The sequence below is a fragment of the Streptomyces sp. NPDC045678 genome, assembly GCF_056432085.1.
This window is the reverse complement of sequence record NZ_JBWKJS010000008.1, coordinates 1-57,671: the sequence shown is the minus strand read 5'-3', so window position 1 is coordinate 57,671 and position 57,671 is coordinate 1. Positions and strand designations below refer to the sequence as shown.

Genomic DNA, 57,671 nt, shown 5'->3' with positions numbered 1-57,671 from the left:
GCGGGAGCGGTGGTGCTTGCCGTCGGGTTCTGGCCCGGCGGCGACCACGACGGCTCGGACCGCGCGGCCCCGTCGGGCGGCAGGTCCGCCGCCGCGCCCTCGACGAGCCCCTCCAGGAGCTACGCCCTCTCCAAGGCCCCGGCCGTCATCCCCGCCGTGCGCGAGCACACCGCGGCGCGCGGCCCCGGCTGGCGCCCCGACGAGGGCAGGGGACGGGTCGTCGTCGGTGACGGCGACCTCGCCGACGAGGCGAAGCTGCTCGCGGACGAGCTGAAGCTGAAGTACGGGGGAGAGTCCGGCCCCCGCAAGGGCGACGTACAGCTGACGCTGTCCGAGGGCGACCAGGGCAAGGACGACAAGGGCGAGGGCGGCGACGAGTCGTACACGCTGACCGTCAAGGGCGAGCAGGTGCGGATAGCCGCGCCCGCCGAGGCCGGCGTCTTCTACGGGACCCGCACCCTCAAGCAGGCGGTGAGCGGCGGCAGGACCGCCCCCGAGGGCGTCGTACGGGACCGCCCGGCCAAACCGCAGCGCGGCTTCATGATCGACACAGCCAGGAAGCACTTCGACCTGAAGTGGCTCGAGGACCGCATACGCGAGCTCGGGGATCTCAAGTACAACCAGCTCGGCCTGCACTTCTCCGACGACCAGGCGTTCCGCATCGAATCGGACTCGCACCCCGAGATCGTCTCCTCCGACCACCTCACCAAGGACCAGGTCCGCGGCCTCGTGAAGCTGGCCGCGAGCCGCCACATCACCGTCGTCCCGGAGATCGACTCGCCGGGGCACCTCGGCGCGGTCATCCGTGAACACCCCTCCCTCCAGCTCCGCGATGCCCGCGGCACGGTCACGCGCGGCGCCGTCGACATCTCGAAACCGGAGGCGGCGAAGATCGTCGACGATCTCCTCAAGGAGTACGCCGAGCTGTTCCCCGGCGCGTACTGGCACCTCGGCGCCGACGAATACCTCGCTCTGACGGTCAAGAACCCCGAGGCGTCCTACCCGCAGCTGGCCGCCGCGGCCCGCGAGCGCTACGGCGCCGACGGACGCGTACAGGACCTGGCCACGGGCTGGCTCAACGACCGCGCCGACACCGTGCGCCCCTTCGACAAGAAGCTGAAGGCCTGGAACGACGGGTTCTTCCGGGGCGGCAGCACCCGGGCCGCCGACGACCTCGAGGTCGCCTACTGGACCGGCAAGGAGATCGGCGCGCGCGAACCCGACGAGTACCTGAAGGCGGGCCGCAAGCTCGTCAACTACAACGACGAGTACCTCTACTACGTCCTCGGCCAGCCCAACACCTTCCGCTACCCGACCGGTCAGCGGATCTACGAGAGCTGGACCCCGCTGGTCGTCCGCGGCACGAAGCCGGTGAGCGAGCGGTACGACGACCAGATCCTCGGCGGCACGTTCGCGGTCTGGGGCGACCTGGCGGGCGCGCAGACCCAGGAGCAGGTCGCGTCGGGCATCCGCATGCCGCTGCGCGCCACCGCGCAGAAGCTCTGGGACTCCAGGAAACCGGCCCTGGCCTGGAAGGATTTCGTGAAGCTCGCCGACGAGCTCCGGTGACCCCGGGACGGCCCCGGGCCGGACCCGAGTCCGACGGCCGCATTCTTGCCTTCCGGTAGCGAACTTGCCTGTATCTGTGGTGTATTCGGCCGGGAACGACAAGATTGCGGCACGGAGTGCGCGGGACAGGGCGGGGGCGCGGCATGGGCTACTGGGGGTACTACGTCGTCGGGAGAAGCGAGCGGCCGCTCGTGGAGCTCGCGGCGGTGGAGAGCCTGCGCGACGAGCTGACCCTCCTGGACCGGCGGCCCGACGGGTGGCAGGTGTGGGAGGTGCCGGGCGGCGACGGCGGTGACGGCAACGGCGCGCCCGACGTCGGCAACATGAACACGCTGGCCCGCGAGTCGGGCGCGCCCGCGCTCTTCGGATACGTCATGGACAGCTCCTGCGTGATCATCGAGGCGGCGGCGCCCGAGAGCGGGGCGTGGACGACGTGTCTGGCGCGGCGCGCGATGGCGGGCTACGTCGGCGGCGCCGAACTGACCGTCGAGGACTACTTCCTGGAGCCGCGCGACGCCGCCCAGCGGGCGGTGGCCTGGGCCGCGGAGTCGGGCAGGACGGTGCCCGCGGGCCCCCTGCTCGACGTACTGAACGCGGACGCCGAACCCTCCGCGGAGGAACTCTTCTTCCGCTTCCTCGACCGGCTGGGCGTCGTGCGCCAGTGACGTTCCCGGGGCGGCGCACGCAGTAAGGGGCAGCGCAGGGTCCGTGACGGGGGATCCGTGACGGGGGAGACGTACAGCATGAGCCTGGTGGAGCTGATCGCGCAGGCCGACGAGCGGGGCCTGGCGGCGAGCGGGCTCGCCTGCCTCGACCGGTGCGTGCCGGTGCTCGGCGGTGACGACGACGTGCTGCGGCCGCTGTGGGCGAGGCTCGCGGAGGGCGGTGACTGGAGAGAGCCGCTTGCCGAGGCGCGCTCCGCGCTCGGCGCCGAGGGGGCCGCCGCGGTGCCCCGCGCCGGGACGTCCCACGAGGCCGCCACGCTGACCCGGCGCATGCTCGACGCCGTCCCCCCGGGACCTTCGGGTGCCGAGATCCGGGAGTGGGCGGACGGCTGCTCCGTCGCCGCGCTCCAGGTGCACCGTCTCCTCGACACCGCGCCCGCCGACGGCACCCGCTCGGTGGCGGCACGCCGCGAGGGCCGCACGGACGCCGTGTCCACCCTCACCTCCCCGCTGGTCGCGGCCGAACTCCGCCGCCAGGTACGGATCCTGGAACTCCTCGCCAACAAGGGCGCGGGCCCCGTGGCCGGACTGCGGCAGGCCCTGGACGTGTCCATGGAGGGACGGCGCGTGCTGCGGGCGGTGGTGTCGCGGCGGGCGCGGGGGCGCGGCTGAGAGCGGGCGCGGGGCGCAGCCGGGAGCGGTGCTCAGTCCTCCTTCGCGGGGAGCTCGGTGGTGCAGGTGGCGCGTCCGTGGGCGCCGGACGCGGTGGCGCGCTGCCGGTGCTCCCCATGGACGGAGAGCGCGCAGGTCGCCTCGCCGCCCTGCCGGCCGAGCCGGATGCTGAGGGCGGGGTCCTCGCCGAGCGGGACGCGCACGGTCTTCCGCCACGGCAGGTCGACCCGCGCCTCGACGCCGTCGCCCCCCGCGGCACCCTCCGCGACGTACGAGACGTCGGCGGTGCCCGTGCCGGTGACGCGGTACGTCACCGAGGCCGTGGGCACGGAACGCCGCTCCGGCTCGTCCTCGCCGACGAATCCGAGGACGACGAACCCGGCACAGATACTCAGCAGTATCCCGCCCACGGCTAACACCCGACGGTTCGATATCTCACCGACCACCGTCGGATCATCCGGATCTTCCGGAATGACGACTTCCCCCAAGCCGTCGCTTTCTCTGCTCCCCATCGCGTTTTCGGTCATGTTCTCGGTCCGCATGTTTCCCCACCCCTGGTTGAATCGGGCCGGTTATACAACACGTCCAAGGGCGACCACCAGGCTGCGGAGAAATCGGACGTTTTCCTGGTGCGATCGAGCTGCCTTTCCGGCTGGTACGGGACGCTTCAGTTGTGCCGATGGTTGTACGCGGCGTGGCACTTTCCCTGTGAAAAGAGGCACTGGCCGAAGCCGTCATGGCGGGGAGGCGCCTTCCGCTTCGGTAAGTGGAGGGTGCGCTGTGTGCTCTCGGCCGTGGACGTGAAGGAGTGGGGTCGTGGACGGAGAGGGCAGACAGGGACAGGTGGCCGGTGCCGCGGAGATGAGGGGGCGGGCCCGGGGGTTCGTCGCTCAAGTGACCGCCCGGAACCGGCTGCCGCTCGATTTCTCCGTCGCCAGCCTCCGCATCGTCGACTTCCTCGTCGACGGCCTCCGCAAGGGCGGGCGGCCGCGGGCCGAGATCGCCGGGACGCTCTTCGGGCTCGGCGCCTATGTCGGGGAAGTCCTCGTGCGCAGGACCGGTGCCGTCTGGATCGACTTCGACAGTGAGCAGCGGCAGTTCTTCGGGCAGCCCGTCGGCGTCCGGATGCCGGACGGCCGGGTGTGGAATCCCCTGGGGAAGGTCGTCAATTGCCTCGAGCGAGGCGGAACGGATGGCTCCGAAGTCTCGCTCCAGACCTTTTATCTCACCTTGCCGGGCCGCGTTCGCCACGTGGCGTGAAGTCGGTGGCTTCGGCGTGCGGACGGCTTATCGAAGCTTCTTGAATTATGGGGGGCTGCGGCACAGTTGGCCGCGGTGCGGGGAACACGGGGAAGAACGGGCGCAGGCGGGGCGCGGGCACGGTGGGCCGTGCCGACGGGGTGAAGAGGAGAGCGTGGCGCAGGGTGGGGTGCATCGCCGTACAGCGGCTTACGACGAGGAGCTGACTCGGGCTCTGGGAGCAGCACGGGAGGGAGACGAAACCGCTTTTGCCTTTGTCTATCGGCGTGTTCATCCCGGACTTCTCGGTTATGTGCGCGGACTCGTCCGCGACGACGCGGAAGACGTGGTCTCGGAGGCCTGGCTGCAGATCGTGCGTGACCTGGACCGGTTCCAGGGCGGCGGCGCCGACTTCCGCCGCTGGGCCGTGACCGTCGCGCGCCATCGCGCCATCGACCATCTGCGACGGGCCCGGAGCAGACCCCGCGGCACGCTGATCGAGCAGGAACTGCTCGACATCCCGGCCCAGGACGACACCGTCGCCCGCGCCCTGGAGACGCTGTCGACGGAACGCGTGCTGCGCATGGTCGCCTCCCTGCCGCCCGACCAGGGCGCGGCCGTCCTGCTGCGGGTGGTCATGGGGCTCGACGGGCCGTCCGCCGCGCGCGTCCTCGGCAAACGGCCCGGGGCGGTGCGGGCCGCGGCCCGGCGCGGGACCCGCCGTCTCGCCCAGCAGTTGGCGCGGTGCGCAGGGCCCGCGGGCCACGTTTCCCTTGATTCCCGCTGGAGAGCGTGAGACGGGTGGTGACAGCGGTCGACGAGTGGTGAAGTCTGCCCAAATGGACTGTCACGCAGTTAATCTGACGGCTCCTCATGTGTCGACCGGCCGACCCGGCCACGGAGAGGCCCGTGCCTGACGAACTCGGATTCGACGAGCTGCTGGACGACGGTGGCCTGATCGCCCGGCTGCTCGGCAGGACCGCGGCCGGGCGCAAGCGGGAGCTGCTCTACGGCCACGGCGCCGACCTGCCCGTCGTACTCCTCGTCGGCGGACCCGGCATGGGCAAGGGACGGCTGCTGCGCTGCATACGGACGCGGTTCGGGCCGCGCGTACCCACCGCGTACCTGGACTGCGCCCAGACCGACGCGCGGGAGCTGGCCGAGGAGCGGCCCGGCAGCCGCTCGGAGGTGACCGAGGTGCTGCTCAAGATCGCGCTCCAGTACGGCGACTGGGGCGGCGACGGGGGCGGGATCGCCGTGCCGCGGCTGTACGCCGGACTCGCGGCCGTGGCGGCCAGTGACCGGCTCGCCCGCGCCGCACCCCTGGTGGACGAGGTGGGACGGCTCGACGGGATCCTGCCGCCCGGCTCCTTCTGGCGCGGGGTGCTCAAGGGGACGGCCAGGAACTACGTGGGGTACCTGGCGGGGCTCGTCACCAGCCCGCTCGCCGGGCCCTTCCTCAACGCGCTGCTCGACGGCCTCTTCGCCCGCGTCTCCACGGAGGGCAGGGCGGCGCTCGCCGCCTGCTACGGCGAGTACCCCGGCGCGGGCGGCCACCCGCAGGCCGGGCTGCGGGCGCTCGGCGAGGACTTCCAGCAGGGCGGCGAGGCGCGCCGGATCGCCGAGGGGTTCCTGTTCCGGGCGCTGCGGCAGGACGTCGACGCCGCCTACCACGGGGTGCGCGGGCGCATGTCGCGCGTGGGGCGCCCCGCCCTGCTCCTCGACCACGCGGACGGCTCCCTGGGCCGGCGCCTGGTGAAACCGGCCCTGGAGGACCGGGAGCGTGGGCACCACGACCGGCTCGTCGTCTTCGCGACGGCCCGGCGCGAGGACGGCGGCCGCTTCCTCCACCGGGCCGGCAGCAGCCACGACGGCATGGCGGCCTGGCAGCCCTTCACCGGGACGCTCCCCGAGTGGAGCCGTCCGCCGGGCGGCGTCCCCGACCACGCGCCCCTGTGGCGCGGCGTCCTCCTCGTACGCATGCCCGTGCTCACCCGTGACCGGCAGAAGGACGAGATCGGCCGGCTGCGGGGCGGCCACGACCAGCCCGACAACGCCGTCCGGCTCCGCATCCACAGCGGTGTGCACCGGCTGAGCGGGGGCCGGCCGCGGTTCGTGACCCGGCTCGGCGAGGCCACCGCCGCCACCGTCTTCCCGACGCCCGAGCAGTGCACCGACTGGGCGATCCTGGACGCCCGGGTCCGCGCGGGCGAGGACGAGCAGGGCCGCCCCGTCGCCGACCGCCCGGTGGCCGACGTACTGATCGACGAGCTCGTCGACCGGCAGCGCCCCGAGGAACTGCCGCCGGAACACCGCAGCCACTGGCTCGACCTGCTCACCCACCTGTCCGTCGCGCACGACGTGGAGTGCGCCCAGACGCTGATGCGCGCGGTCCAGGAGGACCGCACCGAGCGGCTGAACGCCTACCGCATCGCCGAACTCCTGGAGGACACCGGCTGGCCCCGCTGCCCCCGGCACTTCATCGGCGACCTCGGCCTGCGCCGCCTCCTCACGCGGCGGCTGTACCGGCTGCGCGAGCGGGGAGCCGCCTGGCACGCCGACCACGCGCTGCTCCAGGGCCACTACCGCGACCTGGGCGACCGGCACCCCGACCCGCTGTTCGTCACCGCGGCCGCCCACCGGATGCACCATCTCCTCGCCTCCGACGGCGCGGACCTCGTCACCCGCTACCTCGCGGACGCCTTCCGCACCCGCCCCGTCGACGAGTGGTGCGAGGAGCTCCTCGCCATCGCGGACGCCGCGCTGATCGGCGTCGACGACGACCGGTACGCGCGCGCCCTCGGCGAGACGCAGGTGCGCGGCGACACCCTGCGGCGCCACGTAGACCGGCTCCTGCACGCCGTGTGGCTCACCGAGGACCGGACGCGGCCGCTGGAGGAGATCGTGCCCGGCGTCCTGCGCGGGCCCCTGCGGGACCTCAGCGAGGAGCTGGCGCGGATCGCCGACGAGGCGGTGCGCCACCAGGGGCCCGAAGGGGCCGACGTGGCGCGGGCGGCGGACGGGGCCGCCCTCCTCATCCGCATGGCCCGCGACTGGGGCGACCGGGCCGAGGACAAGCAGCCGCTGAAGCGGTGCGTGTGCACGGAACACATCGGCTTCGGCTGACCGGCTTCGACCGGCCGGGCCATTCACCGAGAGGGAGGGCAGCGTTGAGGCAGTTCGGCAACTGGCTGTACAACACGTTCCTGGCCAACTGGATGCGCAGGATCCTCACGCTGCTCGGCCTCGTGGCCGCGGGCGTACTCCTGTACGTGTTCCTGCCCCCGTTCGGCGAACCCGAGAGCTGCGCCACGGGCGTCGAGAAGCACGGCGGCGAGTGCGTCGGCGTCAACGGCACCGGCTACGCCTTCGGGACACCGGAGATCGACAAGGTGGCCCGGGCCATCGCCAAGGAGAACGAGGAGTTCGTCGGCGACAAACCGCACGTCACCGTGGCCCTGATGCTGCCCCTCCAGCCCGACATCGACGCCGAACGCATACAGCTGCGCAGCGAGATCCAGGGCGCCTACCTGGCCCAGTACCGGGCCAACCGCGAGGAGAACACCCCGCTGCTGCGGCTCGTCCTGGCCAACCCCGGCGACTCGTACGCCCAACAGGAGCGCGTCGTCGACCAGTTGGCGGGCATGGCGGACGACAAGGAGGAGAACCTCCGCGCCGTGACCGGCTTCAACCTCAGCCTGGACGCCACGAAGAAGGCCATCGCGCGCCTCACCAACGACCTGCACATCCCGGTCCTCGCGAGCCGCGTCAGCGCCGACGAACTCGCCAACCCCGAGCGGGGCGCCAAGGACCCCTATCCCGGCCTCGCCCGCATCATCCCGACCAACCGCCAGCAGGCCGACGCGCTGGCCAGCTTCCACGGCCGGCTCAGGGACGAACAGACCGTGCTCGTCAGGGACAAGCGACCGCACGACATCTACAACAACTCGCTCGCCAAGGCCTTCAGCCGCGACGAGGAAGGGCCGCCGGGACCCAAGGACCAGACGTTCGAATCGCCGTCCATCACCGACCCCGGAGACACCGGCAACGACTTCACGCTCATCGCCCAGAACATCTGCCAGTCCACGGCACGCTACGTCTACTTCGCGGGACGCCCCGTCCACCTGCGGCTCTTCGCCCTGAAGCTGGCCGACGTGCAGTGCCGCGGCAAGAAGTACACGATCGTCAGCGGCTCGGGCGCGGCCACCCTCAACCGCTACCTGAAGGACGGCGACTGGGAGCGGCTGCGGGGCGGCGGCAAGGAACCCGTCGTCACGGTGCAGTACGCGGCGCCGGGCCACCCCGGCGCCTGGAACCGGGAACTGCGCGGCACGAAGGGCGCGAAGGACGCGGAGGCGCGCGCCTACCTCACCGAACCCCAGGCAGAACTGGACAAGCTGCGCGCGCTGATCGACAAGGGCGGTGCCGGCGACATCGGGCCCGTTCCGCTGGAGGACTCGCGCACCATGCTGGTGTACGACGGCACGCGCACGATCGCCAAGGCGGTGCTGCTCGCCAACGCCCAGACCGAGGGCACGGTGCCGCCCCTGAAGCGGGTCTCCGACATGTGGCAGCGCCTCGAAGCGGTCAACCGCGTCCGCGGGACCAGCGGCTGGATCTGCTTGACCAACGCGGGGAACGCCTACGACAAGCCCGTGGCCGTCGTCGAACTCGACCCGCGCACCGAGAAGCTGCGGATCGTCGGCGTCGGCTGGCCCAAGGGCAGGCCCCAGCCGCAGGACTGCCGGGTGCCCAGCGAGACGGACTGACCGGCCCGCTCCGGAACGACGTGCGCGCCGCTCCCCGCCGGACGGGGGCGGGGAACGGCGCGGAGCGTCACGGCGTCAGCGACTGGCCCAGCCGGGCGCCCGCCGGGGTGCCGAGGAGCGTACGGCCGTAGTAGACCCCGCTCGCGCCGGGAACGCCCGAACTCCCGCTGTCCAGCTGGAGGATCGTGCCGTCACCGGCGTCCTCGCCCTCGACACCGATGGCCGGGTCGGCACGGCCGGTGCCGGACAGGTCGGCCAGCGTCACCGAGGACCCGAGGCGGTCGCCCGCCTCGGTGGAGCCGGGCACGTCGGGCTCGTCCTGCGAGAAGGCCAGCGCGCCCGTACCGGTCAGACCGGACGCCGAACCCTTCAGGAGCAGGGAGGTGCCCGCGTCCGCGCGGTTCTTGTCGGCGCGGGTGATGTCCTCGCCCGGGGCGCCCGTCAGGACGTCCGCGTAGCCGTCGAGGTTGTAGTCGCCCGCCGCGACCGACCAGCCCATCGCGTCGCCCGCCTCGGCGGCGCCGGGCACCCCGGACGTCGCCTGGTGGACCGTCTTCATGCCGGTCGTCGTGAAGCCCGTCGACGTACCCGGGACCACCGTGACCTGGCCGCCCGCGTGGGCACCCGACTCCGAGGTGTACGGCTGGCCGATGACCAGGTCGTCGTAGCCGTTGCCGTTGACGTCGCCCACGGCGACCGAGCGGCCGCCGGGGACGGAGAGCACGCCGACCCGGCTGAGGCCCGAGCGGCCGCCCCTGAACCAGGCGACCTTGCCCTTGCCCGCCTGGTCGCGGTAGGTCAGCGCGACGTCCGCGTACCCGTCGCGGTTGAAGTCGCCCGACGCGGCGTCAGGGTACGCGATGGCCGTGTCGCCCGAGGTGAGGCTGCCGCCCGACTCGTGCTCCGCGTCGAGCCGCGCCGCCCACGAGCCGCCGGTGCCCGTCGACGCGGCGAACACGTCCGCCTTGCCGTCGGCGTTGAAGTCGCCGGACGCGACCGCGGCGCCGAACCGGGCACCGGGGTAGTGGAAGTCGGGCGACAGCTGCATGTCCGTGCCGGACGTGAACGTCGGCCCGTACAGCATCGTGACCGCGCCGCGGTCCTTGTTGGCCGCGTCGTCCTCGCCCGGGGCGCCGATGACGAGGTCGGCGTACCCGTCCGCGTTCAGGTCGCCCCACGCGGTGGCCGCGCCCCAGTCGTCACCGGTCTCGGAGGCGCCGGGGACGCCCTCGCTGGCCTGCGTCAGGGAGATCCTCGAGGCGCCGACCGGCCCGCCGAGCCCGCCCGGGACGACCGTTACGCGGCCGCGGTTCGAGGACGCCTTCGGGGTGCCCGCGATCAGGTCCGTGATGCCGTCGCGGTTGTAGTCGGCCGTCGGAACGGCGGAGTTGCGGCCCGCGCCGCTCGCGAAGCGGCGTATCTCACCGAGCTTCGCGTACAGGCTCTGGCCGGGGCAGAGGGTCGCGAAGCCGTCCCGGTGGCCGGAGACGGTGTTCAGCGACGCCCGGTCGCCCTTCTTCCACACGCCGGTGTCGCCCGCCGCGGTCAGCGTCACCTTGCCGGCCGGGTCGCCGCCGTACTGGCCGAGCTTCCAGGCCGCCACGCGCGCCACCGACTCCAGGGCGGCGCGGCTCGGCTTCCCGGCGGGCTTGTCCGTCGCCGGGTCGCCCTCGAAGTCGCCGAGGACGGCGATGCCCGCCGAGTCGCCGTTGAAGCCGTAGGTGTGCGCGCCGCGCACCGGCAGATCGATGCCGCCGGCGCGGCCCTCGAAGACCTGGCCGCACTTGTCCACCAGGAAGTTGTAGCCGAGGTCGTTCCAGCCCTCGGTCTCCAGGTGGTACGTCATGATGCCGCGGACCAGCGACGGGGACTCGGCGCAGCTGTAGTCGTTCGAGCCGACCGTGTGGTGGACGAAGACCGCCTTGACCTTCTCGATGTACTCCGGCGGGTCCTTGACCTTCGACTCGTCGGCGCCCCAGGCCGCGCGGCCGATCACGGGCGGCCTGGTGACCGTCGACGGCGGGGCCGTCGGCTTGGTCGGGGTGGGGTCCGGTTCCGGCGGCGGAGTGCCGGCGTCCGTCGGCGGGGTGCCGGTCGGGTCCGCGGACTCCGAGGGGGCGGCGGGGTCCGTCCGGCCGGGCGTCGGGGCCGGAGTGTCGGCGGCGAAGGCGGCGGGAGCCATGGCGGTGCCCTTGGCGGACCTGCCGCCGGGCGTGCCGGTGCCGCCGTCGAGCGCCGGGTTCTTCGCCTCCTTGGCCGTCACGCCCGGGTCCACGAGGTTGACCTCGAGGCCCTCGGGCAGCTCGGAGCCCGCCGACCCGTCGGCCGCGACGACGCGGACCTCGACGCCGTCGGAAGGACCGACCCAGAGGGGGTCGGACGCGGCGCGCTTGCCCCCCTCGCCCTGCTCGACCGGATGGGTCTCCAGGTCCAGGGCCCGCCAGCCGCTCCACGCCTCGGAGCCGACGGCGCGCGTGCGCACCTGCGCCGTGCCCGACAGCTCCTCGCCGGTCCCGTCCCACGAGACGCCGAGGAGGGAGAACAGCTCGGTGGACGTGCGCGGCAGCCCCCGCTTCGTCGCGCCGTCCGCCTCGAGCGGGAGGTCGTGCACGCTCGTCGGGCGCTTGGCGCGCGGGTCGACGCCCGGGCCCTCCCCGTCGCCGGGGCCGGCCACCGCGTACGTCACCGCACCCGCACCGCTCAGCGCGACGGCCCCGATCGTCAGCCACGCCCTGCGCTTGAGACTCAGCGGTCTGTACGCGTGCGTGGTACGCGCCTTTTGACGCGGTTTGTGCGGGCTCAATTGCCCCACCCCTCAGCGAAATTCAGGTGAACACAGCGAGTCCGTACGACTGGCCGAGCGGGGAAATGGTTGTAGCGGCACGGGCGATTTGTCGCGTGATCTATCCCGCACGCCCCGGCGGTGACACGGGGGCGGGTCGGTGCGCTGGGTCATGTGAGAGTTGTGTGTGCTGAGTGCGGGTGGGGCTTGAAGTGGGGGAACGGGTGGCGGAACGAGTGCGGACCGGGGCACGGGCGGCCGGAGGGCGGCTGCGCAGGACCGCGGTCTGCGTGGTCGCGGTGGGCGCGGCCGTGGGCGGGCTCCCGTCCTGCGGCACGGACCGCGAGGCGACGTACGCCGGAGGCACCCTCGAAGAGCTCGTGCCCGCGGACGAGACGCGCGGCAGGGAGCTCGCGACCGAGGCGATGACGCTGTTCCGGGAGACGGAAACCGTCCGCATCGGCGTCGAGATGGACACCCCGAAGGGCCACCAGAAGGTCTCCCTCCTCATGGACCGCGACAGCAACTGCACGGGGACCTTCGACGCGGGTCCCGCGCAGCGCGGCGACATCATCATGGTCGCGGGCGGTGCCACGTACGTGCGGTTCAGCGAGGCGGCGCTCGCGGAGATCCGGCGGATGGCGGCGAGCCGCGGCCCGGAGACCGCGGCGCGGGTCCGGGAGCGGACGGCGCTGGCGAGCGGAAAGTACCTGAAGATACCGACGGGGCCGGGCGGGGGCGCGCAGCGCGTGATGCCGGTGAACAGCTGCGACCTCGACAAGTTCACCAGCGCGATGCCCGGGAGCCCGGGCCCCGACGACGTCATCAAGGCCCTCCCCGAGACCCGGCGGCACGGTACGGCCGTCATCCCGCTCGTCGAGAACGAGGAGGAGGGGGACGAGACGTCGGTGTACGTGGCGGCGAAGGGCGAGCCGTACCTCCTCGGCGTCGACACGGAGCAGAACGGCACCACCATGAGGATGCGCATGTCCGAGTACGGCGAACCGGTCTCCGCGGTGGCCCCGACGGCCGCCGAGACGCTCGACATCTCGCGGATCGGCCCCGGCGGCGGAGGCCTCTTCGAGGTCTGATCCCCGCCGGCTCCCGCTGTGACATTTCCGCTTCCGGCGACGCAGTCGACCGTGAAGGCACAGGCACGGCGACCTGTGCCCGAGCGGGCCGGATGGGAGCGGGTTGGGCCAGGGTGGGGGACCCCGTCGAGCACAGGCGTACGACGAGGAGCTGGGCAGGGCCGTCGCGGCGGCCCAGGAGGGTGACGAGGTGGCGTTCGCGGTCGCGTACCGCCTGGTCCAGCCGGGGCTCGTCGGCTATCTGCGCGGCCTCGTCGGCACGGACGGCGAGACGGCGGAGGACGTCGCCGCCGAGGCGTGGCTGGAGATCGCCAGGGACCTCGGGCGGTTCCGCGGGGACGGGGCGGGGTTCCGCGGCTGGACCGCGACGATCGCCCGCCACCGCGCGTTCGACCACCTGCGCCGCCTGAGGACCCGCCCGCGCCCCGCCCCCCTCGACCGGGAACAGCTCGAACTCCCGGACCCCGCGAGCACATCGGCGGCGGCCCTGGAAGCGATCGCCACGGAACGGGTACTGACCCTGGTGGCCGCCCTGCCCCGCGACCAGGCGGAGGCGGTCCTGCTCCGCGTCGTCGTCGGCCTGGACGCGGCGACGGCGGCCCGGGTCCTGGGCAAACGCCCCGGCGCGGTACGGATGGCTGCGCACCGGGGGTTGCGGAGGCTGGGGGAGTGGCTGGGCTGAGCCCGCGGCTCGGCGTCAGGTCCTGGACGCGTGGCGTCCGGCCTCCCGCTCCTGTTCCGCACCGTCCTCGTCCTCCGGGGCCTCCTCCCTGATGCGGAACCGGCTCAGGGAACGCGGCGCCCACCACGTGGACTTCCCGAAGACGCCCATCAGCGCGGGCACGAGGAGGCAGCGCACCAGGGTGGCGTCGACGAGCACCGCGAGGGCGGTGCCGAGGCCCAGCATCTTGGTCAGGGCGATCTGGGACGTGCCGATGCCGGCCATGACGACCGCGAGGATGACGGCCGCCGCCGTGATGATGCCGCCCGTGCGGGCGACTCCCGTGAGCACGGCGTCGCGGTGGTCGCCCGTGCGGTCGTAGTGCTCCTTGATGCGCGAGAGCAGGAACAACGAGTAGTCCATGGAGAGGCCGAAGGTGAGGCAGAACATCAGGACCGGCAGCGAGGTCTCGATGAAGCCGGTGGGGGTGAAGCCGAGCAGGCCGCTGAGGTGCCCCTCCTGGAAGACCCAGACCGCCGCTCCGAACATCGCCGTCAGACTCAGCGCGTTGAGGATCACGGCCTGGAGCGGCAGCAGCAGTGATCCGGTCATCAGGAACACCATGATCATGGTGACCACGACGATGAAGAGCAGCGCGTAGGGGAGCAGTTCGCCGATGACGTGGCGGCTGTCCACGAGCATCGCGGCCTGGCCGCCGACCCGCACCTGGAACGGGGCGTCGAGGGCGCGGATGTCCCGCACCATGCGCTGGCTGTCCGCGGAGATGTCCTCCACCGTGTGGTCGGGCCAGACCGTCAGGTAGTTCGTCCCGGAGACCACCCTGCCGCCGGTGCCCTTCGCCGGCTCGGCGAGGCGCCCGCCGTGGAAGGTGCCGACCGGGGTGTCCACGCGGTCGACCTTCGCCACCCGGGACAGGCCGCGCGCGTACTTCTCGACCTCGGCCCGCCCGGCGCCGTCCGCGAGGACGCTGATGCCGCCGGTCGGGCTGTTCGTGAAGGACGCCCGGATCTCGTCGTGCACGGAGCGGGCCTCGGCGTGCTTGCCCAGCTGCCGGTCGTCGACCGTGCCGAAGTCGACACGCAGGAACGGCAGGCCGAGCAGGACGAGGAACGCCGTCACCACCACGGTGACAAGGGGGCCGCGCTTCATGACGCCCGCGGTCACGCTCCGCCAGCGCCGCTCGGCCGCCTCCGGGCCCGCCCCGGCCCCCGGAGCCTGCCCGTCCGCGCGGCCGCGACGGCCGAACACCCTGAGGGAGTTGACCCGGTGCCCGAGGAGCAGGAGCAGCGCGGGCAGCACGGTGAGCGCGGCCAGCGCGGCGAGGGCGACCACGGAGATGCCCGCGTACGCGAACGAGCGCAGGAAGTACATGGGGAAGATCAGCATGGCCGCGAGCGACACCGCGACGACGGACGCCGAGAAGAGGACGGTGCGGCCCGCGCTGTGCATCGTGGCCGCCAGCGCCCTGCCGGGGTCCGGGCGCTTGACCAGCTCCTCGCGGTAGCGGCGGACGATCAGCAGGGCGTAGTCGATGGCGAGACCGAAGCCCAGCGCGGTCGTCAGGTTCTGCGCGAAGATCGACACGTCGGTCAGATGCGTGATGCCGACCAGGAGCGCGTTGGTGCCGAGGATGGCGATCAGGCCGATGGCGAACGGCAGGAGCGCGGCGACCACGCTGCCGAACGCGATCAGCAGGATGACGAGCACGATCGGCATCGCGACCAGCTCGGACTTCACCAGGTCGTCGGCGGTCTGCCGCTGCGCCTCGTTGCGGACGGCCACGGTGCCGCCCAGCTTGACGTCCAGCCCTGCGTGCCGCCCCCGGTACTCGTCCACGATCCGGTCGTAGACCTTCCCCGCCTCTGTCTCGTCGCCCTTGATGTGGGCCACGATCAGCGAGTGCTTCCCGTCCCTGGAACGCAGGGACGGATCCTTTCTCTGCCAGTAGCCGAGGACCCCGGTGATCCCCTCTTCCCCGGCGAGGCGCTGCGTCAGCGCACTCCCACGGCGAACGGTCCGCGCGCCGTCGGGCCCGTCGTCCCCGCCCCGCACCAGGAGCACGAGATTGGGCTGGCTCGCCGGGAACTTCTCGTTCAGCACGGTGAGCGCGCGCGACGACTCGGCCTCCGGGTCCTCGGTGCCGCCGAGTTGGAGCCGGTCGGTCAGGCCGCCGCCGATGACGGCCGCCGCGGCGAGGAGGAGTGCCGTGAGCGCGAGAAGGATCCGCGGACGGGACGTGATCCGCAGGAAGAGGGACATGGCTGGGTACCGCCGTTCACAGAGGTTCGGACACGTGATGCGTCGATCAGGGCTTGGTCACGGCGAATATGAACGCGGATCCGAACTTGGTCAGGCGGTAGTTGGTGAAGCCGGCCTTCTCCAGCTCCTCGGGCAGCGTCCCGAGGTCGGTCCGGCGGATGCCGGTCAGCTTCACGCCGAGACGGCTGCTCGGGTAGTCGTTCTCCGCGAACGTGCTGGCCGTGTAGACGCCGCCGGGCTTGAGCAGCCGGAAGACCTCGCGGTACGCCGACTGCGGGTCCGCGTAGAGGTGCAGCGACCCCGGGTTGCTGACGCCGTCGAACACGCCGTCCTTGAACGGGAGCCCGCGCACGTCGCCGCGGACCAGGCTCACGTTCGGCCGCCCGATGGTCTCCTGCTGCGCCTTGTTGAGCATCGCGACGGAGATGTCGAGGCCGACCACCGTGGCGTCGGGGATGGCGCCCGCGAGGCGGTCGGTGAAGTAGCCCGCCCCGCACGACAGGTCGAGCCAGGCGCCGGACCGGCTCTCCTCGAGCTTCAGCCAGTCGTGGTAGACCTGGAACTCCTCGGCGTAGCCCGGCACATGGCTGCCGAACCCGGCGAAGAGGCGGGCGAAGAACGGCCGCATGGCGGTCTCGTAGAGGCGGACGAACGCCTTGCTCTCCATCAGGCGCTGGGCCGTGGTCGGCGCCGCCGGGTCGGGCTGGCCCGGCTCCTGGATCATGTCGAGGAATCCGTCGGCCAGGGGCGAGATCCTGCCGCACGAGGTGCAGGCGAACGCGGTCGGCGTCCGCTGCTCGACCGCGGCGGAGCAGGAGGGGCAGGCGAGGAGGTCTGCCAGCTGGGGGCTCACGTGTCGTATCTCCTTGGTGGTGGGGGACTTCAGCGGTCGGCTGAGTCGCCGATGGACTTGGCCAGATCGTCTGCGTGCGGTCTGGTCAGCATGGTCAGGTGGTCGCCGGGGACCTCGCGGACGGCGACGGGGTGCGTCGTGAACGCGCCCCAGCCGCGCGCGGGGTCGTCGAGCAGCCGGGCCAGGGCCGGCGGCGGCACGTTGTCCGGGTGCAGCTCGGCCGCCCGGAAGAAGGTCAGCACGCCGTCGTAGGGCTCGGCGGGGGTGTGCAGGCTGCGCTGGTCGGCGATGTAGGTGCGGATGAACCCGCGCAGCTGCACGTCGTCGTCGAGCTCCGGGGGCAGCACTCCCTGCTGCCGGAGCCTCTCGCGCAGCCGGGTGATCTGCTCGTCGTCCGTGAGGCCGGCGAGCTCCTCCTCGGTGAGCTCCAGAGTGCGGCCGAAGAGGCGTCCGAACACGCCGGCCAGCGCCACCAGCCAGGCCGCCTGGTCCCAGTCCGCGAAGTGCTCGTGGCGCTCGGGCAGCGGAGCCGACGTGTCGAGCAGACCCACCAGCGCGACCTCGCGGCCCGCTGCCCGCAGCCTGCGGGCCAGCTCCATCGCGACGTGCCCGCCGAAGGAGTGCCCGACGAACCGGAAGGGTCCGGCCGGCTGGGCGTCGAGCACCAACGGCAGGTACTGGTCGGCGAGTTCGCGCACCAGTGACGTGGTGTCGACGTCCTCCGTGAAGTTCGGCTGGAGCCCGTACACGGCGAAGCGTTCGGGCAGCCCGTCGACCAGCTCGTGGAAGTACATGAGGTTGCCGCCGGCCCCGGGGAAGAGGTACAGCGGCTCGTGGCCGCCCGGCCGCAGCCGGACCAGGGACCGCCGGGCCGTGTCGCCGTCCCGCAGGAGGTTCGCCGCGAGCTCCGCGACCGTCGGCCCCTGGAAGAGGGTGGCCATGGACAGGCGTCGGCCGAACTCCTTCTCGACGCGCGCGAGGAGCGCCACGGCGAGCACCGAGTTCCCGCCGAGGCGGAAGAAGTTGTCGTGCGCCCCCACGTCGGACGCGTCGAGGATCTCGCCCCACAGCGCGGCGAGACGCATCTGGGTGAGGCCGCTGGGCGCCACCCGGTCCTGCTCGCGCCGGTCCGGCCGGGCGGGCGCGGGCAGCGCCTTGCGGTCGATCTTGCCGTTGAGCGTGTAGGGCAGCTCCGCGAGCACCTGCACGGTCGACGGGACCATGTATCCGGGAAGCCGGGCGCCGATGTGGCCGCGCAGCACCGCGTCGCTGATCCCGGTCCCCGGGCGGGGCACCACGTAGCCGGCGATCTGCCGCTCCACGCCCGCCCCGTGGACCGTGGCGGCGGCCTGCGCGACGTCCGGGTGGGAGCCGAGGGCGGCCTCGATCTCGCCCAGTTCGATGCGGTAGCCGCGCACCTTGACCTGGTGGTCGGTCCGGCCGATGAACTCCAGGGTGCCGTCGGGGCGGAACCTGGCCAGGTCACCCGTCCGGTAGAGGCGGGCGTGCGGCGCGCTCGCGTACGGGTCGGGCACGAACCGTTCCTCGGTGAGGTCCGGCCGTCCCAGATAGCCACGGGCCACGCCCGCGCCCGCGATGTGCAGTTCGCCCGGGACCCCGATCGGAGCGGGCGCCCCGTGCCGGTCCAGGACGCGCAGGGCGGTGTTGGCGATGGGGCGCCCGATGAACACCGTGCCCGTGGTGTCCACCCGGTGCGTGCTGGACCAGATGGTCGTCTCGGTGGGCCCGTACATGTTCTGCACCCGGGCGCCCGTCACCGCCGTGATGCGCTCGGCGAGCCCCGCGGGCAGTTCCTCGCCGCCGAGCAGCAGCAGGTCCAGGCCGGCCAGCGCCGACGGGCCCCCCGGCTCGTCGAGGATCATGGCGGCCTGGGAGGGCGTGCACTGCAGCTTGGTCACGCCGTGCCGCTCGATCAGCTGCGGTACGGAGAGGCCGGGTGCCGTGTTCCGGTCGGCGTGCAGGGACCGGGCGCGGTCCAGCATCGGCAGGGAGTCGAGCACCGCGTCGTGGTCGACGCCGAAGTCGATCAGGCAGGCGATCTCGTCGACGCCGGTGTCGGCGATGCCGTCGAGGAGTTCGGCGGCCCGCTCCGGCGTGCCGAACACCGCGGCGGTGTCGTAGTACCGCTCGAAGGCGTGGTCCAGGAGGGTCCGCAGATCGTCCTCGGGCAGGTTCCGCAGGTCGTCGCCGAGTCCCAGGCTGCGGGCGAGGTTGCCGATCAGCCCGAGCGACGAGGACAGGTAGTCGCGGAACGGGCCGCGGACGGTCTCCTTGACCAGGTCCGGGTCGTCGCCGACGAACGTGTGGACCATGAGCGTGACCCGCCCCGGCCCCTCGTGGCCCGCTTCGGCCCTGGCCCCGCGGTAGAGCGCGATCTTCTCCGTGAGCTGGTCGAGGTCCTGGTTGAGGAGATGGGTCAGGAGGTGGGCGCCGGACTCGCCGGCCGCGCGGAAGGTCTCCTCGCTGCCCGCCGCCGTGACCCAGACGGGCAGCTCCGCCTGTACGGGCCGGGGCAGCGACCGGACGGCGGTCGTCCGGCCCGTGCCGTTGGGCATCTCCACCGCTTCGCCCCGCCACAGGGACCGCAGGGTGCCGATGCCGTCCAGCATGATCTTCTTGCGGTCGGCGTAGTGGTCCGGGGCGAGCACGAAGTCGTCGGCCTGCCAGCCCGAGGCGATGGACACGCCGACCCGGCCGCCGGAGAGGTTGTCGACGACCGCCCACTCCTCGGCGACGCGCAGCGGCTGGTGCAGGGGCAGCACCACGCTGCCCGCGCGCACGGCGACCCGTTCGGTGACCGCGGCGACGGCGGCGCCGGTCACCGCCGGGTTCGGGTAGATGCCCCCGAACGCGTGGAAGTGCCGCTCGGGTGTCCACACCGCCTCGAAGCCGTGGGTGTCGGCGAACCGGGCGCCCTCCAGCAGGAGCCGGTAGGCACCGGGGGCGGCCGGGCCCTCGGTCTCCGTCGCGCTGGAGAAGTAGAACAGGCTGAGGTTCGCGACCTTCCCCGGCCGGCGCGTGGCGGACCGCGCGGGATCGGGCTGCAGCACCACGGTCGACCCCTGCGTCAGCGTCCACACCAGTTCGAGGACGGAGATGTCGAAGGAGACGGTGGTGACGGCAAGCCAGGGCCCCACGCCGTCGACGCCGAACTCGTCGGTCATGGCGGCGCAGAAGTTGACGACGTTGCGGTGCTCGACCATGACCCCCTTGGGCCGGCCGGTCGAGCCGGAGGTGTAGATGGCGTACGCGAGGTCCTCGGGCCCGGCGCCGTCGGATGCGCGCGGACCGTCGGGCTCACCGATGCCCGCCGACGCGCCGAGGTCCCCGAGTTTGTCGAGGCAGACGACCTCGGTGGTGTCGGGAGTGGTGACGGTGGCGCGCAGCGCCGAGGTCGTCAGCAGCAGCCCGGCCCCGGCGTCGCCGAGGATGTACGCGTTGCGCGCGGCGGGCGCGGTCGGGTCCAGCGGTACGTACGCGGCGCCCGACTTGAGCACCGCGAGCAGCGCGACGACCAGGTCGGGGGTGCGCGGCAGGCACAGTCCGACCAGGGTGCCGGGCCGGGCGCCCCGCGCGCGCAGCAGCGCGGCGAGACGGTTCGCGCGGCGGTCGAGGTCCGCGTACGTCACGACGGTGTCGCCCTGCACGATCGCGGCCTGCCGCGGGGTCCGCCCGACCTGCCGCTCGACCAGTGAGTGCACCGTCGCGTCCGGGACGTCAAGGGCGGTGTCGTTCCACCGCTCGACGAGGAGGTGCCGCTCGTCCGCGCCGAGCAGGGACAGCTCGGAGAGCGGGGTGTGAGGGGCCGCGACCGCGGCGGTCAGCAGCGTGCTCCAGTGGTCGAGCCAGCGTTCGGCGGTCGTCGAGTCGTACAGGTCCGTCGCGAACTCCAGGACGCCGTGCAGGCCGTCGGGGCGCTCCTCCGCGATCAGCGTCGTGTCGAACTTGGCGGTGCCCGTGTGCACCTCGTCCAGCCGTGCGTCGAACCCGGGCAGCCGGAAGCTCTCCGTCGTCGCGTTCTGCAGGATGAACATGTGCTGGAAGAGCGGGCTGTAGCTCAGCGTGCGCTCCGGCTGCAGCTCCTCGACGAGCTTCTCGAAGGGGAGGTCCTGGTGCTCGAAGGCGCCGAGGGCCGTCGCGCGGACCCGCCGCAGCAGCTCGTCGAAGGTCGGCTCGCCGCTCGCGTCGACCCGCAGGACCAGGGTGTTCACGAAGAAGCCGATCAGCGGCTCCACCTCGGGCCTGACGCGCCCGGCCACCGGCGTCCCCACCGGCACGTCGACGGCTCCGCTCAGCCGCGCGAGGAGCGCGGACCAGGAGGCGAGCAGCACCATGTAGGGCGTGCAGCCGTACTGGTGCGCGAGCTCCCGCACCCGCTCCATGAGCGAGGCCGGCAGGTGGAAGGGCATCGAGCCGCCGCGGTAGGACTGGACCGCGGGGCGGGTCCGGTCGGCGGGCATTTCGAGCAGGCCGGTGACGTCGGCGAGGGCCTTCCGCCAGTACGCGAGCTCCGGGGCCAGCGCCTCGGAGGTGAGGTGCTTCCGCTGCCAGGCGGCGTAGTCGGCGTAGCGCACCGTCAGTTCGGGCAGGGGAGCGGCGTCGGCGGCGCCGGTGCGCGCCGCGTAGAGCGCGGCCAGATCGCGGTAGAGGATGCCGAGCGACCAGGCGTCGGCGGCGATGTGGTGCACCGAGAGGAGCAGGTGCGCAAGCCCCGGTGCCTCGTGCACGAGGGTGGCGCGTACGAGGGGCGCCCGGCCGATGTCGAAGGGGCGCCGGGCCTCCGCCACGGCCACCTCGTCGATGGCCTGGCGGGACGTCAGGTGCTGTTCTGTGAACGGCAGTTCGTAGGAGTCGACGACGGTGGCCACCGGCCCTTCGTCCCCGGCGCGCACCACCGTGCGCAGGGCCTCGTGGCGCTCCACGAGGTCGGCGAAGGCCGAGCGCAGCGCCTCCCACGCGCCCGGGGCGGCCTCGCCCTCCAGCGTGATCCGGCCGGACAGCACGTAGGCGGCGCTGCCGCTCTCCGGCAGCATCTCGGACATGACCCACATCCGCTGCTGCCCGAAGGACAGCGGGAGCCCGCCGTCGTCGGCCTCCACCGGGGCGATCGCCGGACGTTCGGCGCGGCGCTCGCCCCGCGCCTCCCGCAACAGCGCGATCAGCGCGTCGCGGTGGCCGGTCAGACGGGCGCGCAGCTCGTCGTCGAGTGCGCCGGGAGGCGCGCTGAAGCGCAGCCGTCCCTTCTCCTCCCACAGGCGGATGTCGCGGGCACGCAGCTCGCTGAGCAGTTCGGCGGGGGCGGTCACAGCTCTCCCTCTTCCCATTCCTCACCCGCGCCGGCGGGCACGGGCGGTGCGGACGCCCAGAGCAGGACCTCCAGGTTCTCGGCGAGCGCGGACACGGTGGGCCGGGTGAACACGGTGCGCGCCGTGACGTCGACGCCGTGCTCCTCGCTCAGTCGCAGGGCGGCCCGCGTGGCGGCCAGCGAATGGCCGCCAGACTGGAAGAAGTCGTCGTCGCACCCCACCCGTTCGACCCCCAGGACGTCCGCGAAGACGGCGGCCACGGACTTCTCCAGAGCGGTCTCGGGTTCGCGCCCCCGGACCGTCTGCGGCTCCGGCTCGGGCAGCAGCGAGCGGGCCACCTTGCCCGCGACGGTCAGCGGCAGGGCGTCCAGCGGCACGAAGACCGTGGGCACCATGTACTCGGGCAGCCGGTCCAGGCAGTGGCGCCTGAGGTCGGCCGCGGACGGCGGCTCGCCGTCCGCCACCACCCAGGCCATCAGCGCCTGGGCCGCACCGCTCCCGCGCGCCTCCACCACGGCTTCCTTGAGCGCGGGATGGCTCAGGAGCGCCGCGGCCACCTCGCCGGGCTCGACCCGGAACCCGCGCACCTTGACCTGGTGGTCCACGCGCCCGAGGTGTTCCAGGGTGCCGTCGGCCCGCCACCGGGCGAGGTCCCCCGTGCGGTACATGCGCTCGCCCGCGGTGAACGGATCCGGCACGAACGCCTTGTCCGTGAGGTCCGGCCGGTGCAGATAGCCCCGGGCCAGACAGGGTCCCGCCACGTGCACCTCACCGGGCACGCCCTGCGGCACGGGGGCGCCGTGCGGGTCGAGCACCCGGATCCGCACGTTGTCGACGGCGGTGCCCACCGGGGGCAGGTGCTCCCACGTGTCCGGCGCGCCCCGCAGCGTGTACGACGTGATCACATGGGCCTCCGAGGGCCCGTACTGGTTGTGCAGCACCGCCCCCGTGTGCCGGAAGAAGTCCCGCAGCTCCTCGGTCACCTGGAGCTGCTCCCCGGCGCTGAACACCTCGCGCAGCTCCGCGGGCCACCGGCCGCCGCGGGCCCGCGCCACCTCGGCGAGCTGCTGCAGGGCGACGTACGGGAGGAAGAGGCGGGTGATGCCCTCCTCCTGGACGTACGGCAGAAGGCGCATCGCGTCCCTGCGCGTCTCGGCGTCGACCAGCACGACGGTGCCGCCCGCCGCCCAGGTGCCGAACATCTCCATCATGCAGATGTCGAAGTGCAGCGGGCTGAACTGCAGGACCCGGTCGTCGGGGGCGAAGGGGAAGGCCTCCGTCTGCCAGGCGAGCAGGTTGGTGATCGCGCCGTGCCGCATGGCGATGCCCTTGGGCTTGCCCGTGGACCCGGACGTGTAGATCACGTAGATCAGGTCGTCCCGGTCCGTCGCGGGCAGGGGCGCGTCGGCCGGCACGGCGGACCGGTCGAGGTCGTCGAGGCGCAGCAGCGTCGGCTCACGGTCCGCGCCGACGTCCAGGGGCGCGTCGCTGAGGACGAGGTCGGGATCGGCCTCGTCGAGCATCTGACGGGTGCGCTCGGCCGGGTGGTCGGGGTCGAGCGGCAGGAAGGCGGCACCGGCCTTCATGACGGCGAGCACCGCGACCAGCTGGCGCGGCGACCGCCGGGTGTGGAGGCCGACGAGGGTGCCCCGGCCCACGCCGCGGTCCCACAGCAGGACGGCGAGACCGGTGCTCTCCTCGTCCAGGCGGGCGTAGGTCAGCGACTGGTCCGCCATGGTCACCGCGACGGCGTCGGGGCGCAGCGCCGCCTGCTCGGTGACGTACCGGTGCACGGGCCGGTCCAGGTCGAAGGGCCGGTCCGCACCCAGGCCCGCCTCGATGGCGCGCTGCCGGTCCGCCGGAGTGAGCAGCGGCAGCCGGGAGACGTCGGAGCCGGGGGCGTCGAGCGCCGCACCGAGGAGCTGCCGGAAGGCGTCGGCCAGGCCGCGGGCCGTCGCGGGGTCGAAGAGGTCCCGCGCGTACTCCAGCGAGCAGGCGACGCTGTCGCCCCGGTGCTCCGCGAAGAGCGTCAGGTCGAACTTGGCGGTGCCGTTGTGCACGTCCGCGCGGGAGACCGTGACGCCGCCCGTCTCGGTGTCGGACAGCGGCGACTCGAAGTACGTCAGCATCGCCTGGAAGACCGGGGTGTGGCTGAGGGACCGCTGCGGGGCGGTCTCGGCGACGATGCGCTGGAACGGCACGTCCAGGTGGTCGATGCCTTCGAGGAAGGTGCGCTGGACGTGGCCGAGGAGCTCCTCGAAGGTGGCGGCGGCGGTCAGGTCGACGCGCAGCGGCAGCGTCTTGACGAAGAAGCCCACCAGGGACGCCGCCTGCGGCTGGTCCCGGTTGCCCACGGGCGTCCCGACGACCACCTCGTCGCTGCGCCCGCAGCGGGCCAGGGCGGCGGCCCAGCAGGTGAGGAGCACCACGTACGGGGTGACGCGGGCCCGTGCGGCCACCTCGGCGAGACGGGCCGTCGTCCGCGCGTCGAGGACGAAGTCGACGGTGTCGCCCTCGAACGACGGGTGCAGGGGCCGCGGCCGGTCGGCGGGCAGTTCTAGCAGGGGCGGAGCATCCGCCAACTGCCGCTGCCAATAGGAGAGTTGGAGGTGCTCGTCCAGGGGTGACAGGGTGTCCCGCTGCCACGCGGAGACGTCCGCGTAGTGCAGGGAGAGCGGCGCCAGCGCGGACGGTTCGGCGTCGGCGTCGTACAGGACGAACAGCTCGCGGAAGAGTACGGAGAGCGAAGCGGCGTCCGCGGCGATGTGGTGCAGGGCGAGGACGAGGTACGTCTCCCGGGGCGCCGTGGTCACCAGCACCGCGCGCAGCAGCCGCCCGGCCGCCAGGTCGAACCGCTCCCGGCCCGCCGCGCGTGCGACACCGGCGAGCTCCTTCTCCCGCTCCTCGGGCGGCAGTCCCGTCAGATCGACGCGCGCCACGTCGAGCGGGGCGGGGTCGAGGACGACCTGCCGGGGAGTGCCGTCGTCCCCGGTGCGGAAGGCGGTGCGCAGCGCCTCGTGCCGGTTGGCCACCTGGGAGAGGCAGGAGACGAGGACCTCGGGGCGCAGCGGCCCGTCGAGCCGGATGACGCCGCTGATCACGTACGTCGGCCGGTGCCCCTCCAGCTGGTCGAGCACCCAGAGCGCCTCCTGCCCCGGCGAGAGCGGGAAGGAGCGGCCGTCGCGCGGCAGCGCGGGCACCGGCGCGGCGGCCCGTGCCTGTGCGCCGAGGTGGGCGAGCAGACCGGGCTTGTGGTCGATCAGGCGGTCGCGGAGCCGCGCGGTCAGCGCGCCCTTCGCCGCCGACACACGCAGTTCGCCGTCCTCCGCCGTCAGCCGGATCCGGGCGTCCTCCACGGCCCGGAGCAGATCGGCGAGTTCCCGGAACGCTTCGGTGGCCTCCTGGTCCCTGCTCACAGAGTGATCTCCTCTCGTTCCGTGGGGTCGTCCCATGCGTCGAGCTCGGCGGCCAGCTGTTCCAGCACGTACGCGGTGAGTTCCTCGACGGAGGCGCCCTCGAGGAAGCGCACGATCGGGACGACGACCCCGAGGTCGTTCTTGATGCGGTTGCGGATGTCCAGGGACATCAGGGAGTCGAGCCCCAGCTCGGTGACGGGCTGCTGGGGGTCGAGGTCCGGGCCGAGGCCGAGCACCCCGGCGAGGCGTTCCGTCAGGTATCCGCCGACGATCGCGGCCCGTTCCGCGGGATCGGCGCCCGCGCACTTGTGCAGCAGCGCGGTCGCGCCGCTGTCGCCCGCCTCGTCGAGGAAACCGGCGAACTGCTGGGTGCGCCGGGCCGTGGGGAAGGCCTCGAACACGTCGGACCAGTCGATCCGCGCGACCGTGGCCTGCCGGGGGTCCTTGTCGAGGACGCGGTCGAGGACCTCCAGCGCCTCGGCCGGGCGCATGCTGCCCACGCCCACCCGGGCGAGCTGGTCCAGGCCCTTCTCGCGCACGGCGAGACCCACGTCGTTCCACGGGCCGTAACCGAGCGCGGTACCGGCCGCCCCCCGCGCGCGCCGGTGATGGGCGAGCGCGTCGAGGAACGCGTTGGCGGCCGCGTAGTTGGCGGCCCCCACCCCGATCGGCCCGAAGACGGCGGGCAGCGCCGAGACCAGCAGGAACAGCCGCGCGTCGGCGAAGACGCGGTGCAGGTTCCAGGAGCCCGCGACCTTGGGCGCCGCGACCTCCCGCAGCCGCTCCACGCTCAGGTCGGCGAGGAGCGCGCCGTTCACGACCCCCGCCAGGTGGACCACGCCGACCACCTCGGGCAGCCCGAGGAGCGCGAGCTGCTCCGGCAGGGCCCGGACCGCCGGCGCGGACGCCACGTCCACCGCCAGGGTGGTGACCCGCGCGCCCAGCGCTGTCAGCTCGTCCACCGCGGCACGCTGCGCGTCGGTGCTCAGGCCGCGCCTGCTGGTCAGGACCAGGTGGCGGGCGCCGCGCTGCACCATGCGCCCGGCGACGGCGAGCCCGAGGTCGCCGAGGCCGCCGGTGAGCAGATACGTGCCGGTCGGGTCGAGCCGCGGCAGCACGTCGGCCGGGCGGGCCAGCACGGTGTCGCGCACCAGCCGGGGCGCGAGCAACCGTTCGCCGCGCAGCGCCAGTTGGTCGGCCGTGCCGTCACGCGGGGCGAGCAGCACGGACGCCAGGCGCCGGCCGGTCGGTCGGTCCGCCTCCCCGGCGGGGTCCAGGTCGACGAGGCCGCCCCAGATGTCGGGCTGTTCGGCGGCGAGCACCCTGCCGAGCCCCCAGACGGGGGCCTGCAGCACGCCCGGCAGGGTGACGTCGTCGCGGGCGGGCTGCGCGCCGCGGGTCACCAGCCACAGCCGTCCGCAGCGCGTGGGGTCGTCCAGCTCCAGGGCGGCCCGGACCAGCGCGAGCGCCGCCTCGCTGCCGTGGCGCTGGGAGTCCTCCACGGCCTCGGTCGTCGGCACGTCGTCCGTAACGGACCCGGCGGTGTCGGCGGCCCCCGCGGCGTCCAGCGGCCACAGCAGGGCGACGCCGTGCAACGGGCCCTCGGCGACGGCCCGGTAGAGCGCGCGCCGCACCGCCGTGGCGTCCGGCTCCCCGGCGGCGTGGACCACGTCCGCGGTGTGGCCCGCGGCCCGCAGCTCGTCGGCCACCGCGTCGCCGTACCCGTGGGAGTCGGCGAGGACGAGCCAGCGTCCCGGGCTCAGCTCGGTGGCCGCGGGCCCGTCCGTGTCGGCCCACTCGGTGCGGTAGCAGAGCTCCGCGCCGGCGTCCGCGTGCTCGCCGTCCGCCTCCACCAGACGCATGCGCAGGCCCTCGGCGCGGGCGACCGTGCCCGCGTCGTCGAAGAGGCGTACGTCGGCGACGAGTTCGTCGGCGCCCTCGGCCAGGGGCGTGCGCACCACGTGGGAGTGGATCGTGCCCCGGGGGGAGCGCAGGATCTCGAAGGAACCCACACCGCTGGGCAGGGCGAGCGCCTCCGAGCCGCTGAGCGCGCCGGGAGCCAACGCGCCGAGCAGCAGGAACGCGTTGTCGAGCAGCGCGGGGTGGAACTGGTAGGCCTCCTCCGCGGGGCCCTCCGGCACCGAGAGGCGGCCGAGCACCTCGCGCTCGCCGACCCAGACGTTCTCCAGGCACCGCATGGCGGGTCCGTAGGCGGCGCCCGCGGCCTCGATCCGGCCGAAGAACTCCGCCACGTCGAACTCCGCGAGGCCCCGGGCGAGGAGGGACTCGGCGTCGGCGTCCAGCGCGTCGGCCGCGGTTTCCCGGCCCGTGCCGGGCGCCGCCGCGTCCGCCGCGTCCGCCGCGGGGCGGATCGTGACGCGGTCCGCACGCGGCTCGCGCACCGCCGGGTCCGCCGCGGCGATCTCCCGCAGCCGGTCCAACTGGGGCAGCCCGTCCAGCACCTCGTCGGGGGCGGGCCCGAAGTCGAGGAGGCAGGCGAGCTCGTCGGCGCCCACGTCCGCGAGCCGCCGCACCAGCGGCAGGCAGGACTCCGGGGAGCCGATGAGCGACCTCTCGGCGGCGAACCGGTCGTAGAGGAAGGAGACGAAGCGGGTCAGCTCCTCGTCCGGCAGCGTGCTGATGTCGACGTCCTCGCCGTGCCCGCGGCTGCGGGCCAGCCCCTTGAGCAGGCCCAGGTTCGCCTTCAGATACGTGCAGTACGGGTCCTTCGCCCGGCCCACGGCGGTGTCCGCGTCCGCGCCGACGAAGGTGTGCAGCATGACCGTCACGCACCCCTCGGCCGGATCGAACCCGGCCTCGGCGCGGGCGGCCCGGTACCGGGCGATGTTCTCGGCGAGCCCCTCCACGCCCTGGTCGAGCAGGTGCGTAAGCAGGTTCGCGCCGGCCCGCCCGGCCCGCTCGAAGCTCTCGGGCGAGCTGGCGGCGGTCAGCCAGAGCGGCAGCTCCGGCTGCACGGGGCGCGGATAGGTGCGCACGCGGATCGGCGCGCCCGTGCCGCTGGTCGCGGGCACCTGCTCGCCCCGCCACAGGGCGCGCAGGGTCGGCACCGCCTCGGCCAGGTAGGTGTTGCGCGTCGCGTAGCGCTCGGGGAAGAACGCGAAGTCGTCCGGGTTCCAGCCGGAGGCGAGGGAGATGCCCACCCGGCCGCCCGACAGGTGGTCGACGACGGCCCACTCCTCCGCGGTGCGCAGCGGATCGTGCAGCGGCGCCACCACGCTGCCCGCCCGCAGCCCGATGCGCCGGGTCTCCCTGGCGAGGGCCGCGTGCAGCAGTGCGGGGTTCGGGTAGAGCGAGCCGAGCGGGGTGAAGTGCCGCTCCGGCACCCACACGCTGTGGAAGTCGTGCTCGTCGCCGAAGCGGGCGCTGCGCACGAGCAGGTCGTAACGGTCCGCCCCGGCCAGCGCGTTCTCGTCGCTGGCGAAGAACATCAGGCTGAACTTCATGCCGCACCCTCCGCGTCGGTCGTGAGGGCGGCCGCCTCGCGGGCGCCCTCGTTGCTGGGCAGGGCGCCGACCAGCCGAGCACTGGCGTGCTCGGTCCACTCGGGGCCCCCGGTCTCGTCCCGGCTGTGCACGCTGAAGGACAGGGATCCGTCCGTACGCCGGTGGAGGGCGGCCTGCACCACGCGCGCCCCGTCCCGCGGGACGCTGAGCATGCTCTGGTAGCGCACGTCGCGCAGGACGTAGCGGCCCTCCGGGTCCAGCTCGCGGGCGGCGGCCAGGGCCAGTTCGATGTAGCTGGTGCCGGGTGCGACCACCCGCCCCTGGATCCGGTGGTCGTCGAGGACCGCCACCTGCCCCTGGGCCAGCACCCGTTGCCACACATGACGTCCGGGCTCCGCCGCCACCGACGGCAGCGGCCGCCCGAGGAGCGGGTGCCAGGAGACGTCGGGGGAGGGCTCGTCGGCGGGGGAGCGGCGCCGGTCCTGCGCGGCCGTGCCGCCGGGCGACACCTGGTCGGGCAGCCAGTACCGGCTGCGCAGGAAGGGGGCGGAGGGCAGCGGCCTGCGGCGGCCGGGGCGGCCCCGGCGCACGGCCGTCCAGTCCGGCTCGAAGCCCGCGCTCCACACGGCGCCCGCCGCGCGCGTCAGGGACAGCTCCTCCGGTGTGCCGCCGCGCAGCGAGGAGACCCAGAGGCCGCCCGCGGTGTTCTTGGTGATCCGCCGGGCCAGCGGGGCGAGGACCGCGTCCGGACCGATCTCCACGCCGGTGACGCAGCCGTCCGCCACGAGCGTCGCCACGCCGTCGGCGAAGCGCACGGCCCGGCGCAGCTGGTCCACCCAGTAGTCGGGGGTGGCGAACAGCTCGTCCTCCTCGCGGCCCGTCACCGAGGACACCAGGGGCGTCCGGGGCGGCCGCAGCGTCACCCGGGCGAGCGCCGCGCGGAACTCGTCGAGGACGGGCTCGACGAGCGGCGAGTGGAAGGCGTGCGAGGTGCGGACCGGCGCGGACTGGTGGCCGCGCTCGCGCAGCACCTCGGCGACGGCGTCCAGCGCCTCGGCCGACCCCGAGATCACCGTCTCGTCCGGTCCGTTGACCGCGGCCACGGCGGCCCGGTCGGCGTACGGAGCCAGCGCGTCGCGGACGATGTCCTCCCCGGCCCGCACGGCGCGCATGGCCCCACCGGCCGGCAGGCCCTGGGTGAGGCGGGCCCGGGTGCCTAGCAGGACCAGCGCGTCCTCCAGCTCGAACACCCCGGCCAGGCACGCGGCGACGTATTCGCCGACGCTGTGCCCGAACATGCGGTCCGGGGTCACCCCGAACGAGCGCCACAGGGCGGCCAGGGCGTACTCCACGGCGAAGATCGCGGGCTGGGCGTACTCGGTCCGTGCCAGCGCGTCGGCGTCCGTGACGACCGCGTGCAGATCCCAGCCGAAGTGCCGCTCGATCACCCGGGCGCAGTCGTCGAAGGCCTCCCGGTACGCCGGCCGGCTCTCGTACGACTCCGTGCCCATGCCGGGGCGCTGGGCCCCCTGCCCGGTGAAGAGGAAGGCGAGCGGGCCGCGGCGGCGCGGCGCGTGGCCGGCCAGCGCGTCGGACGCCGGACGGCCGGTCTCGGCGAAGCGGGCCAGGACCTGCCGCGCCTGCGCCGCGTCGGACGCGGTCACGGCCAGCCGGTGCGGCCGCAGGGTGCGGGCGGTCGACGCGGTGTGGACGGCGTCCGCCCAGGTGACCGTCGTACCGTCCAGGGCGTTCGCGTAGCGCCCGGCCAGGCCGCGCAGCGCTTCGGGCGTCCGCGCCGACAGCAACAGGGCTTCGGACACGGGCCGTTGGCCGTCCGGGGAGCCCTCCGTGGCACTGGCCGCGGCCGGGGTCTCCTCGACGGGAGCCTCGCCGACGACGACGTGCACGTTGGTGCCGCCGAACCCGAAGGCGCTGACACCCGCGGTGCGCCGCTCCGCCGGCCACTCCCGCGGGGCGGTGGGCACGGTCAGCGGCGACTCCAGGTCCGCGATGTGCGGGTTGAGCCGCGTCAGGTGGATCTGGCCCGGGATGGTGGCGTGCCGCAGGGCGAGCACCACCTTGATGAGGCCGGCGATGCCCGCGGCGGACTCGGTGTGGCCGATGTTCGCCTTCACCGAGCCGACGTGGACCGGCGTGAGGGCCCCGTCCCTGCCGTCGCCCAGCGCCTCGGTCAGCGCCTCGAACTCGATGGGGTCGCCGAGCGCGGTGCCGGTGCCGTGCGCCTCGATGTAGCCGAGCCGGTCGCGGTCGAGGCCGGCCGCCGCCCACGCGGTGCGCACGACGTCCACCTGCGCCCGGCCGTGCGGCGCGGTCAGCCCGTTGGACCGGCCGTCCTGGTTCGCGGCCGAGCCGGGGATGACGGCGAGCACCTCGTCGCCGTCCGCGCGGGCCCGGGACAGGGGCTTGAGGACGACGACGCCGCAGCCCTCCGACCGCACGTATCCGTCGGCCCGCTCGTCGAAGACCTTGCAACGGCCGTCCGCGGCCATCATGTTGGCGCGGGAGAAGACGGCGGTCAGCTCCGGGGACAGGATGAGGTTGACGCCCGCCGCGAGCGCCGTGGTCGTCTCGCCGCGGCGCAGTGACTCGCACGCCTGGTGCACCGCGAGCAGGGACGAGGAACAGGCGGTGTCCACCGCGAGGCTGGGGCCGCGCAGGTCCCACAGGTACGAGAGCCTGGCCGCGGCCACGCTCAGCGCGTTGCCCGTCCCGTAGTACGCGTCGAGCGCGGAGTCCGTGCCCGCGGTCAGACGGGAGTAGTCGTTGTTGCTGATGCCGACGTAGACGCCGGTGGCGCTGCCGGCCAGGGTGTCGGGGTGGATCGCGGCGTTCTCCAGGGCCTCCGACGCCACTTCGAGCAGCAGCCGGTGCTGCGGGTCGATGGCGGCGGCCTCGGTCGGCGAGATGCCGAAGAACTCCGGTTCGAAGCCGTCGACCTGGTCGAGGAAGCCGCCCCACCGGGTGCTGACGGCGCCCGGGACGCGCAGCTGCGGGTCGTAGAGCGCGTCGGCGTCCCAGCGGTCGGCCGGCACCTCCACGATGGCGTCGCCGCCGTCCCGCACGAGGCGCCAGTACGCCTCCGTGTCCTCGGCGCCGGGGAACCGGCAGGCCATCCCCACCACGGCGATCGGCTCGTCGGCCCCCGTCGGAGCGGCCGTGGGCGCGGCCTCCCCGGTCACCCCGGCCTCCCCGCCCTCCCGGGCGAGGTGCCGTGCGACGTCCTCGGCGGTCTGGAACCGGTAGAGGAGCGCGGCGGGCAGCCGGCGGCCCAGGGTGCGCTGGAGGGCGCCCGAAATGGCCACGGTGGCGGCGGAGTCCAGGCCGTACGCCGCGAAGTTCTCGTCGGGCGCGATGTCCTCGGGGGACATCTCCAGGTGCTCGGCGACGGCCGCGACCACGGCGTCGACGTAGCGCGCCTCCGAGGCGGAGACGGAGGCGGGGGCGGCGGCCGAGGCCGGGGCCGCGTCCTCCGGGGCCCGGCGCGCGGGGGCCGGGCGTCGGGCGGAGCGCCAGACCGCGACCGTGTCCAGGGTGCCGTCGAGGTAGCCGCTCCGGGCGGCGCGGCGGGCGATCTTCCCGCTCGACGTCTTGGGGACGGCACGGTTCCGCAGCAGGACGAGGGCGTCCAGCGTCACCTCGTGCTCGGCGGCGAGGACGGCGGCCACGGCGGACCCGAGCGCGTCGGCGTCGACGTCCTCGTGGCGCACCTCCTGGACGACCACGACGCGCTCCTGGCCGTCGGACTCGACGGCGAAGGCGGCCGTGCAGCCGGGCCGGAAGACCGGGTCCACGTCCTCGACGGTGCGCTCGATGTCCTGGGGGTAGAGGTTGCGTCCGCGGACGATGATCAGGTCCTTGATGCGGCCCGTGATGCACAGCTGTCCGTCGGCGGTGAGGAAGCCCTTGTCGCCGGTGGCGAGCCACGGCAGGGCGTCGTCCGGTTCGCCGGCGAGCCGGTTGCCGAAGGCGGTGCGGGTCTCCTCGGGCCGCTGCCAGTAGCCGCTTCCCGCGCTGGGGCCGCGCAGCCAGATCTCGCCGATGGCGCCGGGCTCCAGGGGCCGCAGGGTCTCCGGGTCGACGACGAGCAGTTCCTGGTCGAGGTGGGCGCGTCCGCAGGCGAGTACGGCGTGCGTGTCCGGGGCGCCGGGGTCCGCGGGGGCGGCCCGGTCCTGTTCGAGCCCGGTGCCGTCCAGGTGCTGCACGCGGGCGCCCTCTCCGGCGTATCCGGAGGTGACGAAGACGGAGTTCTCGGCGAGGCCGTAGGCCGGGTACCAGGCGTCGGGGCGGAAGCCGTGGTCCGCGTAGAGGCCGGCGAAGCGCTCCAGGGTGTCGGCGCGGATCGGCTCGGCCGCGTTGAGGGCGATGCGCCAGCCGCTCAGGTCCAGGCCCGCGCGGTCCTCGGGCCGGGTGCGGCGCACGCACAGCTCGTAGGCGAAGTTGGGGGCGCAGGAGAAGGTGCCGCCGAAGTCGGACAGGGCGCGCAGCCAGCGGACCGGGTCCTGGAGGAACGCCTCGGGCGGCATGTACACGAGCCGGGCGCCCCAGTTCAGGGAGAGCAGCAGGTTCGCGATCAGGCCCATGTCGTGGAAGAGCGGAAGCCAGGAGACCAGCACTGGCTGCTCGGCGTGGTCCATGGCGTGCGCCATCATGCCGAGGTTGTGCAGCAGGTTGGCGTGGCTGAGCATCACGCCCTTGGGCGCGCCGGTGGACCCGGACGTGTACTGGAGGAAGGCCAGCCGGTCGGGGTCGTCGTCGGGGGCGCGCCAGGCCTCGGCGGCCTCCGGGGGAACCGAGTCGGTGGCGATCCAGCGTGCGGTGAAGGCGCTGGTGGCGGCCAGCCGGTCGTGCAGCGCGGCCGGGGCCGCGATCACGGCGGCGCCGCAGTCCTCGGCCACCGCGTAGAGACGGGCCGCGTGTTTGTCGGAGCGCGGCGGGTAGGCGGGCACCGCCACCATGCCCGCGTACAGGCAGCCGTAGAAGGCGACGGCGAACTCGGGGCCCGAGGGGCAGAGCATGAGCACGCGGTCCCCGGGGCCCGCGATCTCCCGCAGCCGGGCCGCGAGGGCCCGGGCGCGGAGGTCCAGGTCGGCGAAGGTGAGTTCCTCCGTGACCCGCGTGCCGTCGGCGAGGAAGGTGAACGCCGTCCGCTCGGGGTGCTCGGTGCTGCGTGCCCTGAGGAGGTCCACCAAGGTACGGGCCGACGGGGCCGATGGCACTGACTGGGGTATACCGCTCACTTCTGCCTCTCTCGGAACCTCGGAAGATGCCGGGCGCCAGGCGGTGGGAGAGCACCGCCCGGCGCCGGAGCCGCCGCACGCGGCGCGTGTGTTACTCGGCGGTCGCGGGCTGCGGCGGGTAGAACAGGTGGACGGCCGGGGCGGCCCGCTTGAGCGCGCCGACCATCTCCTCCGCCGAGGCGAGCGGGATGACCTTGCCCTCTTCGAAGGCGCCCGTGGAGTAGCCGGTCAGTACGGCCGCGTGGGCGGCCTCGGCGTCCGGGAAGTCCACGACGACCGCGAAGTTGTACTCGATGTCGCGGGTGAACCAGTAGTTCACGACGGTGCCGCCGAGCGCGCCGTAGAACTTGAAGGCGTGCTCGTCGCGGGCGATGACCGCCTGCGGGTCCTCCAGGATGGTCTTGACCACGTCCTGCGTGTAACGGGCGAGAATCATGAACTGCACGGGGTACCCCTCCAGGAATACGTCGGCTCAGCGCGCCCGGAAGACTCCGGAAGAGGGCGAGCCACAGGATCACTTTCAGCCATGCTTCCGGCACCCCGGGTGCCGGAACAACCGCATGGCAGCAAGACGACAGCCGCTGGCACCCTGTGGCCAGCGGCCGTCAAGTGGCTGCTCAGGCAGGCGTGTTGGCGTTCCGCAGGGCCGCATCGGTGAGGGCTCCCGCGGCGCCGACGTAGCCGGCCGGGTCGCACAATGCGGCCAGCTCGCCGGGGGCGAAGTCGGCGTCCGCGAGGGCGCCGAGCGCCTTCTCCAGGGGTTCACCGGTGCTCCGGGAGCGGTCCGCGGCCCGGGTGAGCAACCGCCGGGCCCCGGCCTTGCCGAGACGGGGTGCGAGCACGGCGGTGAGCCGCTCCGAGACGATCCGGCCGCCGGTGAGCGCCAGGTTCTCGCGCATGCGCTCCGGATGCACCCGGAGCCCCTCGGCGAGCTCCCGCGCCGTCCAGGACGCGCCGCCCGTCAGCCGCAGGCATTCGCGCAGCGGCTGCCACTCCGCGTGCCAGGCCCCCGCCGAACGCTCGTCCTCGCCCAGCATCGACTGCGTCAACCCGCCCGCAAGGGCGGGCACTTGCAGGGCGGCGCTGCGGATCAGCGTGGCCAGCACGGGGTTGCGCTTGTGCGGCATGGCCGAGGAGCTGCCCCGCCCGGCCCCGCCCGGTTCGGCGAGCTCACCGATCTCGGTCCTGGCCAACGTCTGCACGTCCACCGCCAGTTTGCCCAGCGCGCCCGTGACGAAGGCGAGCAGGGACGCGAGGTCGGCGACCGGGGTGCGCAGCGCGTGCCACGGCAGGGCGGGGCGGGCCAGGCCGGTCTCCGCGGCGAACGCCTCGGTCAGCCGGTGGACGTAGTCGGTGTCCGGCGCGGTCGGCCCCGCGTACTCCAGGTATCCGGCCAGCGTCCCCGCCGCGCCGCCCAGGGAGACGGGCAGCCCGTTCTCCCGCACCCGCTCGAGCCGGTCGAGGGCGTCCAGGACCAGCTGGCGCCACCCCGCCGCCTTCAGGCCGAACGTGGTCGGCACGGCGTGCAGCGCGAGGGTGCGCCCCGGCATGACGGTGTCGCGGTGCTCCTCGGCGAGGCGGGCCAGCGCCCGCGCCGTCGCCCCGAGGTCGTCGCGGATCAGGCGCAGCGCCCGGTCGGCGACGAGCATCGCCGCGGTGTCCAGGATGTCCTGGCTGGTCGAGCCGCGGTGGACGTACTCGGCCGCCTCCTCGTCGACCGCGGCCACCACCCGGGTGAAGGCGGGCACCAGGCCCACGACGGGGTTGGCGGCCTCGCGGGCGGCGACGGACAGGGCGCGCAGGTCGAGGAGTTCGGCGCGGGCCGCCCCGGTGATGATCCGCGCGGCCCGCTCCGGAACCGTGCCGAGACGGGCCTGGGCGCGGGCGAGGGCCGCCTCGGCGTCCAGCATCGCCTGGAGCCACGCCGGGTCGGCCACCACCGCCTCGACGGGGGTGCCGGCCCGCACCGGGGACAGCAGCCCCGCGTCCTGCGCGGCGTGCGGCAGGTGGGGGGCGTCGGTCATGCGAGGACTCCGATCGGCTCGTGCACGTCGTCGGCACCGGGGGCCGCGACGGGCGGCAGCGCGTGCAGGGCGGCGGCGATGGCGTCGGAGTCCGCGAGGGTCACCGAGTCCACCCCTGGCCGGATGCCGGCCGCGGTCACCCAGTGCACGCCCTCGGTGGGCACCCCGTAGGCGAACCGGCGCGGATGGGCCCGGCCCTCGGCGTCCACCACGTGGTAGGGCCGTTCCGTCACCGCGAGGCCGCCCGTCTCGTGGTGGCCGCCCCCTTCCTCCGGTATCCGGTACGGCGCGGCCTGGCCGGAGCCGAGCAGGTACGACAGGAGGGGGTCCGCGCTGCGGCGCAGGTCGGGCTCCTGGAGCCGGGCCTCGATGAGCACCCGGGCGCGCACGGGCGGCCCCGGCACCCGTGCCGAGCGGGCGGTGAACGCGGCTTCCCGCCCCGACGTCTCGACGCGTATCTCGGTGCCGGGACCGAGCAGTTCGACGACCCCGGCGTCCATCAGGGCGATCAGTTCCTCGATCCGGGAGACCGGCGGCCCGATGGACAGGAAGCCGTTGAACGGCGTGTACCACTCGCTCAGTTCGTGCCGGTGGGAGGCGCCGTCGAGGCCCGCGTGGTCCACCACGAGACGCACCTCGTTGCGCAGGTCCCGCAGCACGTCGAGTGCCGCCTTCAGCGGGCCGTCGCGGTTGCCCTTGCGCGCCTCGGCGACGTCCCGTGCCAGGTGGTCCCGCGCCCAGGCGCCGAAGTCTTCCCGGTCGGCGAACTCGCGGTCCCGGTACGGTTGCGCGAGCTCGTCCCAGCGCAGCCGCTCCCGGACACCGAGGGCGTCGAGCAGCGCCTCGCGCTCCCCGGGGCCCGCGGCGGCCGCGTAGCGGTCGAGGAAGGCGGCTTCCTCGGCGCCGCGCCCCGACTCCCTGAGCAGCGCGGCGTAGTAGACGCTCTCCACCTCGGCGGCGACGAGCGGCCACAGCTCCTCGCCGAACCGCACCCGCCTGCCGAGGCGGGCCCGCTCGCGGAACCCGGCGATCACCTCCGGCGTCAGCAGCCTCGGCCGGTGCCGCTCGGACACGCCCTTCTGGTTCTCGCCGCGCGCGTGGTACGGGATGCCGCGCCGGGAGGTCGCGTACATCCGCGGCTCCCGGCCCGACGGCCGGTACACCAGCCGCTCGCGGTCCTGGACGAACGTGCCGCCCCGGCCGGTGGTCAGCAGCGCCAGATGGTCGAAGAAGCACAGCCCGAGACCGCGCAGCAGCACCTCGTCGCCGGGCCGGACGGCGCCGAGGTCGACGTCGGCGGGGTTGGCGGGGAGCACATGGGTGAGGCCGTGGCGGCGTGCCAGGTACGTGGTCCGCAGCTCGCGCGCGAGCGGACGCACCGGGGTGTGCCCCTGGGCGAGCACCACCGCGTCCAGGCCCCCGAGCCAGGTGCCGTCCTCCAGACAGACGCTCTGGGTCTCCCCGGTGTCCAGCAGGGCGACGGCCCGCGTCCTGTGCACCTCCACGCAGACGTGTGCGGGAGCGCGGTCCACGACGCGCCGGAACGCGGCGCGCAGGTAGCGGCCGTACAGGGCGCGGGTCGGGTACGTGTCAGGACCCAGCGCCCCGGCGGCGGCACGCGTCGCGTCGTCGGGGTCCGTGCCGTCGCCGGCGGCCACCCGCACCGCCCACTCGTACAGGCTCGGCCCGGGCTCCACCGGCCCTCGCAGGTCACAGCTGTCGTCGGTGTACAGGGTGATCTGCGAGGCCACGGTGTTCATCAGGAGCTGCGGGGGCTGGTCGGTGCGCCAGACGGCGCCCGCGCCCGGTTCCCCCGGATCCACCAGATGCACGGTCAGTGAGCCGTGCGCCGGATCGTGCCGCTCCCGGGCCAGCAGCCGTTCGAGCACGGAGAGCCCGCGCGGACCGGCTCCGACGACGCACACCGTCTTGTGCGCGCCACCGGGTCCGACGGGCGGGAGCGGCGCGGCTGTCACGTCAAGTCCGCGCACAGCAGGCGCATATCGCGGTGGGCCAGGTGCCACACCGTGTGGTAGCTCTCGACCAGCGGCGAGGTCACATAGGTCGGGTCGCCGCCCCGCACCCGGTCCAGCGCGGACCGCAGCCGGGCCGGGTAGCTCTCCCAGAGCGGGTGGGCGGCGCCGACCGCGTCGACGGCGGCGGCCGCGTCCGCGTCGAACGCGGCGAGCTTCTCGCCGATGCCGTCGCCCTGGCGCTGGTAGTCCGTCACCAGGTACTTGAGCGAGGAGTCGTGGGCCTCGAAGCCGGCCAGCGCCGCTCGGGCCCCGGCGCGCTCCTCGGGGGAGGCGTCCTTCCGCCACGCGGCCAGCAGGTCCTTGGCCCGCTGCGTGCCGTCCGGCGTGAGGCCGTACAGCTCCCCGCGGGGGCTCTTCACCAGACGGACCAGGCCGTCGTCCTGGAGCCGGGCCAGGGTCGCCCCGGCGTCCGCCACGCCCCACGCCTCGAAGCGTTCCGTGGCGAGCCAGCCCGCCACGTGCAGCGCGTGCAGCACGCGGGTGCCGGGGCCGGCCAGGGCCTCGTCGGCGTGGCCGGGCAGGTGCAGAGAAGTCGTCATGGTGCTCGTCCTTTGTGCGTCGTACGGGGAAATGGGCGCCCACCCGGTGGCGTGCGGGCTGCGGGTCAGCGCCTCACAGGAAGGCCTTGGCATGGGCGACGGCCAGCTCCGCCAACGGGCCCTGCGCCCGCAGGCGCCGGGGCGCGGCGGGCAGGTCGCGCCGGGTCGCCGTCTTCAGCCATGCCTCGGCGGGCCCGGTCACGAGGTCGGTGGCGTCGGCGGGGCCGAAGACCCACCGGCCGAGCGGTCCCGCGTCCAGTTCGAGGCGGAGGGTGTGGGCGGCGGGCGCCCGGACCCTGGCCCTGCGCAGGGCGAAGGGCAGGGTGTCGTAGCCGAGGGAGGCCACGTGGCGGCTCTGCGGCGCCGGCCGCTCGGGCAGTCCGAGCGCCCGTTCCAGGTCCCAGGCGTGGGCCCAGCTCTCCATCAGCCGGGCCCGCGCGAAGTCCCGGGCGGAGAGCCCGAGTGCCCAGGGCACCCTGGCGTCGGGCCCCACGCTCTCCAGCGCCGCGAGGGTGGCGTCCTGCCCGCGCACCAGCCACGCCAGCAGGGCGTCCCGGTCCCTTCCCTCGGCCCGTGCGACACCCGCGGCCGTGAAGTCGTCGGCGTTCCGGTACGGCCGCACCGCGTCGGCGAAGGTCCGCGGCCCGCCGAGAACCGTGTCCGCCGCGACCTCCTCGGTGTCGGCCAGGTGGGCGATCTGGTCCCGGACCGCCCACCCCGCGGCGGGTGTGGGCAGGTCCAGGTCCTGGTCCGTGACCTCGGCCAGGAGCGCGCGCACCGCACGGAACTGGGCCGCCAGGTCCCGCAGTTCCGTGCCGGTGGCCGTGCCGGTGGCCGTGCCGGTGGCCGTGGCCGTGGCCGTGGTCGTCACTCCTGCCTCGCCCACGCCACCGCGAGCGACCAGCGGGCGTGCGGCACCTGCCGGGAGTCCGCGAGGACGACGAAGGCCGGCGGGACGGACGGCAGTTCCGTACGCCACGGCCGTTCCGCGTCGACGGCGGTGTGCAGGTAGGCGGCGCGGCCGCCGCGGCGGGTCCACTCCTCGGCCACGTCGGCGGCGTCGGTGGCCACGAGCGTGTCGTCGGCCAGGGTCCGCAGCTCGTCCGTCGTCGCGCACCGCACGGCCCGCACCGGACCGGCCTCCGGCGCGGCCGAACCCTCGGGCGCGGCCAGGGCCAGGGGGGTGCCGTAGACCGCGTCGAGCAGGACCGGTGCCCCGCCTTCCGCCGCGTCGGCGGCGAGGCAGACGGCGGTGGTGCCCGCGGACGCGTGGAGCAGCTCCTCCGCGCCCGTGCTGTCCGGTGGCGGCACCGTGGCCGGCAGCCGCCCCCACCACACGCGCCCGGACGTGCCGCAGACCGTCACCTCGGGCAGGGGCTCGTCCGCGTCGACCGGGTCCGCGTCCTCCCCCAGCAGGACGTCGGCCGCGTCCGCCGAGAGCTGGACGCCCACCACGGTGGGCACGTTCAACTCCCGTGCGACCACGGCCGCGTGCGAGGTGCCGCCGCCCTGAAGGGTGACCACGGCGGCCGCCTGGCTCATCCCCACGAAGTCCTCGGGCTCGGTCGCGGGCCGCAGCAGCACCGTGTGCCCCGGCGGGTGTTCGAGGACCTCCTCGACGCTCCTGACCAGCTGCCCGTACCCGACGCCCGCGCAGGCGGAGAGGCCGGTCGCGAGCGGCTCGCCGTGGTCGCCGGTGACGGCCGCAGGCAGCGGCCTGAACAGCGCGTCGACGTCGAGGCGGGCCAGCGCCCTGCGGGCGTCGAGGCGGCTCTCCTGCCACATGGTCCGGGTGACGCGGTTGAGCACGTGCGGCGCGGCCGCGGCGGCGCGCACCTGGACCAGCCAGAGGCGTCCGCGCTCGACCACGAACTCGACCTCGACCATGGCCCCGAGGACGTGGTGCAGGTCGGTGACCATGCGGGACAGCTGCCCGAACACCACGTCGTCGCGGTCCTTGAGCACGGCGATCGGCATCGGCGTCCGGGTGCCCGACACGAGGTCCTCGCCGGTGCTGCCCGCCAGGTACTCGCCGAAGAGCCCGGAGTCGCCGTTGACCGGGTTGTGGCTGAAGACGACCCCGCTGCCGGAGACCCCGTCGGCCATGCCGTAGGAGAGGGCCTGCACCACGACGGCGGGCCCCGGCTCGTCGGGGATGCGGTTGACCCTGCGGTACTCGATCGCCCGCGCCGAGTTCCACGACGCGCGCACCGCCTCCAGCGCCACCCTGACCTGCGCCGACGGATCGGTGGGGTAGGGCTGCCCGGTCAGGTCGGTGTACAGCGCGCACAGCTGCTCGAACCGCTGGGGCGCCTCGTGCGCGCTCTCCGCCTCGACGAGCCGGGCGGCGCCCGCACCGCCGACGTACCGGGCCAGGTGCTTGGCCTGGGTGACCAGCACGTTCCACGCCGCCCGCTCGGAGCCGAGGCGGCGGGCGAGCGGCCCCACGTCGTCGGGGGTGAGGCCGATGCCGAGCAGGGTGTCCATCATGCCGGGCATGCTGCGCGGCGGGCTGGAGCGGACCGCGAAGCCGACCGTGGCGGCCGGCGCCGCCATCGTGTCGGTCGCGGCGCCGGTCAGCTCGGCGAGGACGGCACGCACGGAGGCCTCGTCGACACCGCCCGCCGTCTCCACCGCGTCGAAGACCCGGAACGGGGGCACCGGTAGCCCGCGCTCCGCCATCAGCCGCAGATTGCGCCCCTTGCCACCGAGTTGGGGCTCGGGCACCGGACCGGCCGTGACATCAGGACTGGCCGTGTCGGTGGGACTGGCCGTGACATCAGGGCTGGCCGTGTCGGTGGGTCCGGCCGTGTCTGCGGGCCCGGCTGTGACGACAGGTCCGGCTGTGCCGCGAGGTCCGGCTGTGTCTGCGGGTTCGGCTGTGACGACAGGTTCGGCCGTGACGTCAGGTCCGGCCGTGTCGCCAGGTCCGGCCGTGTCGCCAGGTCCGGCTGTGACGTCAGGTCCGGCTGTGTCGCCAGGTCCGGCTGTGTCTGCGGGCTCGGCCGCGACGCCAGGCTCGGCCGCGACGCCAGGCCCGGCCGCGACGCCAGGCCCGGCCGCGACGCCAGGCCCGGCCGCGACGCCAGGCCCGGCCGCGACGCCAGGCCCGGCCGCGACGCCAGGTCCGGCTGTGACGTCAGGTCCGGCTGTGTCGCCAGGTCCGGCTGTGTCTGCGGGCTCGGCCGCGACGCCAGGCCCGGCCGTGACGCCAGGTCCGGCCGTGACGCCGGGTCCGGCCGTGACGCCAGGTCCCGCCGTGAGGCCAGGTCCCGCCGGGGCGACCCGGGACCGTCCCGAATCGGCGTCCGTCACCAGCGCGTACGGGAAGTCGGCGCCCCGGAACAGGACCGTGCCCGTCATCTCGCCGGATGCGAACGTCCGCCACATCAGGCCGCGTTGGGGCTTGCCGCTGGTGGTGCGCGGGACGGCGAGTGCGCCCACGTGCAGGAGCAGCGACCGGCCGGCGCCGAGACCGAACGGTTCGAGGACGTCGGCGAACCGCTCCTCGTCCACGTCCGCCGCGCGGCGCTGCACCGTCGTCAGGGTGACGGGGACGCCGCTCTGCGAGTTCAGGACCACCGTGATCTTGTCCTGGGGCAGGCCGAACGCCCGGCTGAGGGCCAGCTCCACGTCCTCCGCGGTCACGTACCGGCCGTTCACCTTGACGGAGTCGCCCAGCCGGCCGAGGACGTAGATCTCGTCCTCGTGGCGGAAGCCGAGGTCTCCGGTGCGGTAACCGCCCGTGGTGAACCGCTCGTCCTCCGGCGGCGCGCCGAAGTACCCCCGGGACAGGGCGGGGGAGCGCACGAGCAGCTCACCGACGTGCCCGTCGGGCAGACCGCGGCCGTCCTCGCCGGTGACGGTCAGGTCGGCCCCGAGCAGTTCGGTGCCGCACGACACGATGCTGTGCAGCCCCTCCGGGCGCGGCCGGGTGTCGGTGAGCATCCGGCGCTCCACGATGTCCACCGGGTGCCCCGGACTGAACTCGGGGGAGCGGACCAGGAGTTCGTGCGGCTCCTCGCCGACGCCGACGCCGGAGACGGCGAGCGTGGCCTCGGCCATCCCGTACGACGGCGAGAGGCCGTGGGCGGGCAGACCGAACGGCGAGAGCAGCGCGTGGAACCCACCGAGCATCGGCATGCTGACCCGGTCGGAGCCGACGATGAGCGACTTCCACCGGGAGAAGTCCATGCCCTGGAGGTGCTCCGGCTTCACCCGCCGCAGCACGCGGTCCAGCGCGAAGTTGGGGATGGCCGCATGGGTGCCCCGGTGCTCGCCGAAGATGCGCAGCCATTCCAGCGGGCTGCGCACGAAGTGCTCGGGCCGCATGAGCCAGAGCTCGCAGCCGAGCACGATCGGGGTGACGAACAGGCCGATGAGACCCATGTCGTGGTGGACGGGGAGCCAGGACCCGAAGACGCAGTCGTCGTCGATGGCGTACTTGTCCTGCAACAGGTCGACCTGGGAGAGCACCGCCTCGCTGGTCAGCGTCACACCGCGCGGCGCGCTCGAGGAGCCCGAGGTGAACTGGATGAGCGCCAGGTCGTCCTTGGCGAGGACGGCCCGGGTGCGGTCGCCGTCGGCAGGCAGGGGCGCGGCGGCGTCCACGAGGACCGGACGCGTGCCGTCCTCGGGGGCGGGCAGGCCGGCGAGCAGCGCGAGGGCGCCGCCCTCGCTGACGACGCCCGTGGGGCGCAGCGCCTCGAAGCGCTGCGCCGCGAACGTCGCGTAGTCCATCGGGCCCTGGTAGCCCTCGGGGGCCAGCGGGGTCGGCGTCGCCCCGATGGCGATGGCCGCGAAGAAGTACCGGGCGAACGCGGGCCCCGAGCGAAGGACCAGGGCTATCCGGTCGTCGGCGCCCAGGCCGTTGGCCCGCAGGACGGCGGCGCTCGCCAGCACCTCCCGGGCGAACTCGGGGTAGGGGGTGCGGGCCCAGCGCTTTCCGTCGTAGTAGTTGATGCCCGCGTCGGGGCGTGGTTCGAGCAGCCAGCTCGTCAGGTCGCGCATCAGGGCGTCTCCGGCGTCGGTGCGGTCTCCGGCTGCGCGGCCCGTGCCTGGACCACGGCGACGAGCTCACCGACCGTGGCGGCCGAGTAGATCTCGGGGGCGTCGATCAGCTCGATGTCGAAGGCCTCCTCGACCCGGGTGAGCACCTCCAGGAGCGCCAGCGAGTCGAGCCGGATGTCCTGGCTGATGGAGTCGGTGAGCCGCAGGTCCCGGCGGGGCCGGTCCACGGCCACCGCGTCCTCGAGGGTGCGTACGACCGCCTCGGTGCTCAGCCGGTCCTTCGCGGTCTGGGTCACAGTGTTCTCAGTCAAGGGTCCTCACTTCTCCCGTATCACCGTTCACGTGCACGCGGCGCCCCGGCGTGAGCTGGGTGGCCAGCGGGTGCGAGACCACAGCGGGCACCCCCATCTCCCGGCAGAGGATGGCCACGTGCGAGTACTGACTGCCGCGGGCCGTCACCACGGCACCGACAAAGGGCAGGATGGGCATGATGTTGGCGTCGGCGCTCTCACAGACGAGGACGGCGCCCTCCTCCGTCGGCATGTCCTCGATGCCGATGACCGGTCCCTCGCAGACACCCGGGGACACGCCCGCCGGGCGCCGCTTGGGGGCCGTCGCGGACGAGGCGCCGGGGCGCAGGTCGAGGTAGTCGGGCATGGCCAGCGCGAGCGCCTCCGCGCACGACTCGCGCCGCTCCTCGACCTCGGCCGGGCCCGGCACCGCGGCCCCGGCGAGTTCGTCCATCGACAGGTACGGCCAGTCCGCGTCGGCGACGCCGCGCGCCCTGGCCAGCTCGCGGGCGAGCGTGCGATGGACGTGCAGCAGCCGCATCGCGAGGGACTTGCTCTGCTCCCTGACGGACATCATGTCGCCGAGGAACAGCACCGAGGCGTCCACCGCCCGGCCGCGCAGGGCGGACTTCATGCCGATCAGGGCCTCGCGCGGACTGACGTCCGAGACGCTCTCGCCGCCCTCCGCGGGCTTGGCCATGGGCCGGATCGCGTAGTCCGCCCAGGGCAGGTGGTCGTCGGCGACCTCGTAGAATACCTTCTCCAGGAAGTCGGAGGGGCCGCTCTGCATGCCCGTCATGCCGAACAGACGGTTCCACGGCAGCTCGGACGGCTCACGCAGCCAGCCGGCCACCGACGAGGCCTGCGGCACAAGACGGTCGGTCACCTTGCGGCGGATCACCTCCGCCGCCACCGCGCCCGAGGTGCACGTGATGTGCACCTCCCAGGCGATCTCCAGCAGCTTCTTGCCGCGGACCGCGAACTCGCCGAGCCGCCAGTCGATGCCGTTCTCGCGGGCCTCGCGCACGTCCTGCTCGAACGCGAACACCTGCTGTTCCAGCTTGGCGTTGCGGGTGCGCAGCCTGAGCAGCTCGTTGAGCATGCGCGGGCCGACCATGACCTTCCGCCAGCCCATGACGCGCTCTACGTCGCTGGGCGGCGGGGGCGTGACGCCTTCGAAGTACGCCTCGGTGACGTCCTCGGGCTCGGTCAGCGCCACCTCGTCGGCGACATGGCAGTACGCCGTCAGGTTGTGGTACGGCCGCAGGCCCAGATAGCCCGTGAAGATGTACGTCGAACCGGTCGTCCAGCGCGGCTTGCCGAGGACCCGGCCGATGAACCGGCGCGTGCCGAGCTCCATCGGCCGCCCCACAAGCGACCAGGACATCGGGGAAAGACGCTCGGGCGCCACCTCGCCGAAGTTGCCCGCGGAGTAGACGCGCAGCGTGGGATGGACGCTCGTGTCGACCCGGCTGAACGGGGCCTGCCCTCTCTCCTCGGTGCCGTCTTCGGAGGCCACAGGGGCAACAGCAGTCATGACGTGCTCACTTCCGTCACAGAGGACAACACGCGCCGCGCGTCGCGCAGGACTTCGGCGGTCTCCGCGATGTATCCGGGGCGTTCGGCTCGTACCGGCCGGGGCAGCGCGGCCAGGACGTCGGGGTCGAGGTCCGGCAGCGGAGCGGTGTACTCCAGGCTCTCCTTGGCGAGCCCGAGCCTGCTCGCGGCGAACCGCTGGGCGACCCGTGCGCGCCGGCCGCCCTGGACGATCCGGGGCAGGGTTCCGTACGGCTGGCAGAGCTCGTGCAGGATCCGGGCGAGCGTCGGCCGGGCCGGGTCGTAGTACGTGCAGACCGCGGGCGCGTCCTCGGCGCGGACGAGATCCGCGATCACCTGCCCGGCCACGGCCACGTCACCCGCGTACACGGGGAACCGGCCGGAGTGCTCGAGCAGCAGGGGCATGCCCTGGAGCAGCTGGGGCAGGGCCTGCAGCGGCCCGCCGGTCAGCGGCACCAGATCGGCCGGGGCCGGGCCGAGCAGCGGCCCGAACCGCACGATGCTCACCGGGACGCGCTGTTCGCGCCGGGCCACCGCCTCCGCGCGGTACTTGGCGTACTCGTACCAGTTGCGGAACGTCTGCCCGACCGAGAGCTCCCGGTTGCCGACCGTCCCCTCGGCGCGGCCGAGGGCGAGGAGCGACGACGTGTGGACCACCCGGCGCACGGACGGCAGGGCCGCCGCCGTGTTGAGGACGTTGCGCACGCCGCTGACGTGCAGGTTGACGAGGGAGGCGGGGTCCGCTTCCCAGTCCACGGAGCCGAAACAGGAGACCACGGCCTCGACGTCGGCCAGCTTCTCCAGCGCTTCGGGGCCGAGCCCCAGCTTCGCCGAGGTGACGTCACCGGCGAGGGCCTGCCCGTGGTGTGCCACACCGCGGCGGTTCAGCTCGACGACGTCGGCGCCGGACTCCGTGAGCAGCCGGGTCACCCAGTAGCCGAGGTAGCCACCGGCTCCCGCTACGAGGACCTTCACTGGAACCTCCCGAGGGGCAGCTCTGCGGTGGGAGCGGCGACCGGCCGCTCCGCGAGGTCGAAGGTGACGCGCAGCACCGTCTCCAGCGGCACGGCGGGCAGCCAGCCGCCGGTCAGCCCGGCGAGCCGGTTGCGCTCGAAGATCCGGTTGACCGAGGTGTAGCGCAGTCCGTGCAGCCGGTTGCCGGCCTGCCTGCTCCAGCGCACGTAGCGGGTGCCCGCCCGGGTCACCGTCCCCAGCGTCCGGTGCGAGACCGGGACGAGCCGCGGCACGTGGTACCGCGATCCCTCGTCCACGGATTCCAGCTGGGCGAGGATCGCCGCGAGCGTCGGAGCCCGCTCGCCCGCGGCGACCTGGGCGATGACCCCGGCGCGCCAGGCGGCGAAGTCCGTGGTCCTGCCGTGCCCGAGGACGCGCAGCAGGCTCTCGCCGATCACGTCGCGCGGCAGGGTGTCGACCCGGGCGCCGCGTTGTGCGGGCAGCACCCGCAGGGCCTTGTCCTCGTCGCGCCGGGAGACGAGCTGGTAGAGCGAGCTGCGCCGGGTGGTGCGCCCGGTGCGCGAGTTGCCGACGACGCCGCCGATGCGCGCCACGAAGAGCGGCTGGCCGGAGCGGCGGGCGCGGGTCATCAGGGCCCGCTCGGCGGTCCACTTGCTGAGCTCGTACGGCGTGCGGTCGGCCTCCGGCGTCAACAGGTCCTCGGTGACGACGCCTTCGGTCAGGCCCGCGACGAAGACCGAACTCGCGTAGAGGTAGGGGACCGTGGCGCCGAGCCGTTCGGACAGGAGCCGGGCGAGCTCCAGGCCGTGCGAGGCGCCGAGGACGTTGACGCGGTCCAGCGTGGCGTGGCTCGCCGTCCAGTCCGTCGCCCCGGCCAGGTCGATCACCGCGTCGATCCGGCCGAGGGCCTCGAGATCGGCGCCGCCGATCCCCCACCCGGCGGCGCACACGTCGCCGACCACCTGCTGGGTCACCGCGGGCCCGAAGACCTGCGCGGCCCGGGGGCGGCGCCGCACCAGGGCGATCACTTCCGGCGCGTCCTCGCCGGCGTCCCCGCATGCCTCGAGGAGGCCCTGGCCCACCTGTCCGGTGAGCCCCGCCACCAGGATCCGCAGGCCGCGCGTCCCGGGGGGCCCGGCCGGCCGGCCGCCGGGGTACGAGGACCAGCCGTTCCCGTACTGAGGTTCCGTGCCTCCTGCCCCGGTCATGCCGAGATCCTGACGGTGGCGTCGTACTCGGCGGGGGAGCCGGTCAGTTCGCCGGCGACCAGGGCGAGCATCATCTCGTCGGTGCCGCCGCCGATGCGGGCGAGGCGGATGTCCCGCCAGATCTGGCCCAGCGGTGTCTCCTGGGTGAGGTATCCGGCGCCGCCGAAGACCTGCATGCACTCGCTGACGAGGCGCTCGGCGGAGCGGGCCGCGTGCACCTTGACCGCGGCCACCCGGGCCACCAGGGGGCGGCCCATCGGGCTGTCCATCGTCTGGCGGGCCACCTCGTGCACCGCCGCCCGCAGGACCTCGAGCTCCACGAGCACGTCGGCGAGCTTGAACTCGATGTGCTGGTGGGAGCGGAGCGGGGCGCCGAACTGCACGCGGCGCTCGCTGTGTTCGACGGCCAGGGCGAGGGCCCGGCCCACCGCGCCGACGACCTGCGCGCCGACGGCGAGCCGCTCGAAGCTCAGGCCGTAGCTGACGTTCGCGAGTCCGAGGCCGGGCCTGCCGAGCATGGCGTCGGCCGGTACGTGGACGTCGCGGAACTCGACGGCGACGGTGTCCAGCGCGTGGGTGCCGAGCTTCTCGTGCTCACGGATCACGGTCGCGCGGTCCAGCGGCACGACCACGGTGGCCAGCCGCTCGGTGGGGGTGCCGTCCGCCGTCGCTATCCGGCACAGCACGATGACGAAATCGCCCACCGCGCCCAGGGACACGTACTTCTTGCTGCCCCTGACGCACCAGCCGTTCTCGGTCGGGACGGCCAGGGTCCTGATGGCGGACAGGTCGCTGCCGCCGGTCGGCTCGCTGGCGGCGAGCGCCCCGATCGCCGTGCCGTCCAGGGCCTGTTCGCGCAGGTTGACGAGGTACTCGGAGTCACCGGCGAAACGGTGCAGGAGCGACAGGACGGATTCCGTGTGCAGGCTCACGCCGACGGCGACACCGGTCGGCGCGTGCCGGGCGACCTCCTCCGCGAGCCGGGCCCCGAAGACGACGTCCCCGGGGAAGGGCCCCTGCCAGCGGCGGCGCAGCACGCCGAGCTTGCCCAGCCTCTCCAGGACGCCGCGTGGGAAGCGGCTGAGCGCGGACACGTCCTCGACGTCGGCGAGCGCCTCCCGGACGGCGTCGCCGAGCGGTACGGACAGATGGACTTGAGTGGCGTCGGTGTCGACGGCCATGTTTCCCCCAGACCCTTGGAACGGGCATACCGAGTGATGAGTTGGACAGGTGCCGGGTGCCGGACTGCGACGTCAGGACATGCCGAGCGTCGGGGCGAGGAGCCCCAGGAAACCCAGGTCGTAGGCGATGAAGCCGCACAGCCGGGCCTTGAGCCAGTTGTCGTGCCCCACTCCGAACCAGAGCTGGGACGCGTGGAGCGCCACCGCGGGCAGCAGGGTCAGCGCGCCCCACCAGGGCATCGCCGGCACGGCCAGGAGGGCCGCGAGCAGGGCGACGTCCGCGACGAAGAACGCCACCATGGCGCCCTTGAACACGCGCGGGCCGCTCACCACCGCCAGGGTCTTGCGGCCGACGGCCGCATCGCCCTCCTTGTCGTTGACGTTGGAGTACGAGATGACCATGACCAGCCACAGGCCCATGATCAGCGCCTCGAGCACCGCGGCCGTCGACCACGCGCGCTCCAGCGCCACGTAGGGGAAGATCAGCCCGCCCGCGGTGACCAGGCCGAGCATCGTCTCCGAACCACCGGTGCGGAAGCTGAACTTGAAGCCGCCCGAGTACTGCACGGAGCAGACCGCCACCGCGACGAAGACGAGCACCGACTCGACCGGGACGTCCCAGCCCAGAGCCGTGAATCCGGCGGCCCCGGTGACCAGGGCGACGGCCGCGGTGGCCGCGGCGAACACCTTGGCCTCCCGCACCGTGATCGCCCCGCTCAGCAACGGCTTGCGCCGGATGTCCCTGCCGAGGTCGCCCTCCTGGTAGTTCGCGGCGTCGCTGCCGTTCCCGTACCCGATGACGTCGTCCACCGCGGAGGTGCAGGCCACGATCGCCGCGGAGGCGACCAGGAACCACACCAGGGCCTGCACGGCGCCCGACCGGTCGAGCGCTTCCCCGCTCAGCAGCGCGAAGGCCAGTGCCCAGGGGAAGAAGTGCTGGTAGACGGTGACCTTGGAGAGCCGCACGAAGGCCCGTGCGACGGAGCCGGCGGACCGGTCGGGCCGGTGCCGCCGCGCGCCCCTCGTGTCGGCCTCAGTGCTCATCGATGTGCTCGGACACCTTGATGCCGACGTGGCGTCCCGGCTCCGTGACGAGGCCCAGCAGGGTGCTGCCCGGCGTGACGTCCGTCAGGTTCTTGGGCTTGCCGTCCCCGCCCATGACGCGGACGTGCCAGTCGTCCTGGAGGATGACGTTGACCGTGACGTCGCCGTGCCGGGCCTCGATCAGCCGCAGCGGACGCACCTCGGTCTTGATCCGGCCGATGCCGACCTCGCGGAAGGTGCCGTCGGCGGCCACCGCGTGCGCGCGCTCGCCGGCCTCGAGGTCGGAGATGTACGCGGTGTCCTCGGCGCCGAAGACGTACGAGTGCACGGCGCCCGCGTTGACGCGGAACGGCCGGAGCTTCATGTAGGGCAGGTAGTGCACCTCGGCGCAGACCAGGATGCCGCCGGACGACGTGGAGCCGATGATCATCCCCTCGTCCTCGCCGAACAGGGTCGTCGTGTCGATGCACCCGCGGTGGCCCATGCCGATGGGCTCGGCGCGCAGGACCTCCAGCTCGACCAGGTCCTTGCGGATCTGACCGTGCTCCTTGACGACCTGCGTGACCAGGTCCACGGCCGAGAGGTGCTCCGCGGAGACCATGAGCCCGGCCGGGCCCGACTCGAGGACGCCCGCCACGGTGTGCGCCTCGGCCGTGTTGAGGAGCTGCTTGACCACGTCGGTCCTGGTGCTCTGCGCCTTGGCGAGCAGCAGCTCCAGCGGGATGTTGGTCTCGTCGGCGAAGACGGCGAGGACGACGTCGACCTTGCCGCTGAGGTCGGCGGCCTCGTTCATCGTGTCGCCGTCGACGATCTCGCAGCGCGCCCCGACGCCGCGCGAGCCGGCCAGGGCCCGGGCCACCGGCAGGTCGGCGGGGGTGCGGGCGATGACCATGTGGATGCGCTCGTCGGCGGCTATCTGCTCCGCGAGCGACTCGTCCCCGGCTCCGACGAGCAGGGCCGTCCGGAGACGGTCGATGGGCTGCCACTCCGCCAGCTGGTCGTGGCGTACGACCAGGTAGGAGGCCGCGGACGAGCGGAGGTAGGCGAGGGCGTCGGGCGTCTCGCCCGGGGTGAGGGTGGTGGCGTCCACCCAGAGCGCCGTCTGCGGCGACGAAGACATCTAAAAATCTCCCTTTTTGCTAATAAAGCGACTGTGAAAGGACAGGGGTCGCACAGGGGAAGTGCTGTGGGGGGAGGGGGTGTGAGAGGCGTGGGGTGTCAGAGGCGTGAGGTATCAGAGGCGTGACATGTGAGAGGAGGGCGGGGCGCTCGCGGGCGGCTCGGGTCAGGAGGCCTGCTCGCCGTGGACGACGGAACGCAGTCGCGCCACCGCCTGGGCGACGTCGGGGCTGCCGAACACCCGGCGGCCCACGCAGAGTCCGGCCACACCCTGGCCGATGGCGTCCTTGGCGGAGGCGACGTACGACTCCCAGCCGCCCTCCGCCTCGCCGCCCGCGATCACCACGGGAACCTCGATGGACGCCGCGAGTTCGGCGATGAACTCGTCACCCGGGTGAGCGGTCTTGACGATGTCCGCGCCCAGTTCGGCGACGGCGCGGCCGGCGTGGATCACGGCCTCGGCGCGCTGCGGCTCCGTCTCGTAGTTCCCGGCCGCGTACGTCATGACGAGCAGGGGCAGCCCGAGCCGGTCGCAGTCGGCGGCCACCTTGGCCAGGTCGGCGAGGGCCGCCCGGTCCTCCTGGCTGCCGCCGCCGAAGGTGACGTGCACGGAGACCGCGTCGGCACCGAGCGCGACCGCCGACTCCGGGTCGCACACCCGGGTCTTCAGCTCGCCGCCGGGGCTCAGCCGGGTGTTGCCGGAGAGGTGGACGATCATGGCCGTGCCGCGCTGCGTCGGCATGGAGTGGGCGGCGGACCCGCGGTGCACGACGACGCCGTCGGCTCCTCCCTCGACCACCGCGCCGAGGACGTCGCTCATCCGGGAGAGCCCACCGGCTCCGCCCGTCGTCAGCGCGTGGTCGACGGCGATCAGCAGGGACCGGCCGTCGGCTCCGAGCAGGCGCCGCATCCGGCGCTCTTTTCCATGGATCATTGTGCTGCTTCCGTTCTCCTGGGGGCGGGTGCTCCGCGACGGCGGAGCACCCGCGTGGATGGGGCAGCCGTCGTCACTCCTGCGCGAGCAGGACGCGCAACGGCGGGTTGGCGCGGCGGGGGTTGCCGAGCGCGAGGGCGAGCAGCATGCACAGGATCACCAGCGGAAGGCTGATGACGCTGAGCACGAGAGGCACGCTCAGCGGCGGTACCAGGCCGCTCTGGCCGGCCTGGGCGTCGATCATCCCGGGGATGGCGAGGATGCCGACCGGCAGTGCCACGAGCCAGCTGCCGGCCGCGACGACCACCGATTCCAGGACGAGCTGACGGCTGATCATGCGGCGGGTGGCGCCGGCGAGCCTGGTCAGGCCCAGGGCCCGCTGCCGCTCCACCAGTCCGGAGGCGAGGGTGGCCCCGCCCACCAGGACGGCCAGCACGAACATGACGTAGGCGAAGGCCTCGAAGGAGCTGACGAGCCGGGCGGTGATGCCCGCGAAGGCGTCCCGCATCCCCTTCTGGTCGAGCACGACCGCCTCGGGGTAGCGCTCGCCGATCTTCCGCTCCAGGGCCTTCTGCACCGTGCCGACGTCGGCACCGTCCTTGACGCCGATGTAGTACTCGTAGACGCCCTGGGAGGCGGTGAGTTCACGGTAGAGGCCGCTGCCCGCGACGATCATGCCGCCGTCGGACGCGGAGTCGTCCAGCACCGACTTCACGCGCACCTCGCGGTGACCCGAGGGCAGCGGCATGTCCATCGTGTCGCCGACGTCGAGCTTCTGCGTGCGGGCGAAGTTCGACGAGATCACGATCTCGTCGTCCTTCAGCGTGCGGACGAAGTCCGGGTCGCCCTTGGTGGTCTTCAGGTCGGTGAGCTTCTCCGAGTCGCCCTTGCCCCAGTTCCACACCTGGACCTTGCGTCCGTCGTGGGTCACGCTCGAGTAGGTGAACGACGTCACGGCGGCCACGCCGTCGACATCGTGCAGCTCCTTCTCCAGGGACAGCGGGAACTTCTCGTTCTGCAGGTTGTGTCCCACCTCGGCGGCCTGCACGTAGAGCTCGCCGCGGGTCCAGCGTTCCACGGACCCGGCGACCTCGTCCTTGATGCTGCTGGAGACGCCGGCCATGGACAGCGAGGCCACGATCGCCACGGTGAAGGTGATGGCGAGCGCGGCGTTGCGCCGCCAGCCGAGCTGGAGCTGCCGGGCGGCCGCCAGCCGGACCGGACCGGGCTCTCCCCGGCGCATGACCATGCCGATCACGACGGGCAGCGCCATGCTCAGCAGTGCCGCGCCGATGAACAGGAACAGCAGGCTCACGGACTTGATCATGGCGCCGCCGAAGACCACGAGCAGCACGCCCACGGCCACGGCGCCGAGCCCGCCGAGCAGGGGGCGGCGCACGCCGCCCGGCACCAGCGCGACCTGGTCACGTCCGGTGACCGCCTCGATGGCGGTGATCTTCGTGAACCTGCGGACGCCGGACAGCCACGCCAGGGCGAACATCACCACGACGGCGACGAACGATCCGACGACGGGCCACTGCCAGGGCAGCCCCGGGGTGAAGGCCTGCTGGGTGAGGTCCGTGATCTGCTTGGTGAACGCGCTGAGCATGGTCCCGACCCAGATGCCGAGACCCGCGCCGATGACGTACGTGCCGAGCAGGAGGGGCACCATCACGGCGGCGGAGCCGAACGTCAGATGACGGGTCCGTACGCCGACGAGCCGCATCCGCGCCAGCGTCGTCCGTGCGTCGTCGAGGGCGAGGCGCCAGGTCAGGAAGAGCACCACGCCCGCCGTGATGACGGCGATGGCGGCGAACATGCCGAGGATCGTCAGCGACGTGCGGAACGTCTTGCTGTAGCCGGAGAGCACCTCCGTCGGCTTCTTGACGTCCGCCGCGCCGTCGACGGCCTTGACGAGGCTCGCCTCGACGTCCGCCCGGTCCTTGCCCTTGGTGTCGAAGAGCAGGACGTCGCTGTGGGTGCCGCGGGCGAACGCGGTGGCGACGGCCGGCTGCGGTGCGATGACCACGGCGCCGCGGTTGGCGACGTCGCCCTTGAGCAGGGCCGCGATCCGCCACTTCTGCACGCCCTCGGGCGAGGTGACGGAGACCTTGTCGCCCTTGCGCAGGCCGTGGTCGTCGGCCCACTCCTCGGTCAGGAAGACGTCGCCCGCGCCGAGTTCGGTGCGCTCGATCTGTCGCGCGAGGTCCTTGTCGGTGAGGTCGGCGAGGCGCTGGTCGATGCCGAAGACGATGACCGGGTCGCTGTCCTGGTCCGCCCGGGAGGCGCGGGTGCTGATCACCGAGACGCGGGAGGCCTCGACGCCGGTCCGCTGCTCGGCCCGGTCCGCGACGTCCGAGGTGATGCCGCCGGGGGCCCTGGCCTCCACGGCCACCACGTCGTCGCGGATGCCGCCGATGGAGGCGCCCTTGATGGCGTCGAGGACGGAGAAGGAGACGAGGAGCATCGCCGTCGTCAGCAGGACACCGCCGATGCCCGCGGCGATGGCGGACACCATGCGTGTCGGCCGCTGCCGCCAACTGCGGCCCAGCGAACGGAAGACGAGGCGGTAGGGATCGAGCGCCATCACGCTTTCCTCTCGGTGCTGACGACGACGCCGTCGGCGACCGTGACGACCACGTCCGCGCCCGCGGCCAGGTCGAGGTCGTGGGTGATGATGACGCCCGCGGCGCCCGTGGTGAGCACGAGCTTGCGGAATATCTCCTGGACCTGGCGGCCGTTCTCCTCGTCGAGGGCGCCCGTGGGCTCGTCGGCGAAGACGATCGCGGGCTCGCTCACACAGGCGCGGGCGACGGCCGCGCGCTGGGCCTCACCGCCGGACACCTGGGCCGGCCACTGCTCGGCCCGGTGGCCGAGGCCGACCTCGTCGAGCGCGCGACGGGCCTTCTCCAGCGCGGCGCTGAGCTTCATGCCGCCCATGACGAGGGGGGCGGCGACGTTCTCCGCGATGGTCAGCGACGGTACGAGGTTGTCCTTCTGCAGGACGAAGCCGATCTCCTGCGCCCGCATCCGGGCCGCTTCCGTCTCGTCGAGCTCCGCGAGATCGCGGTCCATGAGTGTGACGGTCCCCGAGGTGGGCCGGTCGAGGCCGGAGAGGATGTTGGCGAAGGTCGACTTGCCGCTGCCGCTCTTGCCCACGATGGCGACGAGTTCGCCCGAACTCACCTCGAGACTGCACCCTTTGAGGGCCTCGACCACCGTGTCACCACTCGTGAACTCGCGTCGTACGTCCTTGGCGCGCAGCACGACTTTCTTCTCCAACATGGCCAACCATCTCTATAGACACCAGTGAAAACACGTTCTAGAACCCCAGCTGCTGACGCAGGAGTTCGCGCCTGACCTTGCCGGTGGCGGTCCTGGGCAGTGCGCTCCAGGACGCGTGCCGCGGCGATGCCAGCTCGGGCAGTCCGTCGACCGCCTCCGCCCAGCGCCGTGACGACACCGCTATCCCCGTCCGGGTGGCCACGACGGGCACCAGCGCGCCGTGTGCCTCCAGGACGACGACCTCCGCGGCCTCCGGGAGGCGGCCCAGCAGGACGTCCTCCAGGGCGATGCCGCTGGCCGCCCCGTCCAGGCGTTCCACCTGGCGGTCGAGCAGCCGGAGGTTCCCGAAACGGGACTTGGCGCCCCAGTCGCCGGAATCCCACCAGCCGTCGTCCGCCCGGTTCTCCTCGAATTTCTCCGGGAAGTTCAGATAACCGGCGAAGAATCCCTTGGACCGCACTTGAATGCGGCCCGGCTGGTGCGCTCCCAGCGGATTGCCCGCCTCGTCCACTATTCGGATACGGCTGTATCCGGGGAGGGACCTGCCGACGCGGTGGCCGGCCAGTTCGGAGGTGACGGATTCTCTTCGGCCGCCCCGTCTCCATTTCATTCTGAAGGCGACGGGGCCGAGTTCGGACTGGGCGTAGACCTCGGCGAAGAGCGGCATTCTGCGGCGCGATCCCGCGAGCAGGCGCTCCATCGTCGGGGGGTGCATGGCGTCGAACGTGCCGAGGAACAGCCGGACCGGGGACAGCACCCCGGTGTCGGCGAGCTCTTCCCAGCGGACGAACGTGTTGGGGTGCGTCTCCAGGTAGTGCGGACGCCAGCGCTCCAGCTGCTCGGCCACGGCGTCGGGCTCCTCGGAGGCGAGCAGCAGGACGGAGAGCCTGAGGCGCAACGCGCTGAGCAGGCCGGACAGGGTGCGTACGTGCACGGGGGAGATGGCGGCCGCGAGGTAGCCCCGCAGGCGCACCGTGCGCAGCATGCGGGCCTGCACGACGGACTGCTGGTAGAAGCTGTTGCGGGTGTGCACCGCGAGCTTGGGCACCCCTGTGGTGCCCGAGGTGTGTGTGACCAGGTACGGGGCGTCCGCGGGGCGCTCGACCCCGTGCGGGGGCACCTGGTCCCCGGCGCCCGCGTGCGGGTCGGACACGACGTCCTCCCACACCAGGCTCATCCCGCCGGCGAGCGCGAGGCGGGGGATCTCCGCCGTGCGCCGCTGGGCGATGAGCAGGTGCAGCGGCACGGTGACGGGCGCGAGGGCCGCGGCGGCCGACGCCACGTCGAGCTTGGCGCTGAGCAGCACCGGGACCACGCCCACGGCCGTGAGGCCGGCCACCGCGACCACGATGTCGAGCGGCTGGTCGAGCCGCACCACGCACCAGTCACCCTCCTTCAGCCCGGCGGCGGCGGCGGACTGTGCCAACCGGCGCGATGCCTGGGCGAGTTCGGAGAGGGCGAGCCCGCCGTCCTTGACGGTGACCGCGACCGACTCGTGGTCCGTGCCCCAGGGAAGGGTGACCTCCGCGGCGGCGGAATCGAGTTGGCCGAACAACAGGTCAGAAGAGCGGGGAAAGCGCATGGCGCACGGACTTCCTCAACGTCGGCACTGATAAAGAGGACACTGGAATATCGTTCTTCCATCGTTTCGGGCGGGTGGGGGCGAGGCAAGCGATCATCATGAAGAGGTCGTCCGGTGGCGGAGAGCGGACACGGCTCCGGACAGAAAAGAACGGGGCCGGGAGAGTTCCCGGCCCCGTCTGATGTCCTTCGGTTCGAACTGCCCGCTACGAAGCGGCCTTCTTCTCCTTGCGGGTGGCGCGGAGCCATTCCTTGTTCATGCCGGTGATGGAGAAGAGGGGGATGCCCTTGGGGCAGGCGGTGGCGCATTCGCCGGTGAGGGTGCAGCCGCCGAAGCCTTCGGCGTCCATCTGGGCGACCATGTCCAGGACGCGGGTCTCGCGTTCGGGTGCGCCCTGGGGCAGGACGTTGAGGTGGTTGACCTTGGCGGAGGTGAACAGCATCGCCGAGCCGTTGGGGCAGGCCGCCACGCACGCGCCGCAGCCGATGCACTCGGCGTGCTCGAAGGCGTAGTCGGCGTCCGGCTTGGGCACGGGTGCGGCGTGGGCTTCGGGGGCGGAGCCGGTGTTGGCGCTGATGTAGCCGCCGGACTGGATGATCCGGTCGAAGGAGGAGCGGTCCACGACCAGGTCCTTGACGACGGGGAAGGCCGCCGCGCGCCAGGGCTCGATGTCGATGGTGTCGCCGTCGTGGAAGGAGCGCATGTGCAGCTGGCAGGTGGTGGTGCGCTCGGGTCCGTGCGCGTCGCCGTTGATGACCAGGGAGCAGGCGCCGCAGATGCCCTCGCGGCAGTCGTGGTCGAAGGCGACGGGGTCCTCGCCGTTGACGATGAGTTCTTCGTT

Annotated in this window: 36 protein-coding genes and 1 pseudogene (1 of these 37 running past the window's edge); 9 read left to right on the top strand and 28 right to left on the bottom strand. The window is 73.4% G+C overall.

Annotated features, from left to right (window positions below):
* The 3 genes from AC07DO_RS26830 to AC07DO_RS26820 form a co-directional block, all read left to right on the top strand.
* A protein-coding gene (locus tag AC07DO_RS26830; RefSeq protein WP_479063316.1) for a beta-N-acetylhexosaminidase crosses the window boundary here: on the top strand, positions 1 to 1,569 show its 3' portion. The gene continues 42 nt to the left of window position 1, outside the view; only the last 1,569 of its 1,611 coding nucleotides appear in the window; its start codon lies beyond the left edge, outside the window; it ends in the stop codon at positions 1,567 to 1,569.
* Between the two features lie 143 nt (positions 1,570 to 1,712).
* On the top strand, positions 1,713 to 2,234 hold the full coding sequence (locus AC07DO_RS26825; RefSeq protein WP_479063315.1) for a hypothetical protein: 522 nt from the start codon (positions 1,713 to 1,715) through the stop codon (positions 2,232 to 2,234).
* A 78-nt stretch (positions 2,235 to 2,312) separates the two neighbouring features.
* Entirely contained in the window at positions 2,313 to 2,906 is a 594-nt protein-coding gene (locus AC07DO_RS26820; RefSeq protein ID WP_479063314.1) for a hypothetical protein, read from the top strand.
* Between the two features lie 32 nt (positions 2,907 to 2,938).
* Here the strand turns inward: AC07DO_RS26820 and AC07DO_RS26815 are convergent, their stop codons facing one another.
* Complete coding sequence (locus tag AC07DO_RS26815; RefSeq protein WP_479063313.1) at positions 2,939 to 3,316, bottom strand: hypothetical protein; 378 nt, start codon at positions 3,314 to 3,316, stop codon at positions 2,939 to 2,941.
* Between the two features lie 451 nt (positions 3,317 to 3,767).
* Here AC07DO_RS26815 and AC07DO_RS26810 point away from each other — a divergent pair, with 451 nt between their 5' ends.
* The 4 genes from AC07DO_RS26810 to AC07DO_RS26795 all read left to right on the top strand — a co-directional run bounded on the left by AC07DO_RS26810 (position 3,768) and on the right by AC07DO_RS26795 (position 8,914).
* Positions 3,768 to 4,166 (top strand): hypothetical protein, encoded by a 399-nt coding sequence (locus AC07DO_RS26810; protein ID WP_479063642.1) that lies wholly within the window; start codon positions 3,768 to 3,770, stop codon positions 4,164 to 4,166.
* Positions 4,167 to 4,320: 154 nt separating this feature from the next.
* On the top strand, positions 4,321 to 4,941 hold the full coding sequence (locus AC07DO_RS26805) for an RNA polymerase sigma factor (protein WP_479063312.1): 621 nt from the start codon (positions 4,321 to 4,323) through the stop codon (positions 4,939 to 4,941).
* A gap of 113 nt (positions 4,942 to 5,054) precedes the next feature.
* Positions 5,055 to 7,271 (top strand): hypothetical protein, encoded by a 2,217-nt coding sequence (locus AC07DO_RS26800; RefSeq protein WP_479063311.1) that lies wholly within the window; start codon positions 5,055 to 5,057, stop codon positions 7,269 to 7,271.
* A gap of 44 nt (positions 7,272 to 7,315) precedes the next feature.
* Entirely contained in the window at positions 7,316 to 8,914 is a 1,599-nt protein-coding gene (locus tag AC07DO_RS26795) for an amino acid ABC transporter substrate-binding protein (protein WP_479063310.1), read from the top strand.
* Positions 8,915 to 8,981: 67 nt separating this feature from the next.
* Here AC07DO_RS26795 and AC07DO_RS26790 read toward each other — a convergent pair whose 3' ends face one another.
* Complete coding sequence (locus AC07DO_RS26790; RefSeq protein WP_479063309.1) at positions 8,982 to 11,717, bottom strand: FG-GAP-like repeat-containing protein; 2,736 nt, start codon at positions 11,715 to 11,717, stop codon at positions 8,982 to 8,984.
* Between the two features lie 203 nt (positions 11,718 to 11,920).
* Between AC07DO_RS26790 and AC07DO_RS26785 the strand changes: the two genes are divergently transcribed.
* Positions 11,921 to 12,787, top strand: coding sequence for a hypothetical protein (locus tag AC07DO_RS26785; protein ID WP_479063308.1), 867 nt, complete (start codon positions 11,921 to 11,923; stop codon positions 12,785 to 12,787).
* Between the two features lie 103 nt (positions 12,788 to 12,890).
* Positions 12,891 to 13,469 (top strand): RNA polymerase sigma factor, encoded by a 579-nt coding sequence (locus AC07DO_RS26780; RefSeq protein WP_479063307.1) that lies wholly within the window; start codon positions 12,891 to 12,893, stop codon positions 13,467 to 13,469.
* A 15-nt stretch (positions 13,470 to 13,484) separates the two neighbouring features.
* Here the strand turns inward: AC07DO_RS26780 and AC07DO_RS26775 are convergent, their stop codons facing one another.
* The 26 genes and pseudogenes from AC07DO_RS26775 to AC07DO_RS26650 all read right to left on the bottom strand — a co-directional run.
* On the bottom strand, positions 13,485 to 15,728 hold the full coding sequence (locus tag AC07DO_RS26775; RefSeq protein ID WP_479063306.1) for an MMPL family transporter: 2,244 nt from the start codon (positions 15,726 to 15,728) through the stop codon (positions 13,485 to 13,487).
* 46 nt (positions 15,729 to 15,774) lie between these two features.
* Entirely contained in the window at positions 15,775 to 16,581 is an 807-nt protein-coding gene (locus AC07DO_RS26770) for a methyltransferase domain-containing protein (RefSeq protein WP_479063305.1), read from the bottom strand.
* Positions 16,582 to 16,610: 29 nt separating this feature from the next.
* Complete coding sequence (locus AC07DO_RS26765; protein WP_479063304.1) at positions 16,611 to 21,908, bottom strand: MupA/Atu3671 family FMN-dependent luciferase-like monooxygenase; 5,298 nt, start codon at positions 21,906 to 21,908, stop codon at positions 16,611 to 16,613.
* A complete protein-coding gene (locus AC07DO_RS26760) occupies positions 21,905 to 25,324 on the bottom strand; it encodes a non-ribosomal peptide synthetase (RefSeq protein ID WP_479063303.1) in 3,420 nt (1,139 codons plus the stop codon). The genes AC07DO_RS26765 and AC07DO_RS26760 overlap by 4 nt, the downstream gene beginning before the upstream one ends.
* Positions 25,321 to 28,788, bottom strand: a complete 3,468-nt coding sequence (locus tag AC07DO_RS26755; protein ID WP_479063302.1) for a bifunctional LLM class flavin-dependent oxidoreductase/SDR family oxidoreductase — start codon at positions 28,786 to 28,788, stop codon at positions 25,321 to 25,323. The genes AC07DO_RS26760 and AC07DO_RS26755 overlap by 4 nt, the downstream gene beginning before the upstream one ends.
* Positions 28,785 to 34,025, bottom strand: coding sequence for a beta-ketoacyl synthase N-terminal-like domain-containing protein (locus AC07DO_RS26750; protein ID WP_479063301.1), 5,241 nt, complete (start codon positions 34,023 to 34,025; stop codon positions 28,785 to 28,787). Before AC07DO_RS26750 ends, AC07DO_RS26755 begins: the two co-directional genes overlap by 4 nt.
* 112 nt (positions 34,026 to 34,137) lie before the next feature.
* A complete protein-coding gene (locus tag AC07DO_RS26745) occupies positions 34,138 to 34,482 on the bottom strand; it encodes a GYD domain-containing protein (protein ID WP_479063641.1) in 345 nt (114 codons plus the stop codon).
* A gap of 181 nt (positions 34,483 to 34,663) precedes the next feature.
* Positions 34,664 to 36,070: a nitrosuccinate lyase gene (locus AC07DO_RS26740; RefSeq protein ID WP_479063300.1), complete on the bottom strand. Its 1,407-nt coding sequence runs from the start codon at positions 36,068 to 36,070 to the stop codon at positions 34,664 to 34,666.
* Complete coding sequence (locus AC07DO_RS26735; protein ID WP_479063299.1) at positions 36,067 to 38,046, bottom strand: FAD/NAD(P)-binding protein; 1,980 nt, start codon at positions 38,044 to 38,046, stop codon at positions 36,067 to 36,069. The genes AC07DO_RS26740 and AC07DO_RS26735 overlap by 4 nt, the downstream gene beginning before the upstream one ends.
* Positions 38,043 to 38,645 (bottom strand): hypothetical protein, encoded by a 603-nt coding sequence (locus tag AC07DO_RS26730; RefSeq protein WP_479063298.1) that lies wholly within the window; start codon positions 38,643 to 38,645, stop codon positions 38,043 to 38,045. Before AC07DO_RS26730 ends, AC07DO_RS26735 begins: the two co-directional genes overlap by 4 nt.
* A gap of 73 nt (positions 38,646 to 38,718) precedes the next feature.
* The gene (locus tag AC07DO_RS26725) at positions 38,719 to 39,516 is read right to left on the bottom strand and encodes a maleylpyruvate isomerase family mycothiol-dependent enzyme (protein ID WP_479063297.1); all 798 of its coding nucleotides are present in this window, start codon (positions 39,514 to 39,516) and stop codon (positions 38,719 to 38,721) included.
* Complete coding sequence (locus AC07DO_RS26720; protein WP_479063640.1) at positions 39,513 to 41,327, bottom strand: PEP/pyruvate-binding domain-containing protein; 1,815 nt, start codon at positions 41,325 to 41,327, stop codon at positions 39,513 to 39,515. The genes AC07DO_RS26725 and AC07DO_RS26720 overlap by 4 nt, the downstream gene beginning before the upstream one ends.
* Entirely contained in the window at positions 41,327 to 41,842 is a 516-nt protein-coding gene (locus AC07DO_RS26715) for a P30/P32 family tip organella adhesin (protein WP_479063639.1), read from the bottom strand. Before AC07DO_RS26715 ends, AC07DO_RS26720 begins: the two co-directional genes overlap by 1 nt.
* Before the next feature lie 592 nt (positions 41,843 to 42,434).
* Positions 42,435 to 43,655: pseudogene (locus AC07DO_RS26710) on the bottom strand (AMP-binding protein); the annotation flags it as partial.
* The gene (locus AC07DO_RS26705; RefSeq protein ID WP_479063296.1) at positions 43,655 to 43,966 is read right to left on the bottom strand and encodes an acyl carrier protein; all 312 of its coding nucleotides are present in this window, start codon (positions 43,964 to 43,966) and stop codon (positions 43,655 to 43,657) included. The pseudogene AC07DO_RS26710 and the gene AC07DO_RS26705, both read right to left, overlap by 1 nt.
* A complete protein-coding gene (locus tag AC07DO_RS26700; RefSeq protein WP_479063295.1) occupies positions 43,959 to 45,482 on the bottom strand; it encodes a PEP-utilizing enzyme in 1,524 nt (507 codons plus the stop codon). The genes AC07DO_RS26705 and AC07DO_RS26700 overlap by 8 nt, the downstream gene beginning before the upstream one ends.
* Positions 45,479 to 46,477 (bottom strand): NAD-dependent epimerase/dehydratase family protein, encoded by a 999-nt coding sequence (locus AC07DO_RS26695; RefSeq protein WP_479063294.1) that lies wholly within the window; start codon positions 46,475 to 46,477, stop codon positions 45,479 to 45,481. The genes AC07DO_RS26700 and AC07DO_RS26695 overlap by 4 nt, the downstream gene beginning before the upstream one ends.
* Positions 46,474 to 47,685 carry an SDR family oxidoreductase gene (locus AC07DO_RS26690; RefSeq protein ID WP_479063293.1) on the bottom strand — a complete coding sequence of 404 codons (1,212 nt, stop codon included), beginning with the start codon at positions 47,683 to 47,685 and terminating at the stop codon, positions 46,474 to 46,476. Before AC07DO_RS26690 ends, AC07DO_RS26695 begins: the two co-directional genes overlap by 4 nt.
* Complete coding sequence (locus tag AC07DO_RS26685; RefSeq protein WP_479063292.1) at positions 47,682 to 48,866, bottom strand: acyl-CoA dehydrogenase family protein; 1,185 nt, start codon at positions 48,864 to 48,866, stop codon at positions 47,682 to 47,684. The genes AC07DO_RS26690 and AC07DO_RS26685 overlap by 4 nt, the downstream gene beginning before the upstream one ends.
* Before the next feature lie 72 nt (positions 48,867 to 48,938).
* Positions 48,939 to 49,910, bottom strand: coding sequence for a UbiA family prenyltransferase (locus AC07DO_RS26680; protein WP_479063291.1), 972 nt, complete (start codon positions 49,908 to 49,910; stop codon positions 48,939 to 48,941).
* Entirely contained in the window at positions 49,900 to 51,030 is a 1,131-nt protein-coding gene (locus AC07DO_RS26675) for a 3-dehydroquinate synthase II domain-containing protein (protein WP_479063290.1), read from the bottom strand. Before AC07DO_RS26675 ends, AC07DO_RS26680 begins: the two co-directional genes overlap by 11 nt.
* A 165-nt stretch (positions 51,031 to 51,195) precedes the next feature.
* The gene (locus AC07DO_RS26670; protein ID WP_479063289.1) at positions 51,196 to 51,963 is read right to left on the bottom strand and encodes a class I fructose-bisphosphate aldolase; all 768 of its coding nucleotides are present in this window, start codon (positions 51,961 to 51,963) and stop codon (positions 51,196 to 51,198) included.
* 73 nt (positions 51,964 to 52,036) lie between these two features.
* Positions 52,037 to 54,550, bottom strand: a complete 2,514-nt coding sequence (locus tag AC07DO_RS26665) for an ABC transporter permease (protein ID WP_479063288.1) — start codon at positions 54,548 to 54,550, stop codon at positions 52,037 to 52,039.
* Positions 54,550 to 55,248: an ABC transporter ATP-binding protein gene (locus tag AC07DO_RS26660; RefSeq protein WP_479063287.1), complete on the bottom strand. Its 699-nt coding sequence runs from the start codon at positions 55,246 to 55,248 to the stop codon at positions 54,550 to 54,552. The genes AC07DO_RS26665 and AC07DO_RS26660 overlap by 1 nt, the downstream gene beginning before the upstream one ends.
* Positions 55,249 to 55,285: 37 nt before the next feature.
* Positions 55,286 to 56,830, bottom strand: a complete 1,545-nt coding sequence (locus AC07DO_RS26655; RefSeq protein WP_479063286.1) for an AMP-binding protein — start codon at positions 56,828 to 56,830, stop codon at positions 55,286 to 55,288.
* Between the two features lie 205 nt (positions 56,831 to 57,035).
* A partial coding sequence (locus AC07DO_RS26650; protein ID WP_479063285.1) for a succinate dehydrogenase/fumarate reductase iron-sulfur subunit occupies positions 57,036 to 57,671 on the bottom strand: 636 nt, incomplete at its 5' end.

What these genes read in the sequence shown, in the direction of transcription:
- AC07DO_RS26670 (WP_479063289.1), bottom strand. Translation starts at nt 51,963, where the DNA reads ATGATCCATGGAAAAGAGCGCCGGATGCGGCGCCTGCTCGGAGCCGAC.
- AC07DO_RS26700 (WP_479063295.1), bottom strand. Translation starts at nt 45,482, where the DNA reads ATGACTGCTGTTGCCCCTGTGGCCTCCGAAGACGGCACCGAGGAGAGA.
- AC07DO_RS26720 (WP_479063640.1), bottom strand. Translation starts at nt 41,327, where the DNA reads ATGGCGGAGCGCGGGCTACCGGTGCCCCCGTTCCGGGTCTTCGACGCG.
- AC07DO_RS26680 (WP_479063291.1), bottom strand. Translation starts at nt 49,910, where the DNA reads ATGAGCACTGAGGCCGACACGAGGGGCGCGCGGCGGCACCGGCCCGAC.
- AC07DO_RS26745 (WP_479063641.1), bottom strand. Translation starts at nt 34,482, where the DNA reads ATGATTCTCGCCCGTTACACGCAGGACGTGGTCAAGACCATCCTGGAG.
- AC07DO_RS26685 (WP_479063292.1), bottom strand. Translation starts at nt 48,866, where the DNA reads ATGGCCGTCGACACCGACGCCACTCAAGTCCATCTGTCCGTACCGCTC.
- AC07DO_RS26675 (WP_479063290.1), bottom strand. Translation starts at nt 51,030, where the DNA reads ATGTCTTCGTCGCCGCAGACGGCGCTCTGGGTGGACGCCACCACCCTC.
- AC07DO_RS26820 (WP_479063314.1), top strand. Translation starts at nt 2,313, where the DNA reads ATGAGCCTGGTGGAGCTGATCGCGCAGGCCGACGAGCGGGGCCTGGCG.
- AC07DO_RS26775 (WP_479063306.1), bottom strand. Translation starts at nt 15,728, where the DNA reads ATGTCCCTCTTCCTGCGGATCACGTCCCGTCCGCGGATCCTTCTCGCG.
- AC07DO_RS26730 (WP_479063298.1), bottom strand. Translation starts at nt 38,645, where the DNA reads ATGACGACTTCTCTGCACCTGCCCGGCCACGCCGACGAGGCCCTGGCC.
- AC07DO_RS26690 (WP_479063293.1), bottom strand. Translation starts at nt 47,685, where the DNA reads ATGACCGGGGCAGGAGGCACGGAACCTCAGTACGGGAACGGCTGGTCC.
- AC07DO_RS26825 (WP_479063315.1), top strand. Translation starts at nt 1,713, where the DNA reads ATGGGCTACTGGGGGTACTACGTCGTCGGGAGAAGCGAGCGGCCGCTC.
- AC07DO_RS26740 (WP_479063300.1), bottom strand. Translation starts at nt 36,070, where the DNA reads ATGACCGACGCCCCCCACCTGCCGCACGCCGCGCAGGACGCGGGGCTG.
- AC07DO_RS26755 (WP_479063302.1), bottom strand. Translation starts at nt 28,788, where the DNA reads ATGAAGTTCAGCCTGATGTTCTTCGCCAGCGACGAGAACGCGCTGGCC.
- AC07DO_RS26810 (WP_479063642.1), top strand. Translation starts at nt 3,768, where the DNA reads ATGAGGGGGCGGGCCCGGGGGTTCGTCGCTCAAGTGACCGCCCGGAAC.
- AC07DO_RS26665 (WP_479063288.1), bottom strand. Translation starts at nt 54,550, where the DNA reads ATGGCGCTCGATCCCTACCGCCTCGTCTTCCGTTCGCTGGGCCGCAGT.
- AC07DO_RS26655 (WP_479063286.1), bottom strand. Translation starts at nt 56,830, where the DNA reads ATGCGCTTTCCCCGCTCTTCTGACCTGTTGTTCGGCCAACTCGATTCC.
- AC07DO_RS26660 (WP_479063287.1), bottom strand. Translation starts at nt 55,248, where the DNA reads ATGTTGGAGAAGAAAGTCGTGCTGCGCGCCAAGGACGTACGACGCGAG.